The following is a 57671-nucleotide window of genomic DNA, read 5'->3' as shown; positions in this document are numbered from 1 at the left end:
AGGGAGTTTACGGCATTACTCGCTACTGGTTACCTGTTGAATCATTACAACCTAGCGAACCTATTCGCTTAAGAAATTTCACCCGCAGCCTAACACTCGACGGACACCCCCTACCAAAGCATCTACGAGTGGAGTACGAATTGTGGGCAGGAAAAATCCAACTAGGATCTTACGTCCTTAGTTTAGAAATAAAACACTAAAGGTAAAAGTAAATCATAGAAATCCTCCTTTGCAATTATTTCTCCTTTGTTCAGGAGGATTTTTATCAGTTATCAGTTACCAGTTACCACTTACCAGTTATCAATTATTCACTGTTCACTGTTCTGTGTTCTTTAACCAAAATAGCTGGGTTCGTTGCCCGGTTTCCACTTGATATTGCAACCAATACTGGGCATTTGGTTGTCTGTAACTCGTTGACCGGACAATACTGCGTCAATAGCTGCGCGTAGATCTCTACCTGTTACAGCTTTGCCATTACCAGGGCGACTATCATCCAATTGTCCTCGATAAACAAGTTGACGCCTGTCATCAAAGAGAAAGAAATCTGGTGTGCAAGCTGCTGTGTAAGCTTTTGCAGTTTTTTGGCTTTCGTCATAGCAAAAAGGAAACTTAAAATCAAGTTCTATCGCCATTGCCCTGAGAAATTCAGGATCATCATCTGGATAATTATGGACATCATTGCTACTAATGGCAACCATTCCTAAACCATTATGAACGTAATCTTTTCCCAACTGCGCCAATTCTGACTTTACAAGCTTTACAAACGGGCAATGCTGACAAATAAACATCACAAGTAAACCTTGTTTATCAGCAAAAGTCGAAAGCGAAATCGTTTCTTCATGTAGCACATCCAGTAGATGAAAATCTGGCGCTTTAGTACCTAGTGGTAACATTGTTGAAGCAGTTAAAGCCATAATCCTAATATTTTTTTCCGCAAGACTGAGTCATATCGTTTTTAATATACCAATTGTTTGTAATTAATAAAACCTTTTTATAGATGATGATTTCTCTGTATTTTTAGTATACTTTCAGTCAGTAAATCTGTTTGAAAGTTAACGGAAATGACGTGACAGTGGTTGATTTGGAACCCGATACGGGGAACGAGGCGCATTACTTCGCAAAAGGAGCAAAGGAATACTGAGGATTCCAAAAATAATGACTACTCCAGTCATTACCCAAACGGTGAACTTACTGGGTTGATAGTTTCCTTCTTCAATTTGAGAAAAAACTTGATTGTATCGCCAGACTGCTAAAAGTAAAGTAAAAATACCAAATATTACCAAACAAATACCCAAATTTTCTGAGGTGAAAAAAGGATGTGGTGCTGGTTCGTGTTGCTGTTGAGTCAGAGAGAAATTAAGCTGGCGTATAAATAGACCAAATCTAGCAATAGCAAAACCAAAGCCAATTAGTGATATTGAAGTGCGTAGCCAAGCTAAAAATGTCCGCTCGTTTGCTTGATGCTCCCTTTGGCGGTCAATTTTGGGCATTTTGCTCATAATGTAGCAGTTTGATCCTGTTTAACCCACAACAGAACACTACCGTATTATGTCCTCATAAATACTCCCTCTGACGGGTAGCTTTGACAAAGGTAGAGAAAACACAATCGAACTTGCTAAACTTTTCTAAACAATTTGCTCGACTAGCACCAGTAGTGGTGATATGTTAAGCGAGGCGGTTTTTTTGACTTTCTGGCAACCATGACAGCAACTGGCAAGGCAATCAAATATAATTACAAGGCACTGCACAAGCCGAAAGCGCTGATTTATGGTCAAGGTCAGACAGCAGTGATTACGGGATGGACTGTAAAGGGTGCGATCGCCAAACATCTACACCCCCAAGAATATGCTGTCATTGGACAGCTCTACTCCCCGACAAGAGGAATAAACTTACTGATTCGCAATTTGCTTTATAATCCCCATGTCCGCTACTTAGTTGTTCTCAACGCCACGAGAGAAGACAAGAACGCCGGTGCTGGGATTTGCTTGCTCGACTTTTTCCGCAATGGCTTTGAAGAAGGATTGAGCGATACTGGACGACGTTGCTGGGTGATTCGCTCGCTTTATGTTGGATATATTGATATTGAAGTTGATGCTAGTGCGCTACAAAAACTGCGTCAGTCTATAGAGTTTCAAGAAGCGAAATCAATTGCTGAAGCTTGTAATCTGGTGAAGTCTTTTGCAGAAAAAGTAGCGAGCAAACCTTGGGGTTTACCATTAGAATTTCCCATATCTATTGTAGTGCCAACTGCTTTACCAGGTTCACGATACGCACACAGAATTGAGGGTAAAACTATTGCTGAAACTTGGGTGAAAATCATCCATTTAATTAAAACAACCGGAACAATTCGACCAAGTGCATATGAGGGACAATGGCAGGAATTAATTGATGTCATGGCAGTTGTCACTTCAGAACCAGAAAATTTTTATTTTCCAGAACCCAATTATTTACCAATTAACCGTGATTTTTTACAAGAATATATTTCTCAAACTTTAGACGATGCACCCAACCAAGAAGGAGTAAAGTATACATACGGTCAACGTTTGCGTTCTTGGTTTGGACGCGACCAAATTCAGCAAGTGATTGATAAACTAGTCATTGATATTGATTCAGCTAGGGCGGTCATGTCTTTGTGGGATGTTAGTAATGATGCTAACGATAGTCCGCCTTGCCTGAATCATATTTGGGTGAGAATAGTTGATAATGAACTCTCAATGACCGCGACTTTGCGGAGTAATGATATGTTTTCAGCATGGCCCGCAAATGCAATGGGATTGCGTGCTTTGCAACAACATATTCGAGATGAAATATGTAAAATCTCAACTCATTCATTAAAAATGGGACCATTAATTACTATCAGTCAAAGCGCCCATATATATGATGACTGCTGGGAAAATGCAGAAAAAGTTATTCAGTCTCAGTATACGAAAATTTGTCAGCAGCGAGATTATGCAGATCCCGCAGGCAGTTTTGTGATTAGTGTGCAAGACGGCAAAATTCTTGTCGAACAGATGACTCCTGGTTCTGGAGAAGTTGTGAACTGCTTTTTAGGTAAGTCTGCAAAACAACTGTATCAACAAATAGCAGCTAGTTGTCAGGGCTTGCAAATTGAACACGCTATGTACTTAGGGACGGAGTTACAAAAAGCAGAATTTGCGTTGTCAATGGAACAAGAGTTGAGTTATGAGCAAGATAAATCAATAAAAAAGCTGAAGTGTGAAGGATAATAAACCTAATATTTCGCCTCAGTGAAAACACTGATCTTTATAGCGTAAACAGTAAATGAAATTGTATGTAAAATTTTGTAGAAGAATATACATCTTGTTCATGCAGCTTTGAATATCAATTTTATCAGAGGTAGAGCGGTATGTTTTGTTCTTTAGAGCAAATTAGCGACATTGGGTTTTTAAATTTCTGGTAAATTCCGCAAAAATATAAGTTATTTTATATACTCTGTTATTTATACTGACAATAGCTAGTAAAGGTCGCATCTAAAAGATTATACGTATTGCATATCTCAACTCAGGATGGCGTCTACGACACATATGGTGTATGAAACCATAAAAGCCATAAATTTTGTTTGAATTGTATGAAAATCATACTCTCAAGCGCATATTAATGATGAGAATATGCCATTACAAAAGTGTTAATTAAACACTTTTCATAAACCATTGTTAGCTGATTTGCTTTACAAATGTCAGCTAAATTTGCTCTTGCTTGCCTAGTTAGTAAAGTAACTATGGCAACAAATTGAGTTAGCAAAATAACCAATTTCTTTGATTCATTGAGTGTGGCTTACTCAACGATTAACCGCGCTTGGGAATAGAATAGCCAATTTTTCACCTCTTGAATATTTAGCAGCAACTGCGACGTATCAAAATCGCGGTCAGGTTTGCTGCACTTTTTTAGGGACAACACACAATAACCACATATTGTAGCATATATGATCGCATTAGAAGTACAAAAGTCAATCTCAAATTCGCTTCAAAACTTAAAAAATATTGACGGACTAAAAAGATTATTTTGGAGTCAATTAAACTACGAGCGAGTGAATAAAGAGCTTTCTCGTCGGAGAATGACTGATGCAGTGAAGAATGAACTAATAGACGATCCTTTATTATTAGCTTCCGGGGGTAACAATACTTTCCATGTTATTTATGCGCGTCTCAAATCAGAAGACTTATCAAGACAAGGCGAAAGAAGTGTTGTCAATAATCTTCTGAAAAAACACCCCTATGCTCTTTTTGTGTTTTCTAATCAATCACAATCGCGGTGGCACTTTATTAATGTTAAGTACGACAGTTCGCCTCAAAAACGAAAATTGTTCCGTCGTATTACAGTTGGAGAAGGTGAACAATTACGTACAGCAACAGAAAGAATAAGTTTGTTAGATCTGGATTCTATCAACCCAGATGCATCACCCTTAGATATTCAGACACGCCATGATGAGGCGTTTGATGTTGAAGGTGTTACTCAGGAATTTTTCAAAGAGTATCGTAAAACTTTCGAGAAAGTAGAAAGCTTAATTCAATGGACAACCGATTCAGAACGTAAACGGTTATTTACTCAAAAGTTGTTTAACCGTTTGATGTTTATAGGTTTCATCCAGAAAAAAGGTTGGCTGAAATTTCAAGGCAGAATAGATTATCTATCAGCTTTGTCGGAAGCTTATCAAGATGAAGACGGCACTTCAAACAGAAACTTTTATAGAGACAGACTTTCACTCCTCTTTTTTACAGGACTGAACAACCCTCAAGAAATTGATATAGCTGGCATCAATAATGGTGGTTTTCTGAAAGAGTTAATTGGTACTGTTCCTTACCTTAATGGCGGTCTTTTTGAGCAAGATGAAGACGATAAAAATTATCAAATTATCATCCCAGATGATTGTATAAAAAGTATTCTTCATGATCTATTTCAACGCTTCGCTTTCACCGTTACTGAAAGTACGCCGCTAGATGTAGAGGTAGCAGTAGATCCGGAAATGCTTGGCAAGGTATTCGAGGAATTGGTAACAGGGAGGCATGAATCTGGAAGTTACTATACTCCCAAGCCGATTGTTTATTTCATGTGTCGGGAAGCTTTGAAGGGGTATTTAAAAACTCAAGTATCAGGAGAGTCAAGTGATGCAATCGCTCAATTTGTTGACGAACATATTCCAGATAAGATAAAAAATTCTGAAGCCATCTTAGAAGCATTGCATCAAGTCAGAACCTGCGATTTAGCCTGTGGAAGCGGTGCTTATATACTAGGTATGCTTCATGAGTTATTAGATTTGCGTCAATGTTTATCTGCTAACACAGGATTGGATTCCAAGAATGTATATCACCGCAAGCTAGACATTATAGAAAATAATCTTTATGGTGTAGATATTGACATTTTTGCAGTCAATATTGCCCGGTTAAGGTTGTGGTTATCGCTAGCCGTGGAATACGAAGGAGATAACCCGCCACCTTTACCCAACCTGAAATATAAAATTGAACAGGGAGATAGTTTAATTGCACCTAGTCCATCAACGACAGGAGTTATTAGGCATGAGTTTATCAACCAGTATCGCCAAAAGAAAGCTGAGTATATGCGAACTCATGAAGGAGGTAAAAAGCGAAAATTAGAACAGGAAATTAATGAATTAAAAACTCAAATTGCGCTGGTGACTCATGGAAGCAGCAAAGTGCAAGGGTTTGACTGGGCGGTAGAGTTTGCAGAAGTTTTTGCAGATGGTGGTTTTGATATTCAGGTAGCGAATCCGCCTTATGTGCGACAAGAATTAATAAAACACTTAAAGCCAACACTACAAAAAGTGTATCCGGCTGTTTATACAGGAACATCTGATTTATATTGTTTCTTTTATGCCCGTGCTTTGCAACTTTTAAAGCCTGGTGGAATGTTGGCGTTCATCTCTTCTAATAAATGGTTCCGCGCAAAGTATGGTGAGAAGTTGCGAAAGCATATCGCTGATAATTGCCAGGTTCATAGCATTACAGATTTTGGAGAGTTACCAGTATTTAAAAGTGCTGCTACTTTTCCAATGGTTTTTATTGGTCAAAATAGTAAAAGCGATAATGTTTCAAGTATCTTTACACAAGTAAAATATTTGAACCCACCCTATCCTAATGTACTTGAAATTATTAGGGAAAATGGGCAAATCTTAGCTAAGGATGCTCTAAAAGGGTCAAGCTGGTCACTAACCGATATGACTAATGGCAACCGTCTGCGAAAGATGGAAGCAACAGGTATTCAATTAAATGAGTATATCAAGGGTAAAATTTATTGGGGAATTAAAACAGGTTTTAATAAAGCATTTATCATTGATGACACGAAGCGGGCAGAACTAATCATCCAAGACCAAAAAAGTGTAGAAATTATTAAACATTTGGCTGTAGGTGATGACGTTCGCAAGTGGCGTCTTGAATCTAAAAAACGCTGGCTTATTGTTACACCTATTGGTGTTAACATCAACCACTATCCTGCTGTTTTTGCACATTTAAAGCAGTGGCAAGCTGAATTAGAAAAGCGATATGACAAAGGTAAATATTGGTGGGAACTCCGTGCTTGTGATTACTACCCTGTTTTTGAACAACCTAAGATTGTTTATCCCGAAATATGTAAAGAACCACGATTTGCATTTGATCAAAATAGTTTATTTTTAAACAATAAAGCTTTTATCATACCTTCAAATGACCTTTATCTTCTAGGCGTGTTAAATTCTAAACCCGTTTGGGAATATCTAAAAAACATTTGTTCTGTACTAGGTGACGCGGATAAAGGTGGACGGTTAGAGTTAAGAGCAATCTATATAAGTAAAATTCCTATCCCCAATGCTTCAACTACAGAACGCGAAGCAATATCTAAAATAGTCCAAAAATGCCTAGATGCAAAAGGCGTTGACTGTGAAGCATGGGAGAAAGAAATAGATGAGAGAGTCGCCGCTCTTTATGGCTTATAGGACAATAGAGAAGAGAATAAATCTCGCTCGTAGTATCAGAATAAACAAATATCGATTTTAGTCCATTAAAATGAACTTCGGCTATTAGCCTGGGACTTACAGTCCTAGGCGGACAAGAACGGAGTCAAATCATATGCAATGACTTTGATATTTATTTTACCAAATGCAAGATGTAAGAAATGGCAGCTTTACCATAGAGTGCTTTAACAAAGCATAATGCGCCCTACGACTTATGCATAAAATAGAAAAATATGCCTACCCACGATATAATAGATAATCGCAATCAAAAATTAGTAGACCAAATCAAGCGCATTCTCGACTCATCAGAAGCGGCTCATTTTGCGGTAGGTTACTTCTTTATTTCTGGCTTCACCGCCATTGCAGAACGCCTCGCCAACATGAAAGAATTACGTCTGCTAATTGGCAATACTAGCAATCGCGAAACCATTGAACAAATAGCCCAAGGATACCGAAGACTAGAATTAATTGAAGATAAAATCGAAGCGCAAAAATATCCCAAGCGCAGTGAAGAAAAACAGATGGCGAGTGTTACAGCAGCCAATATCCGTTCCAGTATCGAACTCATGGATCAGACAGATGAAGCTGAGATACTGGTAAAAAATCTCGTGCAGATGATTGAAGAAAAACGGCTTCACGTCCGGGTTTACACCAAAGGAACTTTACACGCCAAGGCTTATATTTTTGACTACGGTACTGTTTACGATCATAAAGGTAGAGCCTTAGAACGTGCTGAGAAAGGCATTGCTATAGTTGGTTCATCCAATCTTACCCTTTCTGGTATCACCCATAATACCGAACTCAATGTAGTCATTCACGGAAACGATAACCATACAGAATTAACTCACTGGTTTGATGAACTGTGGAACGAAGCGGAAGATTTTAACGAAGCCTTGATGAGAGAAATGAAACAATCTTGGGCGGGTTCTACAGTTCGTCCCTATGATGTTTATATGAAAACTCTCTATAGTTTAGTAAAAGACAGATTAGAAGATACCGCACCAAAAGACATAATTTTAGAAGACGTAATTACTAAACAATTAGCAGATTTTCAAAAAGTCGCCGTTAATAATGCTGTGCAAAATATCAGAGACTATGGCGGCGCTTTCGTCTCGGATGTTGTCGGACTGGGAAAAAGCTTTATTGGCGCTGCAATTGTTAAAAGATTTGAACAAACAGAACGCGCACGTCCTTTAATTATTTGTCCTGCACCACTACTAGAAATGTGGGAACGTTACAACGAAGTCTACCAGCTAAATGCTCGTGTTCTTTCAATGGGAATGCTCAAACAAGACGAGGAAAGCAGATTCAAAGTTTTGTTAGATAATTTCAGATTTCAAGATAGAGATTTTGTACTTATAGACGAAAGCCATAACCTGCGAAATCACACGACTCAAAGATATAAAGTCCTAGAAGCATTTTTAGCTGCTGGTAAACGTTGTTGCTTATTAACAGCGACTCCGCGAAATAAGAGTGCTTGGGATATCTACCACCAGCTAAAACTATTTCATCAAGACGACAAAACTGATTTACCGATAGATCCTCCTGATTTAAAAGAATATTTCCAATTAGTTGAAAAAGGCGAGAAAAAGTTACAAGAATTACTCTCTCATATCCTAATTCGTCGTACCCGCAACCATATTCTACGTTTTTACGGTTTCGACTCACAAACTCAACAAGCAGTAGATCCAGCTAACTTTCGTGAGTACCTGGAAGGAAGCCGACGCGCTTACGTCATCGTTGGTGGAAAGCATCGCTTTTTTCCCAAGCGAGAACTAGAAACCATTGAGTACAGCATTGAGGATACATACCAAGGACTATACCAAGAATTACGTCAATACTTGGGTAAATCTCGCAAGCGCCAATTAGCCAAACCACCAACTAACGAACTCAGTTATGCGCGTTATGGACTGTGGAATTATGTTTTAAAAGATAAACAAAAGCAAGAACCTTATAACACATTGCAGCGCGCAGGCGCTAACTTGCGAGGACTCATGCGAGTGCTGTTGTTTAAGCGCTTTGAGTCCAGTGTTTGCGCTTTTCAAAAATCTATCAAAAAACTCTTGATAGTGCATGAAAGGTTTTTAAAAGCACTGTCTCAAGGATTTGTCGCAGCTGGAGAAGAAGCCCAAACTCTGCTATCGGAAGATTATAACCAAGCAGAAGAACAAGATTTGATGGATGGATTGCAAAAAGTCTCTGATAAATATGATATAGCAGATTTTGATGCAGAAAAGTTACAACAGCATATCGAGCATGATATTAAACTGCTAAAAAAGATTTTGGCATTAGTTGAACCTATCACCCCTGAAAAAGACAGCAAACTACAAACTCTTCTTAATTGGTTATCTAAATCTACTCTGAAAAATAAAAAACGATTAATTTTCACTCAGTATGCAGATACAGCAAAGTATCTATATGAGAACTTAAACCCAGGCGGACAACGAGATGATTTTGATGTCATTTATAGTGGTAGCAACAAGAATAAAGCGCGTTTAGTGGGAAGATTCGCGCCGAACGCTAACAAGGAATATAAATTTAAACCAGGTGAATCAGAAATTAATACACTGATTGCTACCGATGTCTTGGCAGAAGGTTTAAACCTCCAAGATGGTGATCTGATAATGAATTACGATTTGCACTGGAATCCAGTAAAATTGATTCAGCGTTTTGGTCGTATAGATAGAATTGGTAGCGAGAAAGATGTCATTTATGGATACAACTTTTTACCTGAATTGGGTATTGAACGCAATTTAGGTTTGAAGCAAAAGCTGAAAAATAGAATTCAGGAAATTCATGATACTATCGGTGAAGATGCTGCGATTCTTGACCGAACTGAGCAACTCAACGAAGAAGCTATGTATGCCATTTACGAACAACAAGGCAAACAGTTGAGTCTCTTTGATATTGAAGCAGAAGAGGATTTTTTGGATTTAAATGAAGCTGAAGAAATTCTGAGAAAATTACAAAAACATGACCTCGGAGAATATGAACGAATTGCTCATTTACCGCATGGTATTCGTACAGCTAAATTCTCTATGCAGCAAAACGGAACATACGTTTTCTGTGAAGCTTCAGACCCCAATAGACCTGATATAAAAGGCTACCAGCAGTTATTTTTATTGGACGACAAAGGGAAAATCATTTCTAGGGATATCCCCCGCATCTTGGGTGCAATTAAAGCTGATTCCACCACTCCCACCTCAACTCTTCCCAAAGAACATAACTCTGCTGTCATGCGCCTGAAACATCAATTTGCAGAAGAAGTAAAGCATCGTCAAGCCGAAAGGGAGTTTAACGCGCGTTTGACTCAAGGTCAAAGGTATATTCTGCGGGAATTGAGGATCTTTTTTAAAGCGATTGCACATGAAGAACTCAAAACTCAGGTCAATATTTTAGAAAAAACGTTTCGCGCTTGTGTGAATCAAGCAGTCAACCGAGAGTTAAATAAATTGCGGCGTGATGGTTTCACAGGTCAAGAATTGTTCAGTCAACTGGTACAGATTTACCGTCAACATAATATGCGCGAATGGCAAGATAACAGTTTACCTACATTATCTCAGCCAATACCCATGATTGTTTGTAGTGAAGCTTTGGTATGATTTCATGGAATCATCTCTAGTTTCGAGAGTACCATTTTGTTTAATCTTTCAGTATTCGGCTGTTTGACTGGCATGGTTTAACTCCTACTTGAAATCATATCTATTAAACTTTAGCTAGCGTCACTTTATGAGGCTGGTCTTGATATTTTCCTGCACGATCTGCATAAGTAGTTCCACATGGTTCGCCTTCCATAAATAAAGCTTGAACTACACCTTCATTGGCGAATACTCGACAATCAGCACTAGAGGAATTCGACACCTCCAGTGTCAGCCAGCCTGTCCAACCACTTTCTCCGGGAGTCAGGTTCCAAATTAACCCACAACGAGCATATGTAGATTTGCCAATAAATAAACAAGTAATATTAGGTGGAATAACAAGCCGTTCTAGTGCAACTCCTAAACCATAAGAGTGTGCAGGAATAATAAAATAATCACCATCTTCATCGGAGTGTAATGGTACAGATTCAAGATTATCAGGATTAAATCTTTTAGGATTAACTACTGTGCCAGGAATATGACGGAATACCTTGAATTCTACAGGTGACAACCTAATATCATATCCATAAGAAGAAAGTCCATAACTCAGGACTGGACGAGGTAAACCTGTGCTATCTATCGAAACAGCACGAACCAAACTAGGTTCAAAAGGTTCAATCATACCCAATTGAGCTTGCTGAATTATCCACCGGTCATTTTTTAACATTTACTTCTCCATATTAATGTGTTTTAGACTTATCATTTACCTCCAATCCGGAATCTTTGATGAACGAATTGAAGCTTCTGCTTTAGTTATTTTGCTCTCAATTCATAACCTTCGAGGTTATGTTTGTAACACTGATTCATCTCACCGCACCAGACGCGTAGCGACTTCCGCAGGTACGGAGTACCGTTACAGCGGGAGCCTTCTCTCGGAGATAGGTAATATTATAATGTCGTAACTCGGTATCGATACACTCAATTACGGTTGATAACTACGACGAATTTCGGTAATTTGGTCTGCTATTTCTAGAATAGATTTGGGCATTTGTGATCCTGTCAGGACAATATCGATGTGGGAAGGACGTTTTGCCAGAAATGCTAGAACTTCTGTTTCAGCAATTAAGCCAAAGTGAATCCCTAAGCTTAGCTCATCTAATACAACCAGAGAATACTTACCTTCACACACAACCTTTTGTGTATATTGCCACAATTTTTGTAAAGATTTCGTTTCGCTTTCGTCCAAGTGTGGTGTATCAATGCAACGAGGCAAATCACAGCGAATCCAATCTAACTTTTGTCCCAGTCGAATCGGGTTTTCTTGTCCTTGACGAATCCCACCCTTGAGAAACTGTACTACTAACACTGGTGTGCCTTGACCGGCGATTCTCAGTGCTTGAGCCACAACACTAGTAAAAAAACTACGATGATAGGTAGTGAAAACTTGTATGATGCCTTCAACGGAGTATGGTACATCGAGGGTTGAATTTAAGTTTGGGGTTTCTAATTGAGCAAGCATATAGTATCTAAAATAAAACAATAAAAGTCAGTGGTTTTGCTTAAATTTATGCTATCGAAAGTAGACTGTATAATCTAGCTGCTTTTGAGGATACGTAATGTATTTTGGTGCGTCGTATTCTTAGTCAAACACTACATTTATGCTGAAGTCAAGAGTTATGGAAACACAGATGATTGCTTTTTCTCAGAAAGTTGTTGTAAAAATAGAAACATATAACGAAAAACATAAATCAATTAAGAGACAGGACAAATGAGTGTGAAAGTTTTCTCTCAGGGAGTTTTGACTGTTTTCTGCGTTGGTGTATTCTGAATTCTTTTCAAAAAATTAGGAGCGAATGTTGTGAAATTAGTCATAATAGGAGGTTCGGGAGCAGGGAAAAGCACTCAAGCACAAGGGCTTTGCACATACTTTAATATTCCTCTGATTTCCAGTGATCAGATATTACAAGATATGATCTGCGCGCAGTGCAGCAGCGAAGCTATCGCTGCTTTTTGCCCAGAGGATTTTCCTCAAAAAAATTCTATTCCTAAAGGAAACTCAGAACAAGATAACGGAGGTATCCTAGAGCACCAGCACAGGTTTGCAATTTCATCCTTTTCCTATCTCGGTAATCTCGCACAGTCATACATGGAGACAGGAGAACTCGTTCTAGACGAAATAATTCTTGAATCCATCCAGATTCAGCTAAAAAAGTCTGATTTTAAGGATAATTGGGTGTTGGAGGGTTATCCTAGTATAGCAGAGCAAGCTGAGGGATTGGACTTTTTATTAGATGATCTAGGGCACAATTTAGACTGGGCAATCTACTTACAAGTCCCACAAGCCGTTATGGTGAATCGTTGTATGGAACGTTTTCTTCCAGATGATCTACCGGAAATTGTCCAGCGTCGTGTGGAAACTTTTTATGACCGTACTGTTCCGATTTTAGAGTATTATGATCGTCGCCGCCGCTTGTTAACTATCAACGGAGACCAGCCACCACAAGCTGTGCAGCAAAATATTATCGATTTACTTTTAACTTCCCAATAAGCTTTGAGACAAAAGTATAGTGATTATCTTTTTTAGAGTACCAAACTCTGTGTATGTTGTTGACTATTGGCTAGAAAATGAGTCAAGCTTTATAATATTTAAAGCCTAATACTCAAAGCATAACCGACTGTATAGTGGATACAAATTTTAAGGCAAACCCAATGGCTTGGCAGCGTCCAGACGGTCGGCAACCCTACCAACTACGTCCTATTAGCTTTCAGCAAAGTTTTACGCGCTTTGCGCCTGCAGCTGTTCTGGCAAAATGCGGCGACACTCAAGTACTTTGTAGCGTCAGCGTAACACAGGGAGTTCCTAAATTTCTAGAAGGAACTGGTAAAGGTTGGCTAACTGCGGAATATCGAATGCTACCAACAGCCACACCGCAACGGCAAGAACGGGAATTTATGAAGTTGTCTGGACGAACTCAAGAAATCCAACGTTTGATTGGACGTAGTTTAAGAGCAGCATTAGATTTAGAAGCGATAGGAGAACGCACGCTGACTGTTGATGCAGATGTGTTGCAAGCAGATGCTGGAACCAGGACAACAGCGATTACAGGCGGGTTTGTGGCATTAGCGAATGCAATCTCTAAATTGTTGCAGCAAGGAGTATTAGAGCGATCGCCTATCATTGGACAGGTAGCAGCGATTTCTGTAGGATTGTTGCAAGGTGAGCCGTTTTTGGATCTGAACTACATTGAAGATGTCAGGGCTGAGGTAGATTTTAATGTGGTGATGAATCAGCAGTTGGGGATAATAGAAGTTCAGGGCACTGCCGAAGAAGGTAGTTTTAGCCGTACCCAACTCAATTCTCTACTGGATTTTGCGGAGAAAGGCATTCAACAATTATTAATTGCCCAACGTGAAGCGATCGCAAACTGGAATGAACTCTACCAAGGCTAAAACAGTTCTATGCTTTAAACCTTGCACATTTTAAGAATATTCCACTTCTTATCCATTAGCCCAGACGCTTCAAGTGATATTTCCGCAAAATTTCCGTAAATTCTATGTAGAGCGCCCAGCTTTCCGTTGGAAGCGAGTAGGTTTTCAAGTCTGGGGCTGACTGATATGATTATAGTATAGGGATTGAAACCGCTTCTGTCGCTACATCCGCCCTTTAAGAGGAGGCGGTATTCTTCCTGTCGTTGTTTATAAAAATTTTTGTTACGATTTGGCAAGAATTTTGTACAACGGCTCAACCAGGCTCTACATCCATATGAATGATGTTAAAAGTTTCAAAAACTAAAAAGGGAAGTTGTCATTATTTCGCTATTGTATTGCTTGAAGTAGCTAGTTTGAAGATGACGCGATGAGCACAAAAATTGAAGTTCTTGGGGATCAAACAACACTAATTGCGCGAGCGTTAGAATTGATCTTGTCTAAAATAGAAATAGCTATCAAAGAGCGTGGGCAGTTTACGATTGCCTTGTCTGGTGGCAGTACACCGAAACCGTTGTACGAGGCAATCTCTAGCCAAAAACTGCCTTGGGACAAAATTCACGTGTTTTGGGGAGATGAGCGTTACGTAGCACCTGAGCATCCAGATAGCAATCAACTGATGACGCGTCGTGCGTGGTTAGATCGCGTCGATATCGGGCCAGGTAACATCCATCCCATACCCACAGATGAAGCTGACCCCGCAATGGCAGCAGCTAAGTACGAAAGACATCTACAGGAATTTTTTCACTCCTCACCAGGAGAATTTCCTCCTTTAGATGTGAATTTGCTAGGAATGGGAGATGATGGTCACACCGCATCTTTGTTTCCCCATACCGAAGCTTTAAAGGTTACAGATAAGCTGATTACAGTTGGGAACAAAGACGCAAACCCTCGCATCACCTTTACATACCCATTCATTAACTCTGCTCGCTGCGTTATCTTTGTTGTTGCTGGTGCGAATAAAAGACCAGCTCTTGCTCAAGTCTTTGCACCTGTGGCAGATGAGTTGACTTACCCATCCCGCTTAATTCAACCTGAAGGAGAACTTTGGTGGTTGCTAGATGCGGCTGCTGGAAGTGATCTAAAAAAGGATGCAGGGTAAAACAACAAGTAATGAAGTATGAAGGATGAAACTCAATCACACTTCATAAGACTTCATACTTCGACTTTCAAACGCATTTGTTAAAACCGAAAGCTAGAGTTGCCCCTCTGCTTGAACGCACTATTACACCATAGAACATCAACAAAGGCTAACCTAACCTCATGATCGTCTGCCCTAATTGCAATCACCCAAACCCAGACGGCGCTGTCCAGTGTGAAGCTTGCTACACCCCATTACCAGCTACTAGTAACTGTCCCAGTTGTGGGGCAAACGTACAGACAGATGCAGCTTTTTGCGGTCAGTGTGGTTATAACCTGCGTGCAGCTATTCCCACTGCTGCTAGCGCACCTAATGTACCGCCTCTGGTTAACCCTGAGCCACTACAACCACAACCGATATCGGTTAATGGTGCTGATTACACACCCCCTAATTCCGCACCTATACCGCCAACAGCAGTTGCATTTGATGAATCACTAGAGACAACACAAAGCAGCCCACCGCCACCAACCATCACTACCCCACCTCCACAACCTGTTTTCAGCGAACCCCCATCAATACCAACTCCACCCCCACAAGAGCAAGTATCAGCACAACTAACTCCACCCCCAATACCAACTCCACCCCCACAAGAGCAAGTATCAGCACCACCAACTCCACCCCCAGAACCAACTCCTACAACTGCCCAAACTCCACCGCCAACTGTTGTCACATCTAGTGTTTCTAGAACTCAATTGCAGCAGGAGATGGCAAGACTGATCCACGTTCAAACAGACAGGATAATTGAGTTACCGCAAAACCTTTCTGTTGTTCATATGGGCAAGCCCAATGATCGCATTCCTCCAGATATAGATGTTTCTGGATTTCCCAATTCAGAAATTGTTTCGCGGATTCATGCTGATATTCGTTTAGAGGGAGGCGCTCATTATATCGAAGATGTAGGAAGTTCTAATGGTACCTACATCAATAACTTGGCCTTATTGCCAGGAAATCGGCATCGTTTGCGCCCAGGCGATCGCATCAGTTTGGGTAAGGGAGATTTAGTAACGTTTCTGTTTCAAGTTTCCTAAAATAATTTGTGTCTAGTGGTTGAAACAGTGAACAGTGAACAGTAAACAGTTAACAAAAGAAACAGATCCGTATTTTCTGTTGTAACTGATAACTGATAACTGATAACTGGTTGATTATGCTACTAGACACAAACAACCGATAGATAAATACAACTACAATCGAAATGATAGGAAGACAATGCCCATTAAAAGTGAACCATGACTAACCTTGGAAAAAATTTTGAACCCTTGCTTACTAGAGAAGCCCCAAAAACAGTTGACCGGATGGGTTTGTTTTGGCTTCTTGCTGCAGCGATCGCTACTATTGTGCTGTGGCAAGTTCCAGGAGGTAATTACATTTTATACCCATTCACCATTCTGGCAACTTGGTTTCATGAAATGGGTCACGGCTTGATGGCACTCCTTTTAGGGGGACAGTTCCAGCAGCTGGAGATTTTTTCCAATGGTTCGGGTGTTGCTTTTCATAGCCTTCCGTTGTACTTAGGACCCATTGGTCGTGCTTTGGTTGCTGCAGCAGGACCAATGGGTCCACCTATCGCTGGTGCAGGTTTAATTTTGGCTTCTCGTAGTTTTAGAGCTGCGCATTTGAGTTTGACGATTTTGGGAGGTTTTTTACTGATTTCGACACTCATCTGGGTACGCTCACTATTTGGAATCGTCGCAATTCCTCTACTTGGTCTGATTATCCTTGGTGTTGCACTAAAAGCTCCTCGTTGGATGCAGGGATTTGGGATTCAATTTCTCGGCGTACAAGCTTGTGTTAGTACTTACCATCAAGTGGACTATTTATTTAGCGCCTCTGCTGGTCCTGGTTTGCTCTCTGACACAGCGCAAATGCAGCAGCAATTGCTTTTACCTTATTGGTTTTGGGGTGGATTAATGGCGATCGCATCTCTAGTAATTTTGGTGCAAAGTCTCCGTATTGCATATCGCTCTAAGTAATCATGACCTCTTCACTCAAGATCCTCTTGATAAAAGGTTTGCAGCAAATTTTCCAATTTCTCTTGCGGACAGCATTCTATCAGGGCTTCAAAAACCTCTACCAATTTTGCTGCACTGTCTCCTAATATTGGACTCAACCCCCACACATCCTGCACCCAGTCATGAGGGCGTGCATCATCAAAAATAAGACGTTCTAGGAGTTGTTTTGCTTCTGTTTTTGAGATGGACATATTATTTTTCTTTATATAAGTTAATTTTTTTAGTTTAATGGTTGGTCTTAAGTCATTACCAGTATAAAGCTTGACTGTTCATTCTCAACCCGTAAGAAATTTATTTGGCTCTCAACTAAAGCTCAAGACTATCCAAAAGTATGAAATAGTCACTTTCATGATACAGTTCTGGTTGTTGATTAAGCAGAACAATCAGGACACCTACTCATATCATGTCCCTTTCAAGACTTATCATTAAGACTGTAAAGGCGCGGGGCACAGGTTTGAGGGAGAGAGGGTTTTAAAGTTCTTGTACAAAACGCGAATAATAACTAATCAACCAGACTTCATATCAAAAGTCAATTTTCCATCAAAACTGTTACATAAGCTACAATAATAACTTGCTCCTAAAAATTACTGGGCTATACTTGTTTTTGACGTTAAACAAATACCTAAAACCTTTCTGTAGAACCTGAGCCTTCAAGCGAAATATGCGCTAACGTAGGGGGTGAATCATTCTGTGTGATTCTTCTTTATAAAATCGTTAGATAGAAGGAGTGTTATTTTCAGGATTAAGTGTAGAAAAATAAGGTATTGGTCTAGTTAATGTTTAAAAATTTGCCATGCATGAACTGGTTCAAACTATCTTAAATAGTGAAGAAAAAACTGCTCTGCGTCATTTAATCAAGACTTTGAGTGCCTTGGATCAAAGGTACTTTCTGAGAAACGAAATTTTACATGTTTTTGCTGAGTACTGTCAAAATTCAGAAAAGCCAGGTTACTTCTTCCACTCTTCCTCTGTAGGAAAACTCATACACTACACCCACGAAATGATTGTGGAAGGAGAAATTACATGGTTTATTCTGCGACCAAGGATTGGTAGCCAAGAGGTTTGGCGGCTTGGGGCAAACATGACAAGTTTTGAGCAGATGACGCCAGAAGCTTTACTGGATGCGCGCGATCACTTGGTCAACCGCTCTCAATCCCAAATCTTAAAAATTGATTTCAGTCCATATTACCACGGTTACCCTAGAATTAACGACCCGAGAAACATTGGTCAAGGTCTAGGTTTTCTCAACCGTCACCTATGCGGTCAAGTGTTGACTGATCCTGAATACTGGTTAGAGGTTTTGTTTGATGTTTTTCACCGACATTCCTATGATGGTATTCCCTTACTGATCAACGGTCGTATCGATTCAGGTAAACAGCTAGCCAAACAACTCAAGCAAGCCCTAAATTTCCTCAACGAACGTCCTCAAGGCGAACCTTACGAAAAATTTCGCTTTGACCTTCAAGAACTCGGTTTTGAACCAGGTTGGGGTAACACAGCATCGCGAGTGCGTGAAACGCTAGAACTTCTCAACCGACTGATTGACACTGCAGAACCAGCCATTCTAGAAACTTTTGTCTCGCGTGTTCCCACAGTTTTTCGTGTTGTCCTGGTTTCCATACACGGCTGGGTTTCCCAAGAAGGTGTTTTGGGAAGACCTGAAACAACAGGTCAAGTTATCTACGTTCTTGAACAAGCGCGTCACCTAGAAAATAAACTCCAAGAAGAAATCAAACTTGCAGGATTAGACGTTCTTGGTATCCAACCCCAAGTTATCATTTTGACTCGTCTGATCCCCAACTGCGAAGGAACATTGTGCAATCTACGCTTGGAAAAAGTTGAGGGCACACAAAATGCCTGGATCTTGCGCGTTCCTTTTGCTGGTTCTAATCCTAATGTCACTCAAAACTGGATTTCCAGATATGAGATTTGGCCTTATCTAGAAAGATTTGCCCTTGACGCAGAAACAGAACTCCTCGCCCAATTTCGAGGTAGTCCAGATCTGATCATTGGTAACTACAGCGATGGTAACTTAGTTGCTTTTCTGTTGGCGCGCCGTCTGAAAGTGACTCAGTGCAACATTGCTCATTCTTTGGAAAAACCCAAGCACCTTTTCAGTAACTTGTACTGGCATGATTTAGAGGATAAATACCATTTTTCAGCACAATACACTGCTGATCTTATCGGTATGAACGGGGCAGACTTCATCATTACATCGACCTACCAAGAAATTGTGGGTACACCCGATACACGCGGTCAGTATGAGTCTTACAAATGTTTTACGATGCCCCAGCTGTATCATGTGGTAGATGGTATTGACTTGTTCAGTCCCAAATTCAACATGATACCACCAGGGGTGAATGAACATATCTTCTTCCCCAGTAACCAGAAACAAGACCGAGATATTACTGTTAGCAGAACAGTTGAAGATCTACTGTTTACCCGTGAAGATCCTCAAATCCTTGGACACCTAGAAAATCAAAGCAAGCGACCCATCTTTGCCGTTGGTGCGATGACTGCCATTGATAACCTTGCGGGTTTGGCAGAATGCTTTGGTAAAAGTCAGGAATTACAGCAGAGTTGCAATTTAATTATTGTGGCTGACAAGCTGCATCCTCATCAAGCAACAAATTCAAAAGAAACAGAAGAAATCGAAAGACTCCACAATATTATCAACGAGTATAATCTTCACGGTCACATTCGTTGGGTAGGAATGCAAATCCCCATTGCCGAGCTGGGAGAAGCATACCGTATTATTGCGGATTTCCAAGGAATTTTCGTCCATTTTGCCCGCTTTGAAGCCTTTGGACGAACCATTCTCGAAGCTATGAGTTCCGGATTACCAACTTTTGCCACTCAATTTGGCGGTTCCTTAGAAATCATCGAAAATGGAGAAGATGGTTTTCTGCTAAATCCAACAGACTTAGAAGGAACAGCCAAGACGATATTAAGCTTTATTGACCAGTGCAATGCTTATTTAGAACACTGGTATAAGATATCGGAGTTGGTGATTCAGCGTGTACGTAACAAATATAACTGGCAGTCACACACCAAACAGTTGTTACTGCTAGCTAAAATCTATAGCTTTTGGAAGTTTGTCAACCAGGAAGTTAGCGAAGCCAAAGCTGGCTACGTGGAAACTTTATTTTATCTGCTCTACAAACCTAGGGCTGAGAAAATTTTGGAACAACATATGCAAAGGTAACATCTGATCTCAAAAACCCCCGGTTTGCCATGGATAAAACAGATAATTCCCACGACTTTACTTATACAGATTGGACACTTGTCGAAACCCAGCTTAAGCCGAACCAGATTCAGCACAGAGAAACTGTTTTCACTATTGGCAACGGTTATCTGGGAACGCGGGGAAGTTTTGAGGAAGGTTCTACTCGTGCAGTACCAGCAACCTTCATTCATGGGGTTTATGATAATGTTCCTCTTGTCTACACCGAACTTGCTAACTGTCCCGACTGGTTACCATTGATTGTCACAGTCGATGGCGAACGCTTCCGTACCGAACGCGGCGAGATATTGAGCTACGAGCGACAGCTTGACCTCCTTCGTGGTATCCTTAGGCGTAAGGTACGTTGGCGCAGTCCTGGCGGAAAGACAATAGATCTCTGCTTTGAACGCTTTGCAAGTCTTGCAGATGAACATGTTTTAGGGCTACGCTGTCAGTTAACGCCAGTAGATTTTGACGGGTTGATTGAAATTCAAGGTAGCATTAGTGGCTATCCTGAAAATCAAGGTTTCAACCATTGGGAATTGATAGACCAAGGCAAAACCAATCGAGGAGCCTGGTTGCAACTCCAGACTCGCAACACCCGGATTAACTTGGGGATGGCTGTTGGAATGACGGTATTAGGAGCCGATGCGCCAGTACAAGTCAGTAGTCCTCCAGGTTATCCGACTTTGAGCACCGTATTCCAAGCTTCTTTAGGACAAACGGTTACTGTGGATAAGTTTGTCACAGTTTTCACGTCACGAGATGTGGATAACCCTGTAAAAGAAGCTAATGAAAAGCTTGCTCAACTCCCAGACTATGAAGCGTTGGTAGATGCCCATGTACAAGCATGGGCCCAGGCTTGGGATAAAAGCGACATCTTGATTGAAGGAGATACCAAAGCTCAACTTGCCGTTCGATACAATATCTTTCAATTACTGATCTCAGCCCCAGAGCACGATGAGAAGGTGAGTATCCCAGCAAAAACACTTTCAGGCTTTGGCTATCGCGGTCATGTGTTTTGGGATACGGAAATTTTTATCTTGCCCTTTTTCATTTACACTCAACCGAAACTTGCTCGTAACTTGCTCACTTACCGCTACCTGACGTTAAATGGTGCCAGACGTAAGGCATCTCATTACGGGTATAAAGGGGCAATGTATGCTTGGGAAAGTGCAGAAACTGGTGATGAAGTGACACCACGTTGGTTGCCTCCTAACGATTTTTACGGAGAAGACATAAGGATTTGGTGTCGCGATCGCGAAATCCACATTAGTGCTGATATTGCTTATGCCGTTTGGTACTATTGGAAAGCGACTGACAACGATGAGTGGATGCGCGACTGCGGTGCAGAAATTCTTCTCGATACTGCTGTTTTCTGGGGGAGTCGCGTTGAGTATAACACCAAGCACGAACGGTATGAAATTCGCGGGGTGATTGGAGCGGATGAGTACCACGAGATTGCAGACAACAACGCTTTTACAAACCGGATGGTGCAATGGCATTTGGAGAAAGCGCTGTTTGTCTATGACTGGTTGCGTCATACTTACCCTGACAGGTTTAACACACTCCAACAAAAACTGCAGCTGAGTGCAGGACGAATTTCTCGTTGGCAAGACATTATCAATAATATATGGATTCCCTACGATCCTTCGACAGGACTTGTCGAGCAATCCGAGGGGTTCTTTAAATTAGAAGATATCGACTTGGCAGAGTACGAACCACGTAACCGCTCAATACAAATGATTTTGAGTATTGAGGAAACAAATAAGCGCCAGGTACTCAAACAGCCAGATGTGTTGATGCTTTTGTACTTAATGCGCCAATCACAGGAATTTCCCTACACCCCAGAAACGGTGGAGAAAAACTGGGACTACTACGCACCCCGTACAGACATCACCTACGGTTCATCTCTAGGACCTGCCATTCATGCTATCTTAGCCTCGGATTTGGGCAAATCCAAAGAGGCTTATGAACACTTTATGCAAGCTGCATTAGTAGATATTGAAGATGTTCGTGGCAATGCTCACGAAGGAATTCATGGTGCTAGTGCTGGTGGTGTTTGGCAAGCTGTGGTTTTGGGGTTTGGCGGAGTCCAATTTGCAGAACATCAACCAACAGCAACGCCACAATTACCACCGGGGTGGAAACGTCTGAAGTTCAAGCTTCATTGGCGTGGCGAGTGGCACGAAATCGACTTACGTCCTACACCACAAGATACTATGACACTTCCAGATATCCGAGGAGTTATTTTCGATTTGGATGGTGTTCTTACAGATACAGCAGAATACCACTACTTAGGCTGGCAAAAGCTGGCAGATGAAGAGGGATTACCCTTTAACCGCGAAGCAAATGAAGATCTGCGGGGTGTTTCTCGTCGCGAGTCACTGCTGAAGATAGTTGGTAAAAAGCAGTACTCAGAAAAACAACTCCAGGAGATGATGGATCGCAAGAACCGCTACTATGTGGACTTTATCCAGACAATGACGCCGGGAGATTTATTGCCAGGAACAATTGCATTGTTGGATGAGTTGAAGCAAGCTGGGATTAAGATAGCCCTTGGTTCTGCAAGCAAAAATGCTCAAACGGTACTCGAAAAACTGGGTATTGCTGATCGCTTTGATGTGGTTGCTGACGGTTACAGCGTGCAGCAACCCAAGCCAGCACCAGACTTATTTCTCTTTGCTGCCCAACACTTAGGACTCAAACCTGAGCAATGTGTCGTTGTCGAAGATGCAGCCGCAGGTATTGAGGCTGCGCTTGCCGCCGGCATGTATGCTATAGGACTTGGTCCTAGTGAACGAGTGGGATCAGCACACGTTGTGTTACCTAATCTCGCGGGTGTTCATTGGACGGAATTACGGGACAAATTGAGTAACGATCAGTAAAACGACGAACAAAAGCAAATTATATACAAGGCAGAAGGTAGAAGGCAAAAGGCACAACTTCTACTTTCTGCCTTCTGCTTTATGGCACGATACAAATGTATAAGTTTGATGCTTAAATAATACTGTCTACCATATGGGGAAAACTTCCATAACCTATGCTGAGGAGGACCTTCCCATCCCCAGAAGCGCTTCGACGCTTCCCGTTCGGTCTAGCTGATATTGCCCTGATTTTTGGCACATTGGTGTTACTAGGGCTAATCGCACGTGTCGGTGCTGGTACTTTAGTGAGTTTTGTACCGCCGGATGTAGTGCCAGATGTTAGCCTCAATCCGGTTCATCTGCCATACTACGCTGCACGCTCAACTCTGCGGATGTTTATCGCGCTGTTTTGCTCAACATTGTTTACTTTAATCTATAGCTATGTTGCTGCCAAAAGCCGTCGTGCAGAACAAGTCTTGATCCCACTCCTCGACATTTTACAGTCAGTACCGGTACTGGGCTTTTTGTCGATTACGGTGACAGGCTTTATTGCTCTATTCCCTGGGAGTTTACTGGGATTAGAAGCAGCGTCAATTTTTGCCATTTTTACAAGTCAGGTCTGGAATATGACCTTTTCGTTCTACCAGTCGTTGAGAATGGTACCAAGCGAATTAGATGAGGCAGCAAGGCTTTATCGGCTTTCGGCCTGGCAGCGGTTTACAAAGCTGGAAGTGCCAAGCGCGATGATTGGGCTAATCTGGAACGCAATGATGAGTTTTGGAGGCGGCTGGTTTTTTGTCGCAGCTAGTGAAGCTATTAGTGTACTCAACCAGAAGTATACGTTACCCGGACTTGGTTCTTACGTAGCAGCAGCAGTCACCGCTCAGGATTTGCCTGCTTTAGGTTGGGCATTCCTAACGATCGCTGTGGTTATTTTACTGGTAGACCAACTGTTCTGGCGACCGCTGATTGCCTGGGCTGATAAGTTCCGCTTAGAACAGAGTTCGGCAGCAGAGGCTCCCAATTCCTGGGTGTTCGATTTGCTCAAAGCCGCGCGACTACCACGTTTAATGAGACGGGCATTCACTCCGGTGGGTGAAACTATCAACCGCCTGTTATCATCACTGACCCCACAGCGTCCACGAGTTGCGATCAACCAGAGTCGGCAAGTGGCGAGCGATCGCCTCTACAATTTCGCATTATTAATCGTGATTGGCGGATTGCTGGTTGCTGGGTTGCACTTTATTCTCACAACAGTGGGATTGGGTGAGGTGTTCAAGACTTTTGTGCTGGGGTTACTGACCTTGGGACGTGTACTGGTGCTACTAGTGCTAGCTACGCTGATCTGGACACCAATTGGTGTGGCGATCGGGTTCAACCCGCGACTATCACGCCTGTTGCAGCCTGTGGTACAATTTTTAGCATCCTTCCCAGCAAATTTCATTTTCCCCTTCGCGACTCTGTTCTTCATTCGTGCTCATGTCAGCATCGATTGGGGTAGTATTTTCTTGATGTCCCTGGGTGCCCAGTGGTACATTCTCTTTAACTCCATTGCTGGAGCTATGAGCATTCCAACTGACCTGCGCGAAATGGCAACGGATGTTGGTTTGCGTGGCTGGCGGTTGTGGCGCAAGTTAATCATCCCTGGCATTTTCACCGCTTGGGTTACAGGCGGGATTACTGCCAGTGGTGGGGCGTGGAACGCCAGTATTGTTGCTGAAGTTGTCGCTTGGGGACAGACTACCCTGACTGCAACTGGGTTAGGAGCATACATCGCCAAGGCAACTGAAGTGGGCGACTGGCCCCGCATTACCTTGGGGATTGGAATGATGAGTCTGTATGTGGTTGCACTCAACAGAGTCTTCTGGCGACGACTGTATCAACTGGCGGAAACAAAATATCATCTGTAGAAAGGAGTGCAAGCATGACAACTACGCAAGCAACTCATGAGGTATTGATTGCCGTCGAGCAGGTTAATAAGAGTTTTCCTCTGCCAGAAGGCAAAGGAGAGTTTACGGTTCTCCGTAATGTCAACTTGACAGTTCATACAGGTGAAGTTGTAGCATTGCTGGGACGCAGTGGTAGTGGCAAAAGCACCTTGTTGCGGATCATGGCAGGCTTGATTCCACCAAGTGAAGGGCAGGTTATTAGCAGTGGTAAACGTCTGCAACAAGCTAACCAAGATGTAGCAATGGTGTTTCAAAGCTTTGCGTTGCTACCTTGGTTGACAGTCCAACAAAATGTGGAGTTGGGACTGCAAGCGCAGGGAGTCGCTCGATCTCAGCGACGCCAACAAGCACTCAAAGCAATTGACTTGGTAGGTTTGGACGGTTTTGAAAGCGCCTATCCTAAAGAGTTGTCCGGTGGTATGAAGCAACGGGTTGGCTTTGCACGGGCATTTGTTCTGGAACCGCAAGTGCTGTTTATGGATGAGCCATTCAGTGCCCTGGATGTTCTAACATCTGAGAACTTACGGGGTGAAATTGACGACTTGTGGAATGCTGGCACCTTTCCATCCAAAAGTATTTTGATTGTCACCCATAACATTGAGGAAGCTGTGTTTCTGGCGGATCGAGTGATTATCCTGGGATCAAATCCAGGGCGCGTTCGTGGTGAAGTTGTTATTGATTTGCCGCGTCCTCACGATCGCGCAAACGTTCGCTTCAAAGCGTTGGTAGACTATATCTACACGGCGATGACCAACCCAGAAGTTGAAGTGACTGGGGAAGTGGCGGTGGCAGCCCCCACAGTTCCACAACCATCTAAATCACCTTATGCTCAGTCGTTACCGCATGTACGAGTGGGTGGGATTAGTGGTTTGTTGGAGTTGATTGTAGAGAAACCAGAAGGCAAGGAAGATATTTTTAGGCTAGCAGAACGAATTCAGCTCGAAGTAGATGATCTGTTGCCAATTCTTGATGGTGCTGTGATGCTGGGCTTTGCAGATGTTATACAAGGCGATGTTCAGCTTACCGAAATTGGACGCGACTTTGCTACCACAACGATTTTGCGAAGTAAAGACTTGTTTAGACAGCAAGTACTGCAACGTGTGCCCATGTTAGTTAGTATACTACAGACGCTGCGAGAAAAACAAAATGGATCAATGGGAGGAGATTTCTTTCTGGATTTACTAGATGAATATTTTCCGCACGTAGAAACAGAAAAACAATTTGCTACTGCTATTGACTGGGGACGTTACGCAGAACTGTTTGAGTACGATGCTAGCGAAGAACGGCTTTATCTACCAGAATCAGTGCCTGCAGAGAGTAGAGAACCATAAACCCACGGCTAATTCTGCTTAACCTGAAGAGGCGACAACCCTACCGGATTTGACTGCTGCTACGAGTGCTTGATGATCTTGCTCAACTTGATGGGCGTAGGTAACAGCAAAATCTGCGACAGCAGAGTCAAAAGTATCACTTTTACCCAAGTAGCTACTGATAACAACAGAATCGCCGGAACGAGCATGGGCGCGGGCTAAGGCACAACCGCAAATTTCCGCGTAATCCTCCAAACCCCTGGCAGACATTCCCTTGAGTTTCATCGAGGTTTTCATGTCTTTTAATTGCCGAAAATAGAAATCTTGTCCGCGACTGTTACTCGTCCAACCCAAGAAAATATCACTAGCTGCCTGGATGAGGCGTTGACCATTGACTATGCGCTGTCCGTTGTGGGAGTAGGAACTTTTCCCCGCATAGGGTTCTAATACCGAGGGACGGGCTTCTTTAAATTGCAGCAGCAAAGGATCATTATCGTTACTCAACAGCAGTGCAACTGAGCAGTGAGTACCGACACTGCCAACGCCAACCACCTTCATGGCTACATCTACTAGACGGTAGCGATCTAGCAAAAACTGGCGATCGCTTTGCAGAGTGTCACGATATTGTTCAAATAACACCCTTACTTCTTCTAAATATTGCTCCTGTAGTGGTAGATGATACAACAGGGGTGGTTGATCAATAAACCGCCGTTGTCCATTCACCTCCTCTGTCATCTGCACAAATGTCTGTGACCTAGTGCGGGTAAAGGCTTTGCTTGCCATTTGCTGCCAGTATTGACGAGTTTCCTCATCAGGCGCGTGTTCCACCAGCACATTAGCATCCAGTCGCGCATACCACACCGCCAAAGTCCCCATCTGCCCATACTCCTCAATGGACAAGCGATAGGCACGGACTGCTGCTTCGGCAGCATCATAGCAGTCTTTGTCAGTCAGACGGATATCTTTCCCCGCAACAATAATACTTGTCACTAAGCGTTTTACATCCCATTCCCAAGGTGCGCTTAAGGTTTCGTCAAAGTCATTGAGGTCAAAGATAAGATTTCGTTCCGGTGTGGCAAACCCACCGAAGTTAAGTAAGTGACAATCTCCACACGCTTGTACGTGGATTCCTGTTGTGGGAGTAGTTGCCAAGTCAGCCGCTGTAATAATTGCACTTCCCCGTAGAAAAGCAAAGGTTGACTGCAACATGCGATCGTAACGGATGGGGATTAACTCTGGTATGCGTCCCTGATTTGATACATTGAGTATTTCAATTGGATCTGGACGATCTCTAGGATGCCATTCGCGGTGGGCACTTCGAGAAACAACTTGACGTAATGCTTTGCCTGCTTCCACTCGCTGTGCTACGGTAAGCTGATTATTGGGAGTCAGTTCAGCTGATTTAATAGGTGGTGTAGTAGTCATATAGAGGAAAGTATTTTTCAGTGATTAAAGACTACAAGCAGTAGGAGATGAAAGAATATTTTTCCCTCTCTTCTCCTACATCATTACATCAAAATCTTGAAAAGATACTGCAAAATGTTAGCAAGAGTTCTAGCAAAACATGGAGATAACCTTTCCTTAATAAAAAAGTGATAAAGCTTAACCTTAATGAGCAAATTTGTAGTCCAAAAATTATTGTAAAGTACGTAAACCATAAAGAATGAAAAAGAAATTAGGTATTGAGTAAATTCTCTAGTTCCTAATTTTCTATTAACCATAATTTTGGAATTTTAAATCACTTAGCTCCCGCGTGAATTAGCGTGTGTCGCAGCAGTGGGCGCTTTGGCAGGTGGTGGATTTTTCCCACAGGCGTTTATAGGAACAGCAGCAGTTTTAGTGGCAAACATCTTTCTACGTCCCGTGGGTTACCGAATTAATCAACAACCGCTCAAGGGTACAGAAATTCAGCTATGCTATCGCTGTTCTATAGTTTGTCGTAGCAACGATGAGGCTCATGTCCGTGCCCTGCTGCTACAGGCAGTCAGTGCCACTGGTAAAATGAAGTTGTGTTCTTTACATAGCGAGGATCTTGAAGAAACTCCCGAACGTGTGGAACTTGAAGCTGATATCATGTTCGCCTAATTAGTTATAATCTGGTGCATCTGTGCTAAAACCTAAAAACTTTTTCTCTCCCTGCTCCCCTTCGGGGAAGACCTCCGGTCTCGCTGCGCTAACGCAGTCGCCTGTGGAGGAGCCAGTACTTGATGAGGGTTTCCCTCCGTAGGTATCTGGCGTTGGAAACCCTCCCGCAGCGCTGTCTCACCTACCCCCTGCTCCGTTGCAGCCTTAATGATAAGTCTTTAAACGAACACGATATGACTTAGTCACGCAGGATCGCAACGATCCTTTTTTAGAACAAATTGTCAGCCGTTTGAGCTTGGAGTCTGGAGTAAGTGCGGTTAGTTGGAAAATTATTGAACAAGAGTACGGCTAGATAGTAAGGTGAAGGTGTAGGACTATAATGCCTTGCATTCCTACAGACAACTGAATCTGTAAGCTAGATAAAAATAATCTTATCTATGACTTCAACTTTTCCCTATAAAAATCGCAAGTTACCAACTCAAGCAATAGCAGCCAAAATTTTTCACTTGATTAACATTATCAGTTTATTTATTATGTTCACCAGTGGGCTGCAAATTTACAACGCTAATCCTGTTTTTGGTGGGCGATCAGGTTGGCACATTCCTGGGATATTTACTTTAGGAGGTTGGCTTGCTGGCGGCAGACACTGGCATTTTGCTGCTATGTGGTTATTTTCGCTGAATCTTTTGTGGTATGGAATTTATATTTTCGTCACTCGGCGGTGGCGACATCGATTTGCAGGTATCAACGACTTGCAAGCGTTGCAAAAAAGTAAAAATTCAAAACGTTTAATTTATGCTTGGCACCGCATTGTCTACACAGGCATTATTCCTATTTTACTACTGGCTATCTTCACAGGTATAGGAATGTATAAACCTGCCCAATTCCCTTTTATAGTAAATAGTTTTGGCAGTTGGCAAGCACTCCGAATTGTTCACTTTTCCTCGGTTCCAATAGTTATTTTATTTGTCGTTGCTCACTTTTTGCTAGGGCGTCAGGCTGGAGGTGAGAAATTGACTGAATCAATGTTTTGGTGAGCCAGCGCGGTCTTGGGGAGCCAGTCCTGCAGGAGGGTTTCCCTCCGTAGGGACCTGGCGTTGGTTTCCCCCATGAGCGACTGGCAAACCCCGAAGGGGTAAATCAAAAGTATTCATTTTATAGGAATCCGGTTTGATTTATGAATTGACTCGTGGAGGTAGGGAACAGGGAACAGGGAACAGGGAACAGGGAACAGGGAACAGGGAACAGGGAACAGGGAACAGAAAGTGTACCTAGCTTCGTCAAAAATAAAATATGAGTCCTATATGAATTTAATTCCGATCAAGCGTCCTCAACTATCGCGCCGTCAATTTATAAAAGTTTCTGGATTGTCTGGCATGAGTTTTCTTCTTGGTGGATGTGGAACACCTTTGTTTGAGGATATTGTAGGCAAACTGTCTGAACCACTCAACCAAAAAGTTGAAGCATTAATCTTGAATCCACAAAAGCCAGTACCAGAATTTTCTTACAGTCAGATTGAACCAGAAGCTTTGCTCATTAATAGCTTCAGGTATACTCCAATTATTGACAAAGCAAAATATCGTTTAATTGTTAATGGTGAAGTCAATAATCCCTTAAGCTTGAGTTTTGCAGAAATTCAATCTTTACCTCTGACTTCCATGATTATTCGTCATGTTTGTGTAGAGGGTTGGGCAGCAATAGTACAATGGGGAGGCATTCGATTACAAGAAATTGTTGCTCTTGCTCAGCCTAAAGCAAATGTGCGATATGTTTACTTCCAATCAGCTGATGGCTACTATTCAAGCTGGGATATTGCTTCAAGTTTACATCCCCAAACTTTATTAGCTTATCAGAAAAATGGCGAACCTTTGCCAGTAGAAAACGGTGCACCACTACGTTTGGCTTCTCCCATTAAACTTGGATATAAGCAAAGTAAGTGGATAACTCAAATTACACTAGCGAGTCAATTATTAAGTTCTCGGGGATACTGGGAAGATCAAGGATATGAATGGTTTGCGGGATTGTAATTCGGAAAGAGAAATTATGAAGACTAAAATCTTTCATTTCTTGATTAAAGCTGTCTTAAGAGACGAGTTTTCTCCTGCACAATTGTATTTTCAGATATAACACATTCAAATAGATGATTGCTCTGTTTGAATGTCTGTTTCTGGTGTGGTTAAAAATACTTTTTAAAAATATTTGTGAGAAAAATATGAACTTTTTCGACAAGTTAAACCAAGTCATTTCAGAAAATCAAAGTTTACTCTTTGTTGGGCTTGATCCAAATCCAGAAATGATGCCGACTTGCTTTCAATCTAAAAATATTATTTCTGGATTGTCGGATTGGTTGCAATTTATTATTTCTGAAACAGTCGATAAAGTCTGTGCTTATAAACCTACGCTTGGATTTTATGAAGTTTTAGGTGCTCCAGGTTTAGAACTCCTGCATCAAACTCTAGCAGCTATTCCTCCTCACATTCCAATAATTTTAGATGCAAAACATGGTGATTTAAACACCAGTACTATTTTCGCTAAAACTGTTTTTACCGAATGGGGTGTAGATGCGATAACTTTGAGTCCATATATAGGACAAGAGCATGTAGCCTCTTTTTTGGTTTATCCAGATAAAGCAGTTTTTATTTTATGTTGTACTTCTAATTCTAATGCGTTCAGTTTACAGCAATATCCTTCGAGTGAGTCACCTTTTTATTTACAGGTTGTCAAAGAATCAAAAAACTGGGGAACTCCAGAACAAGTGGGTTTAGAAGTGGGAACTACGAATCCTGATATTTTGTCGCGTATTCGTGCAGTTTCTCCGGAACGAATGATCATGGCTCGTAGCATTTGGGCAGAAAGTGACAATCTTTATAAAATTTTAGCAGCTGGTCTGACGGCAAACGGAGATGGTCTTTTAATTCCTGTTCCTATAGATATGTTAACACAGGAAAATTTATCTGAACAAATTCAGTCTTTGCAAACACAAATCAATCAAGCAAGAACCGAAATAACCCAAAATGCTTCGAGTTGTTCTGTATGGTTTTCTGATGTTTGTTTATTAGAAAAACATCCCCAACTAGATTTAATTTTACAAATGTATGATATTGGTTGCATTATGTTTGGAAACTATGTGCAAGCATCAGGTAAGACTTTTCCTTATTATGTTGATTTACGCAAAGTTATTTCTACTCCGCAACTTTTTCATCAAGTTATCAAAGCCTATGAAGAGATTTTGAAAAACTTAAGTTTTGACCGAGTCGCAGGTATTCCTTACGGTTCTCTACCTACGGCTACTGGTTTAGCTTTACGTCTCAATTGTCCGATGATTTTCCCTCGCAAAGAAGTGAAAGCACATGGAACTCGAAAGCTAATTGAAGGTGAGTTTTTCGCAGGAGAAACGGTTGTCGTCGTTGATGATATTCTCATCAGCGGTAAAAGCGTCATGGAAGGAGCAGAAAAGTTAAAGTCTGTTGGATTAAATATCAATGATATTGTTGTCTTTATCGACCATGAACAAGGGGTGAAAGACCGATTACAACAAAACGGTTATCGAGGTCATTCTGTTTTAACAATGTCAGAAATCACAGAAACGTTGTATCAAGCTGGGCGAATTAATGAGGGACAATTTTCTGCTTTAAGTGAACGAAATGCTTAGTATGTTCAGCACGAAAAGAAACATAACCATACTAAAAAAACCATGAATGGATAAGTTTAAGGCATTGGATAGCATAAGAAGTTAACTTTACCATGCAAAACTTTTATGGTCTAAGATCAAATATGGGCAAGTTAGTAAATAAAGACAGGAATTTTGCAATCTTTATTTACATTGCAGGTGTTTGATCCTTTTTATTAACAGACGAACTTGATCTGGTTTATTACGAAACGAGTCTGTTGACCAAATTCGGTGAATATTCCAACAAGTGCTTGAAAAGCACTTGTTGTCTGAGGCGATCGCGATCTCTTGTAGTCGGTGAACTATTGCTGCGGACAACTATTCAAGACGAGTCTTTCACACTTGTAAACTGCTGTTCCATTTCCAGATATTGAGGTACACCAATCAGATTTTGAAATTCCTTGAACTCAACCAACTCCTGAAAATCCGCCGTAGTTCCCTGTTCTTTCAATTGACGCAAGCAAGCAGTCATAACCTTTGTCGCTGCAAGCAAAGCAGAAACTGGGAAAAACACAATCTTAAAACCTAACTCCTGCAACTGTGACGCTGAAAGTTCGGGAGTTTTGCCACCTTCCACAATATTAGCTACCAAAGGAACATCTGGAAACGCAGAGGCGATTTTTTGTAATTCTTCGACAGATTGAGGGGCTTCCACAAACAAGATATCAGCCCCAGCATCAATATAAGCTCTACCACGAGCGATTGCTTCTTCCAAACCCAATGGAGCACGAGCATCAGTGCGAGCAATAATAACTAAACCACTTTCACCACGCGCTTGCACAGCCGCCCGAATTTTACCAACGTGTTCAGCCATCGAAATGACTCGTTTTCCTTCAAAATGTCCACATTTTTTTGGCCATTCTTGGTCTTCTAGTAAAATCCCCGCAATTCCTTGCTGTACTGCGTCCTTTACAGTTCGGATGACGTTTAATACATTGCCATAGCCAGTATCCATATCAGCAATTAAAGGTATACTGACTGACTGAGCAATTCGTCCTGTGCTGACAAGTATTTCCGTCGCAGTCATCAAACCATAGTCTGGTACACCAAGTGTAGAGGCGGCGATACCAAAACCACTAGTCGCGATTAATTCAAAACCTAATTGTTCAGCCAGTTTTGCTCCCAAGCAATCGTAAACGCCAGGAATGATGATAATTTCCGGACGCTGTAGTAATTGTCGCAGCTTTTGACTAGAGGGTTGCATATAAATCAGTGAACAGTGAGCAGTGAACAGTGAGCAGTGAACAGGGAACGCTTAACAGGGAACACAACGACCACGCTCAGTGCATCGCGCTTAACAGGGAACAGGGAACAATTGATAACTGGTAACTGATAAAGTTTTGTCTTGTTTAGATTAGCACAACAGGTGCATGGCATGAACAATTCAAAATGGACTGCGTCCTTGCACTCTAGAAAAACAAAAATGAAAAAATAAAATAACATCTTGCGTAAATCACGGTATTAGCACTACTTATAAGTATAAAGGTTTGCATTTTTGCCAGAGTTAATACTTGCAACTTCAATTTTCTATTCCACAATAGAGATTGAACACCTTTACCTTAATTTTTATTAATGCAATCCTCCTCCACAACCACTCCTGATTTAATTGTTCTCGGTTTCCATGCTCTTTCCGATCCATTGAGAATTGGCGTTATCGAACTACTGCGAAATAAAGAGCTTTGTGTGTGTGACTTGTGCGAGGCTTTAGAAGTCAGCCAATCAAAGTTGTCTTTTCACTTAAAAACTCTTAGGGAAGCTGGTTTGGTTCGCTCTCGTCAGGAAGGACGCTGGATTTACTACAGCCTCAATATACCCCAATTTGCTGCCTTAGAGCAGTACCTGTCCGAGTTCCGCCGCTTGTACCAAATTATGCCTGCTCGTTTGTGTCAAGAGCCATCCTAACGCATCAACTTTTTTTGATTAATTTGTGTAACATAATCTACTTGAAATATTGACACATCAAGTTTTTTTGAAATAATAGAGATAGAAATGTAACACTCTACGGGAATGAGGTCAATGAAGAAGAAAAATCTTCTTAAGCAACTTTCGTTTCTTGACCGCTTCCTAACCGTTTGGATTTTTTTAGCAATGGTTATTGGGGTCTGTTTGGGTTACTTTATTCCCGCAATAGATACCTTTATTAACCAATTCCAGGTAGGAACTACTAATATACCCATTGCCATCGGCTTAATTCTAATGATGTATCCGCCCCTTGCCAAGGTGCGATATGAAGACTTGGGTGATGTGTTTCGTAATGGTAAAATTCTCCGTCTGTCGCTCATTCAGAATTGGGTTATTGGACCAATTTTGATGTTTGTTCTGGCTATTATTTTCTTACATAATTATCCAGAATACATGGCGGGATTGATTCTGATTGGATTAGCCCGTTGTATTGCAATGGTTGTTGTTTGGAGTGATTTAGCAAGAGGAGATACTGAATACACAGCCGGACTTGTGGCGTTCAACAGTATATTTCAAGTGCTGTTTTACAGTCCTTACGCTTGGTTTTTTATGACTGTTTTGCCACCTCTATTTGGCTTGAAGGGAAGTACAGTCAACATTGGTATTGGAGAAATTGCCCAGAGTGTCTTTATTTATTTAGGAATTCCCTTTATTGCTGGATTCCTAACTCGCGTTCTTCTGGTGAAAGCAAAGGGAAAAACATGGTATCACACTGAGTTTATTCCTAAAATTAGCCCAATCACGCTTATCGCTTTACTGTTTACCATCGTGGTGATGTTTAGCTTAAAGGGAAATCTCATTGTTCAGATTCCCTTTGATGTTGTCCGAATCGCAATTCCAATGCTGATTTACTTCATACTTATGTTTTGTATCAGCTTCTACATGGCTTGGAAAATCAAAGCTGATTATGCAAAAGCAGCAAGTGTGGCGTTTACGGCTGCGGGTAATAATTTTGAGTTGGCGATCGCCGTTGCTGTCGCTGTATTCGGAATCAACTCAGGGGCAGCTTTTACTGCTGTAATTGGTCCGTTGGTAGAAGTTCCTGTGCTGATTGGTTTAGTGAATGTTGCACTCTGGTTTCAAAGACGATTTTTCTCGTCTTCTGAACCAAGAACTTCGTAGTTTTTTATAGATCACCATAAAGGGGTTTCCTACAGAATTTAATACTGAATCAGAAGCTATTACTAATTTTCATGACAACGTTCAATCATCCACCCAGAATCTTGTTTTTATATGGCTCTTTGCGAGAGCGTTCTTATAGCCGCCTTCTAGCAGAAGAAGCTGCCCGAATCATAGAGGAATTTGGTGCAGAAGTCCGGTTTTTTAACCCACGGGAATTACCAATTCATGGAAGCGTACCAGATACACATCCCAAGGTACAGGAATTACGAGAATTAAGCTTGTGGTCTGAGGGTCAAGTGTGGTCTTCTCCTGAGATGCATGGTAACATCACTGGTATATTGAAAAACCAAATTGACTGGATTCCTCTAAGTTTAGGAGCAGTCAGACCGACTCAAGGCAGAACTTTAGCAGTCATGCAAGTCAGTGGCGGTTCTCAGTCTTTCAACGCCGTCAACACTTTGCGGATTCTGGGGCGTTGGATGCGAATGTTTACGATTCCGAATCAGTCTAGTGTCGCTAAAGCTTACCAGGAGTTTAACGAAGACGGGACGATGAAGGATTCACCTTACCGCGACCGCGTCGTTGATGTCATGGAAGAACTCTATAAGTTCACCTTGCTGTTGCGTGACAAGGTAGATTATCTCACAGATCGCCACAGCGAACGTAAGGAAAAAGTAGCTAAAGAAGTCGTTATGTTGGCGAATAAGGCTCTTGAAATGAACTCAAGTAAAGACACGTAGTGATTGCTGTTGCTTTTCATTGTGAGCGAGTCAGTCAGCATGACCTATAAGAATAACTTTTAATGGATTTCTTGAATATCTAATAGAGAGGAAACGCGCGTGAAACGAGTCATGTTTGTTTGCAAGAAAAACTCCCGTCGTTCTCAAATGGCAGAGGGATTTGCTCGCACATTGGGAGATAGTAAAATTGCTGTTAACAGTTCCGGACTGGAATCAAGTTTTGTAGATCCAACAACTGTTCAAGTGATGTCAGAAATTGGCATTGATATTAGTCATCAAACTTCCAAACCTTTAAATAATTTCAAAGCTGAAGATTATGATGCTGTGATTTCTCTTTGTGGTTGTGGAGTCAATTTACCTGAAGAATGGGTGATAAGAGATGTGTTTGAAGATTGGCAACTAGATGATCCAGAAGGACAAAGTATAGAAACCTTTCGCCGTGTTCGAGATGAAGTTAAAGAACGAGTCGTGAAGTTGATTAAATCGTTAAGTCAAAGTTGAACTGTAATCAAGGGGTAACAAGTTTGAACAAGGCTGCTCATTGAAACAAAAATCCCCATCCTCAGGCAATGCCCAGGTGGGGAACGTCAACTAGCGAGGATTAGTCAATGAGTTGTGGAGTGGGAATTTGCGTATCAATATCTGCTTGAGACAAAGTAGGGATTAACCAGTTGGTTTCACCCACCTTGTATACTTTGGCAGGTTCAACATTCAATTCAATTACACCAGTTGCTGGATTAGCTCTAGCAATAGACTGTGTACCATCGACAAACTTAACGGCGATTGGTTCACTCAGCTCTTGTGGTTGAGCATTTGGACTCAGAATAACCTGGGTAAGAGCGGGCAAGTAGATGCCATCGCAATCCCAATCATCATCGGTGATTTGCCCTGCTGCTAAATAGTAGAGTTGAGTAGGAGATTTTTTCGGTTTATTGGCATAAACAGCTAACGTCTTTCCAGTTTCATTGCGGCACTGTGCCCGTTTTCTGGCTGTTTCTATGACATTCTTCTGAAACTGCAATTGTGCCAACCGCTGCTGAAATTGCTCAGGCGTATAGCCAGCTTGCTCAGGCGCATTTTTCACACTTAGAAGTTGATTGAGCGCTTGAGTGACTTCAGCATAGTCAGCCCCCTTGGTGAAATCCTTGCCTGCCCAAGAAGGCTGAGCAATCACCAAGTTCACGATAAACACGAGCGCGACAAGAACAATTTTGAGAAACTGCATATTTTACTTCTTTGTTTGAGATGAGTATTTGTTCTAACAAAAAATGTGATGAGGAAGTTGGAAGCTGCTTAATACCTTAGTAAGAGAGTATTCAGCCAGACTTATTGCAAGATTAATGATTTTCTACATCTTTTTGGGTAACTTCTATTGGTTTATTAGCCTGGAGACACTGGATGTAAGTGTACATTTTACTAGACTTGTGATTACTTTACTTGAACCAAGTTAATCAATCAAAAAAAATACTCTTAGCTGTTTCTTCAATAAATCTAAATGATGATTTTCTTAGCCAATATTTAAAGTTTGAAAATATATAGTTCATGTCACTGACACTAGAACATGGCATGGTGGAGTTTGAGGAGACTTTGAAAGCTTTATAAGCGTGAGCAGTTTTATAGTTCGCTTGATTGAGATTGACTTCAATCACTTATCAGTTATCACTGTTCACTTCTTCAAAACTGGAGACATTTTTAAGCTTGTTTCGATTCACCCAACGATTGATAAATTCGTTATTTTTTCTACGTACCTTAATTTGCACTTTCTTGTCGCCTAACTTGACGACTTCGGCAGGAATTGTGTGAACATCAGCAGAGTCTGAACGAGCCTTATAAAGCCAAACGACTTTTTGCCCAACTTCAAAAAAATCAGAATTACTAACTAAGGAAGGAAGAGTTGTTGCCCAGGAGGGGAAAGCAATTATTAAATGAATCACAAGTACTAAGACTACTAAAGAGATTTGGAAAAGTTGCATGTTTTTTACGATGACAAACTTTGAGTTTTGAATTTGGAAATTTGAATTGTTTTGATAAGTCCCATTAAACATAGGCAAATAGCTGCCAAAGTAATTGGAGTTAGTGCGGCACTGTCTAAGATAATAAAGACGCCTAAGCCTATCAATACAAAGGGAACAAGATTACTGCCATAGCACTTTAGCAGATTGGCGAGTGCTCTTTGGCAGGTAAGTTTGTATGTCAGATAGCACCAAACTCCAACTAGTAACAAGAAGACTGCAACTATCACCAGCAACTCAGAAAACGTACTGTTAGCAAACAATGGCATATAAATGCCTACATTATCACTACCATTGGCGATGGTAATAGCCGCCACACTATAAGCTTGGGGAGACACAAAACTAGCGAAGGCAGAAGAATGAGAAAATTCGGTTTCGGTCTCAACAGATGAATCGCTTTCTGGATTTAGCAGACAATTTAGTCCAATGCTGATGGGTACTAAACCCAGAAGTCCAATCCAATGGGATGGCAAGACTAAGCCTCCTAGAAAACCAATTAAGCTGGCAACAACCAGAGTACAAAAGCCCAGGTACTGACCAATCACAATGTGCCGACGACGGAAAGTTGCATTCACCTGAGAGAACAACAGCGTGAGAATGACCAAATCATCCAAGTTTGTGGCTATAAAAGCTGTGATGCCCGTGGGAATTGCACTGATAAGTTCGTTCATTTCTATCTCTCTTCGATTTTCATGCTATTACTGTCTTACACTAAGCGTATTGCAGTCATAAGTTCGTTCACTTTTATCTCTCCTGAATTTTCATGCTATTGCTGTCTTACACTAGCATCGGATTATGTCTGCAAATGCTTAGGAAACTGCTACTTAGTGAAGCGTGGAGGTGTAGCGTCTCCAATTCAACTGATAGGCTGTACTCGCTGAGAATGAGGTGCTTTCTTTCATTATCCTGTGTGAAATTGCTTGTTCAAAGCAAATATTCTTTTTTATCAAAATGCTTTAAGGATTATTTTGATAAGAGTCAAAAGAGTCTAGATTTTAAGAATCTTATGCATTTGGGCAAGTTATATTCAGACTCTCTTGCTGTTGAGGAAGAAAAAAGCATTTTTACCTCATTCTTATCGACGAATTAATTCTCAATAGTTTTGTTATTCTCATCAATTTGCTGCTTAACACTCATAAGTTTATAACTGGAAGCTTGCTTGGAGAATTTGCTATTGATTTGGGCATGGCGTCCTGGTAATAGATGTAATTTAACTTCTTTGGATTCTGGAACTAAAGTTACTTTTATCTCATTGAGAGATTGTTGCTGTTCTTTGATAATTTGAGTCAGTTCATTTAACCGTTGAGTGTGTAATGCATCCAATTTTTCATGAAGTAGTTCAATGTTTTGTCCAGCTTTGAGATTCACTTGGTGGTCAATTTCGGCATTTCTGCGGTCTGTATCAGACTGGCGATTCTGACTCATCAAGACAATAGGGGCTGTGTAGGCTGAAGCAAATGAAAACACTAAGTTGAGCATCATGAATGGAGACTCATCCCAGTGAGGAACACCAGGCATGGCGTTTAGACCTACCCAGCCCGCCAAAATTGCGCTTTGACCGATGAGAAATCCCCAAGAACCTACTTGTGCTGCTAATTTATCGGCAAGGCGCTGCCCGTGAGTCAATTCTTTAGTAGATATGTTTTCGACTGCTAAATGCTGTTTCTTTACCTGAGAAGAATTTTGAATGACTTTTGGATCAACACTCTTTGATAATGTTTTTTTGGTAAGATTCATATTGCACCTCTTTGCGTCATTTCGTTTGTGTTTCACCTGATGTTTTTCAATGTACGCTGACCAAACGATAAGAGCAAACAGTCTTTGTTTTTGAAACGATAGATAAAAGTGATTGTTAACGAATTCATAGCTGAGACTCTGTTTTTGTTCTTATTTATTTGAGTCTCAGTGTTGTCTGTTATTTTGAAAACCCTTTTGAGCGGTCATACTTTTGTACCAACTCATCTAGTTCAGCTTGCATCATCGCACGAACCTGTTCGTAACAAGCATCTACGTAGGTGCGATCGCGAGCCGCAACACGCCCATAACGCTCAAATACAATTGGTGCACAGACGTGAGTGTGAATCTGCATGGGGAAGGGGATATTTGGTAAAGGTCCAATCCCCACCCCCCAAGGTAGCCCAAGGTAAACTGGGAATACGCCCGTGTTCCCATCAAGTAACCAAGGAAAGCCCCATTCATGCAATTGTTTCATCTGGTGGTAGAAATCAGCTAGCACAATCAAAGTTGAGTGTGCACCATGAGAAATAATGGGCACAATTGGTACCTCTTCTCGTAAAGCCAACTTGATGAACGCCTTATTATTTGCCAGATGAATTCGGTTTCGCCAAGTGTAAGGACGAAACAAATCCTGTGCACCTCCTGGGTAAACCAGTAGTGCTGCATCCTTTCGTAGGGCTGCACTCGCCATTTTGGGATGTGCTATAATAGCTCCCACCGGAGCACCCGGCACAGCAAAGATAGGGGTATCCCAAGCTGACGGGTGCATCAAGGCGTAGGCTAATCGCTCATAACCAAAAGTGCGGAACCAGTCATACATGAACATTGACGTATCAGGTGAACCCAACCCGCCATTATGGGAACCGACAATCAACACTTTTCCATCTGATGGCATATGATGCCACCCAGAGGTTTGAACCCGAAAATAGTAGCGGTAAAACCATTCCCATATCGGCATCCAAGCTTTTATAATCTCAGGGTTTCGCTCCGATAAAGACCAACCATCGAACCTACGACCAGAGGCTTTTGAGTTAGTACCCGAGTTATTTGTGAAAATACTTAACTGCTCTAATAATTCAGAAAAGGGGTTAGAGATTTTGTCGTCGTAGTCCTGGTTACGCATAAAAATATTGTTGAATACCTTTACCTTATAGCGTTTCCCAAGCAATTGAGGTACGCCTAAATCTTTTTCTCAGAGTTAATACCTTTAAAAACGTACCTGACCAGGTTGGTAACTGCTATAACGTACCTGACCAGGTTGGTAACCGCTATAATGTCTTTCTCCTACACCCCCATGCCCCTACACCCCTACACCCTTTTTCAACCTAAATCACCACAATAAAAGCAATATATGCTGAGTAACCGTATACTTTTTTAAATAGAAAATTGAATTTTTAAGATAACTTTATACAAAATTTTCAGGATAGAACAAATGAATTAACCTACTTTATTGGTAATTAAGGCTATTTTCTACCAGTATAAGTACATAGACTACTGTCTTTTTTAGATAAAGATGCTTTGGAGATAATTGTAAGTTAGTGAACATTAAGGTAGGTTTAAAAAATACAAAACTACCAAAGATTGCTTACCAGCTACGACTTTATCCCTATCTTCTAGCTGGAGTAAAAAGCAAACTTTCAATAGTGGGTGCGAAATTTGGAATTTGAAAAATCACAGTCACATCTCGCACATTAACGCAGGAAATCTTTCATGAAGAAAAGGCACAAATTAGCGCTGGCTAGCGCTAGCATTGCTTTGGGTTTTGGTGGCATCCAAGCAAAACCAGCAGAAGCTGCTGCAGTTGGTCCGGTTGACGTCTATGCTGCTGCCAGCTTGAACGGCAGCCTGCAGGCTGCTGAGGCACTTTACAAGCTAAGCAATCCAGACGTCACCTTTAACAATACCTTTGGGGCTTCTGGTACTCTGGTTAATCAAATCCTAACAAATACAGATAATAGAAATATAGATGTCTTCTTCCCAGTATCCGAAGCACCCTTAGATACTCTGCAATCTAACGGCAAACTGGTAGCAGGAACCAGACAAGACGTAGTAGGCAACACCTTGGCTATAATCCAGCCTACAAATTCAACCGTACCTATATCAAGCGTTCAAGACTTAGTAAATGTGACCCGTAACGTGATTATTGGTAATCCTGCGACTGTTCCAGCCGGACAGTTTGCCCAGCAATTATTTAGGAATTCAGGGATATCGCTCCAACCACCCAAACTTGTCTACGGCACGGATGTGCGTGATGTATTAAATCAAGTGTCAAGCATCACTAATGATACTATAGATGCGGGCGTTGTTTACACCACAGATGCTCTAACACAACCTGATCTAGTCAAAATTGCATACACTCCGCCTACCAACCTTTACTCTCCGATTGTTTATGGTTCTGCTGTACTTGCACAATCTCAAAACCTAAATGCAGCTAGAGATTTTAACAGCTTTCTGGGCAGCCCTCAAGCATTCACCGTGTTTCAGTCATATGGATTCACTAAGCCCGTTCCCGAACCTCTGACTATTGGTGGCACAATAGCAGCAGGTCTATTCGGTGTTGCAATGAAGCGAAAAGCAGCTAAAGCTAAAGCTAAAGCAGCAGTGAATTAAAGGTTTTTGGCAGTACCCAGCAATCAAAATTGAACTCACAACTGTAAGTAGGAATTAACCCAGGTTACGCCTGGGTTTTTTTGCAGTTTTGTCTGATGATTAAGGAGGATAATGCACTTTCTGAGCCGTGAAGCTCAGAGACTGTAAAAGCGATCGCCCATCGCAATAAAACATAAAATAGTGAAAATCTAGACAAAGTCGAGATTATGACAGTCAATCCACAAACCATCGACTCATTTCGAGCCTTAGCACTTCAGGTAACGTGCCATGCAGTCAACCAAGCAACTGACCGTCAGGAAGCACGTTCTTTGATGCAAAATACTATCAAGCGTTTAGGACAACAAATCGCTGCCAGTATTGCATTCATCGGCTTTGACTGTCGTTTAATTGTTCTACCAGAATACTTCCTCACAGGCTTTCCAATGGGAGAGTCGCTGGCTGTCTGGGGGGAAAAAGCTTGTTTAGAAATGGCGGGTGCTGAATACGAAGCACTCAGTAAAATTGCACAAAAACAGGGTATTTTTATTGCAGGTAATGCCTACGAGCTTGACCCCAATTTTCCAGAGCTATACTTTCAAACCTGCTTTGTTATCGACCCATCAGGGTCAGTTGTCTTGCGGTATCGACGGCTGAATTCTATGTTTGCTCCGACACCCCATGATGTTTGGGAGAAATATCTTGACTGTTACGGACTTGAAGGGGTGTTTCCGGTTGCAAAGACTGAAATTGGGAATTTGGGGGCGATCGCATCAGAAGAAATTTTATATCCGGAAGTAGCGCGCTGTCTAGCAATGCGTGGAGCAGAGATTTTTCTGCACTCAACCTCAGAAGTTTATGGCAAAGAACGCGCTCCCAAAGAAGCAGCAAAAATCTGCCGCGCTGTGGAAAATATGGCTTACGTAGTCTCATCCAATACGGCAGGCATCGCTAATATCCCCATCCCTGTTGCTTCTGCCGATGGTGGCTCTAAAATCATTGACTATCGAGGGTTAGTTTTAGCCGAGACAGGCGAAGGGGAAAGTATGGCAGCTTTTGCTGAGATAGACTTGACTGCTTTACGCCGCTACCGCCGCCGCCCAGGGTTAAATAATTTACTTTCACGACAACGGTTTGAACTCTACGCAGAAAGTTATGGTCACTCGCACTTTTACCCGGCTAACAGTATGCTGGAAAAAGAAGTAGACCGCAAACACTTTATCCAAACACAGCAAGAAACGATAGAGCGCCTAACTAAACTAGGGGTGATTTGAGTCATGTCCAAACCAATAGAAATCCGCAACCCCTGGACTGGAAAATTTGATTATGTGATTATACCACTACCCCCAAAGCTGATAGTACAGCAATGCAACCGCTTGCGGAGAGCACAAAGAGGTTGGTTGCAGCTTGGTTTAGAAGGGAGAATCGAAGTTCTGCAACAGTGGAAGCAAGCGATTATATCTGGACGCGATAAACTGCTTGAAACTTTGGTCAATGATACAGGAAGATTATCAATATCGCAATTAGAAATTGACTCATTCCTCTCTAGCATTGATAGGTGGTGCAAATTAGCACCAGAATTGCTGCAAGAATCTGTCAAAGATACAGCAATTTCTTTTATCGAACTGCAACAAACAGCGGTTCCTTACCCTCTAGTTGGGGTTATTAGTCCGTGGAACTTTCCTCTGCTGCTTTCAACAATCGATACAATCCCAGCATTACTCGCTGGTTGCGCTGTAATCGTCAAACCCAGTGAAATTGCTCCCCGCTTTACCGGACCATTGTTGGCATCAATTAATACAGTTCCAATATTACGTGATGTATTAACTTTTATAGAGGGAGCAGGCGAAACCGGAGCTGCACTCATTGAGTATGTGGATTTGGTATGCTTTACTGGAAGTGTGGCAACAGGTCGAAAAGTAGCAGAAGCAGCAGCCAAACGCTTTATTCCTGCTTTTTTGGAATTAGGAGGTAAAGACCCGGCTATTGTACTGTCGTCCGCTAATTTAGACTTAGCAACATCAGCAATTTTGTGGGGTTCTGTCGTCAACACTGGACAGTCGTGTCTTTCTATAGAGAGGATCTACGTTGCTGAATCTATTTTTGAAAAGTTTGTTGAACAACTGCTAGCCAAAGTGCAACGCCTTGAGTTAGCTTACCCTAGGCTGGAGAATGGAGAAATTGGTCCGATTATTGCAGAAAGACAAGCAGCAATTATCAGCGACCATCTGCTAGATGCAGTGGAACAGGGAGCAGTTGTTCACTGTGGCGGTGAAGTTGAGAATTACGGAGGATCTTGGTGGTGTCGTCCGACAGTTCTCACTTCTGTTGACCACTCTATGAAAGTGATGACCGAAGAGACATTTGGTCCTATTATGCCAGTGATGCCCTTTTCTACAATTGAAGAAGCGGTGAACTTGGCAAACGACTCTATATATGGACTGAGTGCAGCCGTTTTTGCCTCGTCGGAAACAGAAGCTTTGAAAGTCGCGCGTCAGATAGATGCAGGTGCTATCAGTATCAACGATGCTGGTCTCACTGCTCTTATGCATGAGGGAGAAAAAAATGCTTTTAAATTTTCTGGTATGGGTGGATCCCGCATGGGACCTGCGGCGCTGACACGTTTTATGCGAAAAAAAGCTTTTTTAGTGAAAACAAAGAACATCAGCGATCCTTGGTGGTTTGATAACATGTCGGGTGGTTGACCAAGAAAGGGTGTAGGGGTATGGGGGTGTAAGGGTGTAGGGGAGCCACTGCCCTTCGGGTATCTCCTGCACCAGACGCTACGCGTTAGCCCTTTGGGCGTGCGCTTTAGGGTCGCCTTTTAAACATCACCATACTCGCTTGGCATCAAATGTTGATGCGGGGAACTCAGGAACAAAAAATGTACCGTCATCCCTTCACTCTAATCAGGGTTTCTGAGCGATTATCATTATCATAAATGATTTTGTCATTCTTTAGAGGTATTGACAAAATCAATAAAATTTGAACATATCACAGATGCTTCTTTTTGTCCAAAGTCCAATAAGATTATAATTAAGTATTAAATATTTTTCGATTACTCTTATCAAAAACTTGTAAATCAAAAATTTAGGACTGCCGTAAATCTTTAAATAAAAAACACGGTACTCATAGAAGCGATAATTAATTATTTTTAGGCGTTGATAATTTGTTTCTATCTATATAATTTGTAGTTTATTCAATCAGGAGAAATAGATGAATGTGAAAAATCTTATAAAAAAGCAGCAGTGAGCAACTGCCGAAACAATTACTTACTGCTGTAATAATTTATAAGTTGGTAAATCTACTTTTTTTAGCACTCGATAATTGAGATAATTTCACTCTCAAATAGCAATGCGTTTGTTAATTCTAACTTTTCAGATCGTTTGAACCTCATTCTTCATCCATGAACGATCGCTCCCTTATCAATCGTCCTACATGAGCGAGTGCCTTACTTTGCCGGACCAGGTACAAATGGGTTAGCCACTTTGAACTCAGCAGCCCCAACTTCTTTGAGAGAGAAGACGAGGTCAATGCTGTGTGCAACCGCATCACAATTATCAGGCTTCACTCGGATGAAGGTCGCGATGGGAGGCAATGACTTTGTGAGTTCGATTTTAAAGTCATCTTTTTTAGTGCAACCGTTGCTAGTGACTGTGATGGTTGCACTAATGTCGGTGAGAACAAGCCCATGTAAAGTTTCCATCTTTTTTTCCTCCATTATTTTCGTTAACGCACTACGAAAGCAGCGATCGCACTACTGTGGTTGGGCTTCTATCGTCACGGTAATCGTTTGCTCTCCTAACAATCCACCTTTGCTACCTGATGTTTCAACAAGTTTCCATGCAATGCGAAAATCTGATATGTTCCCTTGCAAAGCCTCGAACGCTACACTAATGGCTTCCTCAAGAGCAGATTGAAAATCCCCTTCTTTTGAGGTTCCTTGAAATTGTTGAATCTTTGTAGTAGTCATGATTGTTTCTCCTTGGTATTTATAAATGATTGTTTGATGTCGAGTTCTAATCGCACTTCTGTGTTGCGGCGAGCAGTTACGGGCATTTAATCCTCTTGCAGTTTGTCAAACATTCTGAAAAGCCGCAATCTCCTTCGCGTACTGCACAATTTAATGCTTTTGGGAGACACTTGCGGAAGCACTCCATCTCACAGTCTTGACTTGGAACTATACCACCGCCGAGTATCGTTGCTCTGCTAACTTTTCTGACAACAGGTTGAGCTTGAGTTGGAAGTTTCATCATTATTTGTCCTAATTTTTAAGGTTTGATTTGTGGTTTCGAGCATGAGCCAAACACACCCTGCTGTTTCCAAGCATTTCATTAAGAGGTTTTTGGTTTCAGGATGTTCATCAATTAATAAAATATTGTTCATAGTTTTCCTAATAGTTATCCTAATATTGATTTTTTGAATACCTTGAGCATGACGAAGCGCTCAAGCGCTTTGCTATAGCAATCATTTTTCTTGACTGCTGACTAAACAAAGAGTCAACTTTGCTACCTGATTTTTTTGTTTGGCATTGTCAGATTATGGATTAATGACACTATGTCAACGATTCAGCCTACTTTTTCTCACACCGTTTTCATCCCATGAAGTGTTCGAGTTTAAGTGAGCAAGGTAGTTTAGGGCACGGAAACGTAAACCAATTAACTGCTCATACAGAGGATTGAGCTTACACAAGGGTGGTATATGGATAATTAAGTTCCCAAACAGTTTGATGTCACTTGCAAATGGGCAAGAAGCCGGGATTACTCGGCACAATAATCGCGCTAATTTTGAATTCTGGATTTCGATAGTATCGAGCTTTTTTCGTATCGGTAAAAGTAAATCTAATGTGTGTGTGTTCATGCGCTCATTTCCTGACATTACAAGTTTGATGATGAGAGAAATTCGAGGTTGCTCTACACATTACTCGGTGAATAAAAAACCTCTTTATCTGAAATGCAGCAGAGTTTTAACAAAACTTTATAAAATATCCTAAGTTTGTTGGGGTATTTTCTTCAGCATACATTTAGATGAAATGGTATTACCCTAATGGGTACTTTTCTGACGATAGAATTACATAAAAAAAGTACCTTTAAAGGTACTGTTATGCTGTTGATATTGCCTTGATAATAGATTGATTTTAAAAACTGCCTAAAAGAGTTTGAAATACCCCAAATAAAAGTTTGACTACGCTAAAGTTCAATTGAATTGTCAAAAATTACAGCCCCTCACTACTTCTTATTACCAACTCCATCACACAAGTGCTTGTCACTCTCATTATCAGGGGGATTGGTTTTATAATACTCGCGCATAAAATTGCACCCTTCGTTGAGTAAATAATCAAAATCCAGCCTCCACAGTTTCACCGTCTTGTCAACACCGGCTGTTGCTAGCATCTTGCCATCGGGACTGAAGCTGATGCCAAAAACCCAGTTTGTATGCCCAGTAAGGGTTTTGATTTCTTTGCCTGTGCTGGTATCCCACAGTTTCACCGTGCTGTCAGCACTGGCAGAAGCTAGCATCTTGCCATCGGGACTGAAGCTGATGCCATTAACCGCGTTTGTATGCCCAGTAAGGGTTTTGATTTCCTTGCCGGTGCTGGTATCCCACAGTTTCACCGTGCTGTCATTACTGGCTGTTGCTAGTATCTTGCCATCTGGACTGAAGCTGATGCCATTAACCCAGTTTGTATGCTCAGTAAGGGTTTTGATTTCCTTGCCTGTGATGGCATCCCACAGTTTCACCGTCTTGTCAACACCGGCTGTTGCTAGCATCTTGCCATCGGGACTGAAGCTGATGCCAAAAACCCAGTTTGCGTGTCCAGTAAGGGTTTTGATTTCTTTGCCGGTGCTGGTATCCCACAGTTTCACCGTGCTGTCAGCACTGGCAGAAGCTAGCATCTTGCCATCTGGGCTAAAGGTGATGCCATTAACCGCGTTTGTATGCCCAGTAAGAGTTTTGATTTCTTTGCCGGTGCTGGTATCCCACAGTTTCACCGTGCTGTCATTACTGGCAGAAGCTAGCATCTTGCCATCGGGACTGAAGGTGATGCCATTAACCGCGTTTGCGTGTCCAGTAAGGGTTTTGATTTCTTTGCCGGTGCTGGTATCCCACAGTTTCACCGTGCTGTCATTACTGACAGAGGCTAGCATCTTGCCATCGGGACTGAAACTGATGCCATTAACCGCGTTTGTATGCCCAGTAAGGGTTTTGATTTCTTTGCTGGTGCTGGTATCCCACAGTTTCACCGTGCTGTCATTACTGACAGAAGCTAGCATCTTGCCATCGGGACTGAAACTGATGCCATTAACCCAGTTTGCGTGTCCTCCCAAGGTGTTAGGTGCGGCAACATTGTGAACTGTATTTAATAATGCCAGTTTTACCTGAGTGCGTGTATTCGCATCTACCCAGAATTTACCTCGCATTTTTATAGCAGCTTTTACGCTTGATTCGACAGCTTTTCGCCCATTATTTGAACTCAAAAACCCATCGGAACTTTGGGTTAAGGCATTAATTTGACTGATTTCAGCATTCCCCCAGCCTATACCCGCTAGCCCAGCTAAACCCAAAGCTAACACCAAACCCGCTGCCAGTCCAGAAAAAGTCAGCCGTCTTCTGCGTTCTTGCTGCTTTTGTTCCCTATCGCGCAATTCCACACTTAGCCCAATAAAACTCCTCTCCACCGGACTCAATTCTAAAAAACGTTGTCTTTCCCAATATTCAGCATCTACCAGTGGCTTACCTCGCAACAGCGCCCCTTCATCATTACCGCTACTCTCCCAAGTACGCATTGCTACCCGCAATTGCTCTTGCCAGTGACGAAAGTCCCTATCTTGCTGCATCCACTGATGTAATTGTCCCCAACTGCGGATCAAGGCTTCATGAACAACCTCTACTGTATCTAAACCCGTTTTCTCATCCCTTCCCGTAACTACTAAACGAGCATTAGCCAAGCGAGTTACCAAATCCCAATTTTCTTCACCCACCTCAGCACGGGTAGCTACACGACGGGTATCCTCCGCTCCTTCCCCTGGATGCACCAGTTGGATAAAAATTCGCTGTGCCCTTTCTTTTTCCTCAAAGTTAAGCTGATTATATGCTTGGTCAGCATAACAAGCTAATGCTGCTTCTACTCCACCAATTTCCTTGTAAACAGCACGGGTTAACTGGGCATCTTGTTGTTTTGCCCACAGTTGAGTCAAGGCAAACTCCAATAAAGGTAAATTCCCCGGTTCGACACTAATAGTGGAAAGAATGCGCTCAACAAGCCCCTCCTCAATTGTCACCCCCAGCAACGCCGCAGGTTTTTCTACTGCTGCTTGCAATTCCTCATCCGTCATCGGACCAAGTTTTAAGTCTGCATACTGTAAGGCATCGGCAAAGGGACGATAAGATAATGCTTGTCCCAAAAAATCTGCCCTAAGAGTGATGACAAAAGTAAAATTACGACAATTATAGATTGCTTCGAGTAATCTATCTAGAAAAGTTTGGCGTTCTCCTGTATCTCTGCAAAGAGTGTAAAGTTCTTCAAATTGGTCAGCAACTAGCAACAAACGCTGGCTGGGGTCAAGTTTGAGGATATCATCCACCACATCCCGCAACCCATTTTCATACTGTTCCAGGTCGCTGGCAAGGTTTCTAATCTCCCGCAAGCGTTCAGTGCGGCTAAGTACAGGTTCGGTGATTTGGGACTCTTTTTGAGAATTTCCTTGTGGGCGATTCCCTACGGGATAGCTCCGCTTACCGCTCCCTTGCTCCTTTTCTCCCCTGCTCCCTGCTAAGCGCTCCCCTGCTTTTTCAAGGTAAGCTCTATCAAAACAGTATTCTTGCTGGTCAACAAGGGCAGTTGCCAGATTAAACAAGGGTCTGGAACCGGGACGAAAGTCAACAATATGCCAATTTCCAGCATCTCGCAGACGTTTGACCAAACCTGCAAACACCACACTGGATTTACCACTACCACTAGAACCAATCACCGCTACCAAGGGTTGATTTTGTACTGCATCCACCAACATATCGGTGAAAGTTTCTCGTCCAAAAAAGAATTGTGCATCTTCCTCCCGGAAGGCAAATAAACCACGATAGGGAATAATATCGGTGGGACGGCGACCTAAGTCTAACCAATTTGGTGGGGTTGCACCTGTATTGTGACAAATTACTGGTAACCAAGAAGCACAGGGATATTTATCCTCAAGTCCATGCAACTTTAACCTGGCTTCCTTGGCTGCTTGATATAAGGACTTACTACCCGAAGCAAAATTCTCTAAAAAATGCTTTAAAAATATCTGCGCCACTTCATCTGGTACTTGTTCCCGCATGACAATAATTTGGGGAATATGTAGCGTTTCTAACTCAGATGCTAATCCTAAACCATCACAGGAATTGAAAATCGCCACGGCTAACCCGTTGCTCTTCGCCTTTTTCAAGCCATATTTGAGGTCATCAGTAGTTAAGCTTTCTTTATTTTCATTAATATATATGCGACCCCTATCTCCTACAGTTTGACTATGACCTGCAAAAAACAGGATATCCCAAGGTTTTTCCCACAATTGGTCATTAATTTCATGACGTTGGGGCTGTACTAAAAAGGTGACATCGGCATCCGGTAAACTATTGAGTAACCTGCGGTCTGTTTCCACATCAATACCAGTACTGTTGCCCAAAATCGCCAGAATTTTGACTTTATCTCTGTAGGTAGGAGTTTTCGTTGTTATAGTTTTTTGATAATCGGTTGCACTCAAAGCCAGTTCGGCATGGGGGTATTCTTCCACCAAATCCCAAAGATGCCAAGGTATTTGTCGTAATTGTGGACTAGATGTGCGAATTAGTATCCGTACTATTTCATTTTCTTGTAATTCTTTTAACCAACTCTCCCGGATGGAGCGAAAAGATTCCGAAAGCAGCCAGTTATTTAGTCGCTTTTGTAACTCAGTTGCGGAATTTTTGCAGTCTTCGTATTTGCCAGTAATAGAACCATCGTAAGTAACTTTTTTAGCTTTGAGAGCGCGATTTGGACTTCCTAAGCTTCGATAGTGCGATCGCCATTGGTCAATTGTTGTCTGCAATTCTGTAACTGTTGGTAGATTACCAGTGACTTCTTTATGAGGACTAATACCTTCAAAAGCAATTGAAAGCGTTACCCTTACACCCTGTTGTAAATCGCCGTCTAATTTTAAGACAACTAATTTTGTCATTGGTCGCAAAAAAATGAGTGCTTCTATTTAAGCTACACTTTCTCTAAGAAATTTACGCAAAAATTAAACTTGAATTGCAACCTATCGCTTTCATTAATGTCAGGTTAGACTGTGGCCAAACAAAATTTTGGATGCTGAAGGTAAAAGCATAAAATATAGTTTTTTGTCTAGCAATCGTTTCAAAATTTCATAGTAATTTGATATACAAAGAAAGAAGCACGGGTAATACCGTTTCACTTTAAGATTGATACAAATGGACAGCAGGGGGGCAGGGTGCAGGGTGCAGGGGGAAATAATTGTAGAAAAATCATTTGTATCAAGTATTTCGTGAAATGGTATAACGGCAATATTCCTTTCTGAGATACAATTTTCTGGAACGGGTGCCTTAGAAATGGCTAGTTCTCTAAATACATTGCGAATACAAAAACCCTTTCACTGTTCCCTATTAAGAGTTTCCTGTTCCCGCCCGGAAGGGGCTTGGTAATTTTCTAGACAACAAAATTTTCTACTACGCTGACATTTTCTAAAGCTATATTGACGCTGAAATTATCCCCCACAGCAGCGTTAAACTCCAATGCAATTTTTTTGTTATCGTTTTTGGCTTTAGCTTCCATAACAGCAGTTCCCTCTTCATCTAAAATCATCACATGCAGAGAAGATGGCAAGTACTCTTGACCATTTGTTGGGTGTAACTCCACAATAATTTTCATCTCGTCACAGTTGCTTTCGTCATGACTGACTTTAACAACTATCCCTACTGATTCTCTGTTGGCTTTTATCCCAAAATCAATCAATTTAGCCCGTTCAACAGAGTTTTTTAATCCATCTTCAGCACTTCTAAATTGCCAAACTGGTTCAGTTAAGAATATAGATTCAATTGTTGACCAACCTGAATCAAAAATATTCTCAAACCATCTTTTGAAGTTCACAACACTTTGGCTAGATGAACCCAAATTTTGATTAGATAAACCTAAATTTTGACTCTTGTCTTTAGTTGTTTGTAATTGTAGAGATTCTAAATAATTCAGTAAATTTTCTAGAGGATTTAGTTGATTAATAGGTAAGTATTCAATTGATACCTCCTTGACAAATCCTAACAACTTGGCTGATTGTAAATCTTCACTTATTTCCACAGCAACATAGCCAATCCGGTTTGATTGGACTTCCTGTGGCACATAAACAAACTGTGCATTTTCTAATACCGGACGGCATTCCAACTTCCCCAAATTTGTAATCAATAAATCAGCTACATCCATCAGAGTTTGTTGTACCGGATTCCAACTGTCACTCGCATAAGTGTCAGTTTCAAACCCCATACAATCTAGATAGAAATTCACAAAAGATACAGACAAGGTATTAAGCAAAACCTGCTGGCTTTTTTCTGGGGTAGCTTGCTGTCTTGAGCATTTTTCTGCCAGCCTGCGAGCGACGGTTGATATCGGACCAGTAAATGTAGAAATAGTTGCCATGTCACTCATAGTTTTTTTCCTCACTCGTTAAGTCTTCACTACCACATAAATCTCTAAATTCGTCGCGAAATTTTTCTAAAGTTCGCTGATAAAAATTACTTAATGTTGCCACTGGAATATTCAATTCTTCGGAAATGTCTTTCCAAGATATACCTGACCATCTTTTAACAGCAATTTCTTGGAAATTTACTTGCGGATATTTTTTGATATGTGCTTGTTTAAAAATTCCTTTTGGGTCTATCTCTATATATCGTCTGATTTTTTTAAAAGCAAAGATATAATTATCCTCGTTCTCGCTATCGTCAAATACCAAATCTTCCAAGTTTTCTAAGACAGAGCTTTCGACATTAATTTCATTGGCTTTACCAATTATTTTGGGAATAGCCTCTTTAAAAAAACGTTGACTTAATAACATATTAACCCAAGTCATAAATGAAGCCCGTTCCGGGTCGTACTTATGAAGATTTTTACAGATATACAAAAATAGGTCTTGTACAGCCTCCTGATAAATTTGTTCATAAACTCCTGAAAATTGACCTTTATATGGGTGGCAAAGTTTGCCTGAGCGGTATATATCATCGATTAGTTTTGATAAAGTTATCCGTCTAATTGTTGTCCCTAGGGCGTGTTGTTGGGCTTGTAGAGCTAGCTCTTGAAGCTGTTGCTCGTTCATAAATTATTCATTGGCGAGAATCGTATTCCTCTAAAAACTATCGGATGGTAATTGTGGCTTTTATCCAAATCCTGTGGGAAAGGTTACAAAAATTTACAATAGATTTTTTTAGCAGGCTTCCGTGAGGTTTCCGACTAGTAGGTGATGACGTTTATAGCCATCAAACCGTTGTGAGCGACTTTTACGTAAAGCTCGCCGCTTGGGTTGCTTCCCCCGACAGACTTTACGTCCATGACGCATATCTGGTGGGTCTTCAATTGAAATGCGACGAGCTTTAGCTACACCTTTACTCAGTATTGGTTGCCCAATTTCATCAATAGTTACATTTTGCAGTTGAATTTGTCGCGCCACTTCGAGTACTTCTTGAGCGTCATTTAGCGCCGAATATTCAGTTTTTTTTGTAACTGCAACTCCAGTCTATCTAAAGCGTTGAGAATGGTTTCTAACGCTATTGAGCGCTCAGTTGGATCATCCCAGTTCAAATAAGACCGCTGCTTTGAGGGAAGTTCCTGTCTTTTTACTTAAGGTCATCGTTTTATCTCATCGGCTTTCTATACGCGATATTGTAATTTAGAAGGTAGTACAAATTTGCACAACCCATAAAAGATTATGATTAAACCCAACTTTACTCGTGAAGGGGATTATTTACATAGAAATTTTGTAGAAGATAACAGAAACTACTACGAATCTAATTTGTTTCAATACTGGATAGGAATTCGTGGGAAGGGAGAGACACAAGAAGGGCGAGTGGTCAATCAGGCGATCGCCGATATGTTTCAAAATGTGAACCTGATTGAAGGATGTGTCAACCATTATGCAGATGCCCTCTTTGGAAAAGTGCCAGTGTTCTCAGTAGCTGGGGCAACCAATTCTAGCATTGAAATTACAGAGACAGTCAATTGAGAAGTCACGGACTTTCGTTTGATTCGCGTAAATTATACGCGAACCACTCTTTTTTGTCCAAAGTCCAATCTTCTACACAGTCACAAACTGACTTGCAGTTAGCGTCATCGTATTAACTCCCGTTAGGGTTGCTAAGATACTATTATCCGATAGAATATTGTTGCCAGAGAACGTCAAATTCTTAAAGGTTAGACCCCCTGTTAAACCGATTTTGTCACCAGCACTGCGGTTGAAATCAGTAATTATATCGACACCACTGTTCTTCTGCAAGACGAAAGTATCCGCACCAGTATCACCAGCTAAGACATCATCCCCGTTACCACCTCTGAGGAAGTCATTACCGTTACCACCGACAAGTAGGTCATCCCCGTTACCTCCGAGTAAAGTGTCATTGCCATTACCACCGAGTAAAGTGTCATCGCCATTACCACCGTCGAGTTGATCATTGCCATTACCACCGAGTAAAGTGTCATTGCCATTACCACCGTTGAGTTGGTCATTGCCATTACCACCGTCGAGTTGGTCATCTCCTGCCAAGGCATTGATAGTATCGTTGCCGTTCAAACCGAAAATGACATCATTACCAGCAGTACCAGTGAGGTTGTCATTGCGATTACCACCGTTGATGTTTTGGCCAACAGCAACTGTGACGGTTCCAGTGTCAGTGCCACCATTGCCATCGCTGAGGGTATAATCAAAAGTGGCGTTGCCACTGAAGTTGTTGTTGGGAGTAAAAATAACTTCGTCATCACTCGTATAATCAGGAGTGCCATTGTCATTTAAGCTCACAGTACCGTTAGTCGCATTGCCGACAGCAGTAATGATTAAAGGGTTTAAAGGGTTGCCATCCGGGTCTGTGTCGTTAGCAAGCAGGGTGGTTACAGAAAAAGTCACAGCAGTATTTTGGTAAGTGGTGGCGCTGTCGTCAACGGCAACTGGAGGTTGGTTGTTGATGATGCTACTCAATAATACTGAAACGTTCTTGGAGTTAACGTTCGCCGTTGCCAAGTCGAGTTTGCCGTCAGAGTCGAAGTCAGCTGTGGTCACGGATATCGGACCTGAGTTTGGCCCAACCCTAAAGTTCATGGCAGTGCCAAAGCCGCCACTACCGTTGTTCAACAATACTGAAACGTTGCTGGAAGAAACGTTTGCTGTTGCCAAGTCGAGTTTACCGTCACCATTGAAGTCCCCTGTGATCACGGTGTTGGGAGTTAACCCCACCGCAAAGTTGCTGGCAGTGCCAAAGCCGCCACTACCGTTGTTCAACAATACTGAAACGTTACTGGAAGAAATGTTTACCACAGCCAAGTCGAGTTTGCCGTCACCATTGAAGTCCCCTGTGGTCACGGAATAAGGATTTGACCCTGCTTGATAGTTGGTAGCAGTGCCAAACCCACCATCACCGTTGTTCAACAGCACTGAAACGTTGTTGCTGTCGCTATAGCTCGCCACAGCCAAGTCGAGTTTACCGTCACCATTGAAGTCCCCTGTGGTCACGGATTGGGGACTTGACGTCACCGCAAAGTTGGTGGCAGTGCCAAAACCACCACTACCGTTGTTCAACAGCACTGAAACGTCGTTGGAGCTATTGTTCGCTACAGCCAAGTCGAGTAGCCCGTCAGAGTTAAAGTCTCCTGTGGTCACGGATATCGGACCTAACCCCGCTTGATAGTTGGTAGCAGTGCCAAAACCGCCACTACCGTTGTTCAACAGCACGGAAACTGTACCTCCACCAGAGCCAATGATCGGCACAGCCAAATCGGGTAGCCCGTCACCATTGAAGTCCCCCGTGGTCACAGATCTCGGACGTAACCCGACCGCAAAGTTGGTTGCAGTACCAAAACCGCCACTACCGTTGTTCAACAGCACTGAAACGTTGTCGGAGCCATAGTTCCCCACAGCCAAGTCGGGCAGCCCGTCACCATTGAAGTCCTCTGTGGTTATAGAAAAGGGATTTGACCCCACTCCATAGTAAGTAGGAGTGCTAAAAGTGACAGCAAATACCCCAGAGTAGCTCTGCATCAGTTTGGGTGTAAACGCATTCGTTGCGTCACACTCTCCGATGTGTTGTTGTAATTGCCAACTCCCACCCAATGCTGTATTTCCGACTCGCTTAGAAGAGGCGGCGATACTTGTTCCTGTCAATTCGTGTAGTTGAGCAACAAATTGTGCACCCGCATCCCCGGAGGCGACGTTACACCCGTAGAGTTGGATGCAACCAGATTCCCAAGTTTTCAGTTGTGAGCGATAAGAATCAATGGTGTCCAGGCTTAGCTGGCTATTACCCAGATATAAGCATCCCGGCGCACCGTGAGAAACGATGTGAATGCTAGAAATATCGCTGCGTCCAACCAGTGCTGCAGTTATTTGTGCAATTCCATCACTGTGATTTTCTAGGACAATCACTTCAGCTTCTGCTACTGCACCGAGTATTAGACTTTGGGAGTCGTCTACGTTGGCATCAATGAAGACGACAGGATGATGATTTGCGGTACGGGCGAGTACCATAAATATTGGTTCCTTTTTTGTTGCAAAAGAATTCAGCAAATCTTGATTCTGGAGCGTCTGCGCTCATGGGGTCTAACACGTAGAAGCCCGCACTCCGCAGGTGCGATACGCATTTGCGCAGCGTGTCCGTATCTCCTATGCCCTTCGGGCACGCTGCGCGAACGGAGACGCTGAGTCCCAAGGGGACACGCTACGCGAACGCGAACGGCCTCAAGCCGTGGCGTTAGCCATAGGGCTCAGGACTCAGCGTCAAGCCTCCGGCTTATCGCCGCCTCAAGGGAAGACACCGTCGATGCGTATCGCAAAATATTACACTTCTTGTAAAAGTGAGATTTTACGAGGTTCTGTTAAAAGTTCCCTGTCAAGACTTCCTGACTTTTGCAACAAGTTTATTTGATAGTGAAGCATGAGTGCTTCACTATCAAATATTAATGTACAAAATATTGACCACTGTAGGATGTGGGATGCAATAAGTTTTTCCAATCA

47 protein-coding genes and 1 pseudogene (1 of these 48 running past the window's edge) are annotated in these 57671 nt (G+C 41.9%); 26 read left to right on the top strand and 22 right to left on the bottom strand.

Annotation, left to right across the window (positions count from 1 at the left end):
• On the top strand, positions 1-200 hold the 3' end of the coding sequence (locus DP114_RS28995; protein ID WP_169265653.1) for a hypothetical protein. The gene continues 316 nt to the left of window position 1, outside the view; only the last 200 of its 516 coding nucleotides appear in the window; its start codon lies off the left edge, out of view; the stop codon is at positions 198-200.
• 132 nt (positions 201-332) lie between these two features.
• On the opposite strand, the gene DP114_RS28990 is transcribed toward DP114_RS28995, so the two are convergent.
• Together DP114_RS28990 and DP114_RS28985 are read right to left on the bottom strand one after the other, a co-directional pair.
• A complete protein-coding gene (locus DP114_RS28990) occupies positions 333-914 on the bottom strand; it encodes a thioredoxin family protein (protein WP_171977777.1) in 582 nt (193 codons plus the stop codon).
• Positions 915-1052: 138 nt separating this feature from the next.
• Complete coding sequence (locus DP114_RS28985; protein ID WP_171977776.1) at positions 1053-1499, bottom strand: YidH family protein; 447 nt, start codon at positions 1497-1499, stop codon at positions 1053-1055.
• A 201-nt stretch (positions 1500-1700) separates the two neighbouring features.
• Here DP114_RS28985 and DP114_RS28980 point away from each other — a divergent pair, with 201 nt between their 5' ends.
• The 3 genes from DP114_RS28980 (at position 1701) to DP114_RS28970 (ending at position 10566) form a co-directional block, all read left to right on the top strand.
• Positions 1701-3227, top strand: a complete 1527-nt coding sequence (locus DP114_RS28980) for a thymidylate synthase (protein ID WP_171977775.1) — start codon at positions 1701-1703, stop codon at positions 3225-3227.
• Between the two features lie 716 nt (positions 3228-3943).
• Positions 3944-6946 carry an Eco57I restriction-modification methylase domain-containing protein gene (locus tag DP114_RS28975; RefSeq protein ID WP_169265657.1) on the top strand — a complete coding sequence of 1001 codons (3003 nt, stop codon included), beginning with the start codon at positions 3944-3946 and terminating at the stop codon, positions 6944-6946.
• Positions 6947-7197: 251 nt separating this feature from the next.
• Entirely contained in the window at positions 7198-10566 is a 3369-nt protein-coding gene (locus DP114_RS28970; protein WP_169265658.1) for a helicase-related protein, read from the top strand.
• Between the two features lie 103 nt (positions 10567-10669).
• Here the strand turns inward: DP114_RS28970 and dcd are convergent, their stop codons facing one another.
• Entirely contained in the window at positions 10670-11269 is a 600-nt protein-coding gene (gene dcd / locus DP114_RS28965) for a dCTP deaminase (protein ID WP_169265659.1), read from the bottom strand.
• 255 nt (positions 11270-11524) lie between these two features.
• Positions 11525-12061 (bottom strand): P-loop NTPase family protein, encoded by a 537-nt coding sequence (locus tag DP114_RS28960; RefSeq protein WP_171977774.1) that lies wholly within the window; start codon positions 12059-12061, stop codon positions 11525-11527.
• 339 nt (positions 12062-12400) lie between these two features.
• Here DP114_RS28960 and DP114_RS28955 point away from each other — a divergent pair, with 339 nt between their 5' ends.
• The 5 genes from DP114_RS28955 to DP114_RS28935 all read left to right on the top strand — a co-directional run bounded on the left by DP114_RS28955 (position 12401) and on the right by DP114_RS28935 (position 17139).
• Positions 12401-13090, top strand: coding sequence for an adenylate kinase family protein (locus DP114_RS28955; protein ID WP_246162864.1), 690 nt, complete (start codon positions 12401-12403; stop codon positions 13088-13090).
• 161 nt (positions 13091-13251) lie between these two features.
• Positions 13252-13992, top strand: a complete 741-nt coding sequence (gene rph, locus DP114_RS28950) for a ribonuclease PH (protein ID WP_171977773.1) — start codon at positions 13252-13254, stop codon at positions 13990-13992.
• A gap of 406 nt (positions 13993-14398) precedes the next feature.
• On the top strand, positions 14399-15130 hold the full coding sequence (pgl, locus tag DP114_RS28945; RefSeq protein ID WP_169265662.1) for a 6-phosphogluconolactonase: 732 nt from the start codon (positions 14399-14401) through the stop codon (positions 15128-15130).
• Positions 15131-15291: 161 nt separating this feature from the next.
• The gene (locus DP114_RS28940) at positions 15292-16197 is read left to right on the top strand and encodes an FHA domain-containing protein (RefSeq protein ID WP_171977772.1); all 906 of its coding nucleotides are present in this window, start codon (positions 15292-15294) and stop codon (positions 16195-16197) included.
• A gap of 198 nt (positions 16198-16395) precedes the next feature.
• Positions 16396-17139 carry a M50 family metallopeptidase gene (locus DP114_RS28935; RefSeq protein ID WP_171977771.1) on the top strand — a complete coding sequence of 248 codons (744 nt, stop codon included), beginning with the start codon at positions 16396-16398 and terminating at the stop codon, positions 17137-17139.
• Between the two features lie 11 nt (positions 17140-17150).
• Here DP114_RS28935 and DP114_RS28930 read toward each other — a convergent pair whose 3' ends face one another.
• Complete coding sequence (locus DP114_RS28930) at positions 17151-17369, bottom strand: hypothetical protein (RefSeq protein WP_169268361.1); 219 nt, start codon at positions 17367-17369, stop codon at positions 17151-17153.
• Positions 17370-17971: 602 nt separating this feature from the next.
• On the opposite strand from DP114_RS28930, the gene DP114_RS28925 reads away from it, so the two are divergent.
• The 4 genes from DP114_RS28925 (at position 17972) to DP114_RS28910 (ending at position 26548) form a co-directional block, all read left to right on the top strand.
• The gene (locus DP114_RS28925; RefSeq protein WP_171977770.1) at positions 17972-20383 is read left to right on the top strand and encodes a sucrose synthase; all 2412 of its coding nucleotides are present in this window, start codon (positions 17972-17974) and stop codon (positions 20381-20383) included.
• 29 nt (positions 20384-20412) lie between these two features.
• On the top strand, positions 20413-23289 hold the full coding sequence (gene pgmB / locus DP114_RS28920) for a beta-phosphoglucomutase (protein ID WP_169268359.1): 2877 nt from the start codon (positions 20413-20415) through the stop codon (positions 23287-23289).
• Between the two features lie 155 nt (positions 23290-23444).
• Entirely contained in the window at positions 23445-25178 is a 1734-nt protein-coding gene (locus tag DP114_RS28915) for an ABC transporter permease (protein WP_171977769.1), read from the top strand.
• Positions 25179-25192: 14 nt separating this feature from the next.
• A complete protein-coding gene (locus tag DP114_RS28910; protein WP_171977768.1) occupies positions 25193-26548 on the top strand; it encodes an ABC transporter ATP-binding protein in 1356 nt (451 codons plus the stop codon).
• Positions 26549-26566: 18 nt separating this feature from the next.
• Here the strand turns inward: DP114_RS28910 and DP114_RS28905 are convergent, their stop codons facing one another.
• On the bottom strand, positions 26567-27952 hold the full coding sequence (locus tag DP114_RS28905) for a DUF2252 domain-containing protein (RefSeq protein ID WP_171977767.1): 1386 nt from the start codon (positions 27950-27952) through the stop codon (positions 26567-26569).
• Between the two features lie 351 nt (positions 27953-28303).
• Here DP114_RS28905 and DP114_RS28900 point away from each other — a divergent pair, with 351 nt between their 5' ends.
• The 3 genes and pseudogenes from DP114_RS28900 to DP114_RS28895 all read left to right on the top strand — a co-directional run bounded on the left by DP114_RS28900 (position 28304) and on the right by DP114_RS28895 (position 29649).
• Positions 28304-28612 carry a hypothetical protein gene (locus DP114_RS28900; protein WP_216669946.1) on the top strand — a complete coding sequence of 103 codons (309 nt, stop codon included), beginning with the start codon at positions 28304-28306 and terminating at the stop codon, positions 28610-28612.
• Between the two features lie 247 nt (positions 28613-28859).
• Positions 28860-28964, top strand: a pseudogene (locus DP114_RS36450) (MgtC/SapB family protein); the annotation flags it as partial.
• A gap of 85 nt (positions 28965-29049) precedes the next feature.
• Complete coding sequence (locus tag DP114_RS28895; protein WP_171977766.1) at positions 29050-29649, top strand: cytochrome b/b6 domain-containing protein; 600 nt, start codon at positions 29050-29052, stop codon at positions 29647-29649.
• On the opposite strand, the gene DP114_RS35880 is transcribed toward DP114_RS28895, so the two are convergent.
• The gene (locus DP114_RS35880; protein WP_256379289.1) at positions 29635-29766 is read right to left on the bottom strand and encodes a hypothetical protein; all 132 of its coding nucleotides are present in this window, start codon (positions 29764-29766) and stop codon (positions 29635-29637) included. The two genes, DP114_RS28895 and DP114_RS35880, sit on opposite strands and share 15 nt — an antisense overlap.
• A 150-nt stretch (positions 29767-29916) precedes the next feature.
• Here DP114_RS35880 and DP114_RS28890 point away from each other — a divergent pair, with 150 nt between their 5' ends.
• Positions 29917-30639 carry a molybdopterin-dependent oxidoreductase gene (locus tag DP114_RS28890; protein ID WP_169268212.1) on the top strand — a complete coding sequence of 241 codons (723 nt, stop codon included), beginning with the start codon at positions 29917-29919 and terminating at the stop codon, positions 30637-30639.
• Between the two features lie 185 nt (positions 30640-30824).
• Positions 30825-32264, top strand: coding sequence for a bifunctional orotidine-5'-phosphate decarboxylase/orotate phosphoribosyltransferase (locus DP114_RS28885; protein WP_171978334.1), 1440 nt, complete (start codon positions 30825-30827; stop codon positions 32262-32264).
• 340 nt (positions 32265-32604) lie between these two features.
• Here DP114_RS28885 and DP114_RS28880 read toward each other — a convergent pair whose 3' ends face one another.
• On the bottom strand, positions 32605-33486 hold the full coding sequence (locus DP114_RS28880; RefSeq protein WP_169268213.1) for an isocitrate lyase/PEP mutase family protein: 882 nt from the start codon (positions 33484-33486) through the stop codon (positions 32605-32607).
• A gap of 368 nt (positions 33487-33854) precedes the next feature.
• Between DP114_RS28880 and DP114_RS28875 the strand changes: the two genes are divergently transcribed.
• From DP114_RS28875 to arsC, 4 genes are all read left to right on the top strand, one after another.
• Positions 33855-34184 (top strand): ArsR/SmtB family transcription factor, encoded by a 330-nt coding sequence (locus DP114_RS28875; protein ID WP_169268214.1) that lies wholly within the window; start codon positions 33855-33857, stop codon positions 34182-34184.
• Between the two features lie 114 nt (positions 34185-34298).
• Positions 34299-35366 carry an ACR3 family arsenite efflux transporter gene (gene arsB, locus DP114_RS28870; RefSeq protein ID WP_169268215.1) on the top strand — a complete coding sequence of 356 codons (1068 nt, stop codon included), beginning with the start codon at positions 34299-34301 and terminating at the stop codon, positions 35364-35366.
• 71 nt (positions 35367-35437) lie between these two features.
• Entirely contained in the window at positions 35438-36106 is a 669-nt protein-coding gene (gene arsH / locus DP114_RS28865) for an arsenical resistance protein ArsH (RefSeq protein ID WP_169268216.1), read from the top strand.
• 99 nt (positions 36107-36205) lie between these two features.
• Positions 36206-36607 (top strand): arsenate reductase, glutathione/glutaredoxin type, encoded by a 402-nt coding sequence (gene arsC, locus DP114_RS28860; RefSeq protein WP_441293683.1) that lies wholly within the window; start codon positions 36206-36208, stop codon positions 36605-36607.
• A gap of 100 nt (positions 36608-36707) precedes the next feature.
• Here the strand turns inward: arsC and DP114_RS28855 are convergent, their stop codons facing one another.
• The 5 genes from DP114_RS28855 to DP114_RS28835 form a co-directional block, all read right to left on the bottom strand.
• Positions 36708-37331 carry a hypothetical protein gene (locus tag DP114_RS28855; RefSeq protein WP_171977765.1) on the bottom strand — a complete coding sequence of 208 codons (624 nt, stop codon included), beginning with the start codon at positions 37329-37331 and terminating at the stop codon, positions 36708-36710.
• Between the two features lie 427 nt (positions 37332-37758).
• Positions 37759-38079 carry a hypothetical protein gene (locus tag DP114_RS28850; RefSeq protein WP_171977764.1) on the bottom strand — a complete coding sequence of 107 codons (321 nt, stop codon included), beginning with the start codon at positions 38077-38079 and terminating at the stop codon, positions 37759-37761.
• Positions 38080-38084: 5 nt separating this feature from the next.
• Positions 38085-38789 (bottom strand): cadmium resistance transporter, encoded by a 705-nt coding sequence (locus DP114_RS28845; RefSeq protein WP_171977763.1) that lies wholly within the window; start codon positions 38787-38789, stop codon positions 38085-38087.
• 415 nt (positions 38790-39204) lie between these two features.
• Entirely contained in the window at positions 39205-39855 is a 651-nt protein-coding gene (locus DP114_RS28840) for a DUF1003 domain-containing protein (protein WP_171977762.1), read from the bottom strand.
• A gap of 178 nt (positions 39856-40033) precedes the next feature.
• On the bottom strand, positions 40034-40978 hold the full coding sequence (locus tag DP114_RS28835; protein WP_169268221.1) for a lysophospholipid acyltransferase family protein: 945 nt from the start codon (positions 40976-40978) through the stop codon (positions 40034-40036).
• A gap of 587 nt (positions 40979-41565) precedes the next feature.
• Here DP114_RS28835 and modA point away from each other — a divergent pair.
• The 3 genes from modA to DP114_RS28820 all read left to right on the top strand — a co-directional run bounded on the left by modA (position 41566) and on the right by DP114_RS28820 (position 45146).
• Positions 41566-42465, top strand: a complete 900-nt coding sequence (gene modA, locus DP114_RS28830; protein WP_169268226.1) for a molybdate ABC transporter substrate-binding protein — start codon at positions 41566-41568, stop codon at positions 42463-42465.
• Between the two features lie 206 nt (positions 42466-42671).
• Positions 42672-43715 (top strand): nitrilase-related carbon-nitrogen hydrolase, encoded by a 1044-nt coding sequence (locus tag DP114_RS28825; protein ID WP_171977761.1) that lies wholly within the window; start codon positions 42672-42674, stop codon positions 43713-43715.
• A 3-nt stretch (positions 43716-43718) separates the two neighbouring features.
• Entirely contained in the window at positions 43719-45146 is a 1428-nt protein-coding gene (locus tag DP114_RS28820; protein ID WP_171977760.1) for an aldehyde dehydrogenase family protein, read from the top strand.
• A 746-nt stretch (positions 45147-45892) separates the two neighbouring features.
• Here DP114_RS28820 and DP114_RS28815 read toward each other — a convergent pair.
• The 8 genes from DP114_RS28815 to DP114_RS28780 all read right to left on the bottom strand — a co-directional run bounded on the left by DP114_RS28815 (position 45893) and on the right by DP114_RS28780 (position 54125).
• The gene (locus tag DP114_RS28815) at positions 45893-46147 is read right to left on the bottom strand and encodes a hypothetical protein (RefSeq protein WP_169265349.1); all 255 of its coding nucleotides are present in this window, start codon (positions 46145-46147) and stop codon (positions 45893-45895) included.
• A gap of 51 nt (positions 46148-46198) precedes the next feature.
• Entirely contained in the window at positions 46199-46414 is a 216-nt protein-coding gene (locus DP114_RS28810) for a hypothetical protein (RefSeq protein ID WP_169265350.1), read from the bottom strand.
• Between the two features lie 236 nt (positions 46415-46650).
• Complete coding sequence (locus DP114_RS28805; protein ID WP_169265351.1) at positions 46651-46827, bottom strand: hypothetical protein; 177 nt, start codon at positions 46825-46827, stop codon at positions 46651-46653.
• A 174-nt stretch (positions 46828-47001) separates the two neighbouring features.
• Positions 47002-47301, bottom strand: a complete 300-nt coding sequence (locus DP114_RS28800) for a Mo-dependent nitrogenase C-terminal domain-containing protein (protein WP_169265352.1) — start codon at positions 47299-47301, stop codon at positions 47002-47004.
• Between the two features lie 368 nt (positions 47302-47669).
• Complete coding sequence (locus DP114_RS28795) at positions 47670-51632, bottom strand: nSTAND1 domain-containing NTPase (RefSeq protein ID WP_216669945.1); 3963 nt, start codon at positions 51630-51632, stop codon at positions 47670-47672.
• A gap of 488 nt (positions 51633-52120) precedes the next feature.
• On the bottom strand, positions 52121-53110 hold the full coding sequence (locus tag DP114_RS28790) for a DUF1822 family protein (protein WP_246162860.1): 990 nt from the start codon (positions 53108-53110) through the stop codon (positions 52121-52123).
• Entirely contained in the window at positions 53103-53774 is a 672-nt protein-coding gene (locus DP114_RS28785; RefSeq protein ID WP_169265353.1) for a sigma-70 family RNA polymerase sigma factor, read from the bottom strand. Before DP114_RS28785 ends, DP114_RS28790 begins: the two co-directional genes overlap by 8 nt.
• Before the next feature lie 108 nt (positions 53775-53882).
• Positions 53883-54125, bottom strand: a complete 243-nt coding sequence (locus tag DP114_RS28780; RefSeq protein WP_169265354.1) for a hypothetical protein — start codon at positions 54123-54125, stop codon at positions 53883-53885.
• 258 nt (positions 54126-54383) lie between these two features.
• Between DP114_RS28780 and DP114_RS28775 the strand changes: the two genes are divergently transcribed.
• Positions 54384-54677, top strand: coding sequence for a hypothetical protein (locus DP114_RS28775; protein ID WP_169265355.1), 294 nt, complete (start codon positions 54384-54386; stop codon positions 54675-54677).
• 72 nt (positions 54678-54749) lie between these two features.
• Here the strand turns inward: DP114_RS28775 and DP114_RS28770 are convergent, their stop codons facing one another.
• On the bottom strand, positions 54750-57185 hold the full coding sequence (locus DP114_RS28770) for an FG-GAP-like repeat-containing protein (protein ID WP_171977759.1): 2436 nt from the start codon (positions 57183-57185) through the stop codon (positions 54750-54752).
• Positions 57186-57671: the final 486 nt, after the last annotated feature.

The organism is Brasilonema sennae CENA114 (assembly GCF_006968745.1).
Lineage (GTDB): Bacteria > Cyanobacteriota > Cyanobacteriia > Cyanobacteriales > Nostocaceae > Brasilonema > Brasilonema sennae.
Note: the sequence above shows the minus strand (reverse complement) of the source record. Positions and strands in the feature narration are given on the sequence as shown.

Coding starts and splice junctions, on each gene's coding strand:
- DP114_RS28990 (WP_171977777.1), bottom strand. CDS start 914: ATGGCTTTAACTGCTTCAACAATGTTACCACTAGGTACTAAAGCGCCA.
- DP114_RS28985 (WP_171977776.1), bottom strand. CDS start 1,499: ATGAGCAAAATGCCCAAAATTGACCGCCAAAGGGAGCATCAAGCAAAC.
- DP114_RS28980 (WP_171977775.1), top strand. CDS start 1,701: ATGACAGCAACTGGCAAGGCAATCAAATATAATTACAAGGCACTGCAC.
- DP114_RS28975 (WP_169265657.1), top strand. CDS start 3,944: ATGATCGCATTAGAAGTACAAAAGTCAATCTCAAATTCGCTTCAAAAC.
- DP114_RS28970 (WP_169265658.1), top strand. CDS start 7,198: ATGCCTACCCACGATATAATAGATAATCGCAATCAAAAATTAGTAGAC.
- dcd (WP_169265659.1), bottom strand. CDS start 11,269: ATGTTAAAAAATGACCGGTGGATAATTCAGCAAGCTCAATTGGGTATG.
- DP114_RS28960 (WP_171977774.1), bottom strand. CDS start 12,061: ATGCTTGCTCAATTAGAAACCCCAAACTTAAATTCAACCCTCGATGTA.
- rph (WP_171977773.1), top strand. CDS start 13,252: ATGGCTTGGCAGCGTCCAGACGGTCGGCAACCCTACCAACTACGTCCT.
- pgl (WP_169265662.1), top strand. CDS start 14,399: ATGAGCACAAAAATTGAAGTTCTTGGGGATCAAACAACACTAATTGCG.
- DP114_RS28940 (WP_171977772.1), top strand. CDS start 15,292: ATGATCGTCTGCCCTAATTGCAATCACCCAAACCCAGACGGCGCTGTC.
- DP114_RS28935 (WP_171977771.1), top strand. CDS start 16,396: ATGACTAACCTTGGAAAAAATTTTGAACCCTTGCTTACTAGAGAAGCC.
- DP114_RS28930 (WP_169268361.1), bottom strand. CDS start 17,369: ATGTCCATCTCAAAAACAGAAGCAAAACAACTCCTAGAACGTCTTATT.
- DP114_RS28925 (WP_171977770.1), top strand. CDS start 17,972: ATGCATGAACTGGTTCAAACTATCTTAAATAGTGAAGAAAAAACTGCT.
- pgmB (WP_169268359.1), top strand. CDS start 20,413: ATGGATAAAACAGATAATTCCCACGACTTTACTTATACAGATTGGACA.
- DP114_RS28915 (WP_171977769.1), top strand. CDS start 23,445: ATGCTGAGGAGGACCTTCCCATCCCCAGAAGCGCTTCGACGCTTCCCG.
- DP114_RS28910 (WP_171977768.1), top strand. CDS start 25,193: ATGACAACTACGCAAGCAACTCATGAGGTATTGATTGCCGTCGAGCAG.
- DP114_RS28905 (WP_171977767.1), bottom strand. CDS start 27,952: ATGACTACTACACCACCTATTAAATCAGCTGAACTGACTCCCAATAAT.
- DP114_RS28895 (WP_171977766.1), top strand. CDS start 29,050: ATGACTTCAACTTTTCCCTATAAAAATCGCAAGTTACCAACTCAAGCA.
- DP114_RS35880 (WP_256379289.1), bottom strand. CDS start 29,766: ATGAATACTTTTGATTTACCCCTTCGGGGTTTGCCAGTCGCTCATGGG.
- DP114_RS28890 (WP_169268212.1), top strand. CDS start 29,917: ATGAATTTAATTCCGATCAAGCGTCCTCAACTATCGCGCCGTCAATTT.
- DP114_RS28885 (WP_171978334.1), top strand. CDS start 30,825: ATGAACTTTTTCGACAAGTTAAACCAAGTCATTTCAGAAAATCAAAGT.
- DP114_RS28880 (WP_169268213.1), bottom strand. CDS start 33,486: ATGCAACCCTCTAGTCAAAAGCTGCGACAATTACTACAGCGTCCGGAA.
- DP114_RS28875 (WP_169268214.1), top strand. CDS start 33,855: ATGCAATCCTCCTCCACAACCACTCCTGATTTAATTGTTCTCGGTTTC.
- arsB (WP_169268215.1), top strand. CDS start 34,299: ATGAAGAAGAAAAATCTTCTTAAGCAACTTTCGTTTCTTGACCGCTTC.
- arsH (WP_169268216.1), top strand. CDS start 35,438: ATGACAACGTTCAATCATCCACCCAGAATCTTGTTTTTATATGGCTCT.
- DP114_RS28855 (WP_171977765.1), bottom strand. CDS start 37,331: ATGCAGTTTCTCAAAATTGTTCTTGTCGCGCTCGTGTTTATCGTGAAC.
- DP114_RS28850 (WP_171977764.1), bottom strand. CDS start 38,079: ATGCAACTTTTCCAAATCTCTTTAGTAGTCTTAGTACTTGTGATTCAT.
- DP114_RS28845 (WP_171977763.1), bottom strand. CDS start 38,789: ATGAACGAACTTATCAGTGCAATTCCCACGGGCATCACAGCTTTTATA.
- DP114_RS28840 (WP_171977762.1), bottom strand. CDS start 39,855: ATGAATCTTACCAAAAAAACATTATCAAAGAGTGTTGATCCAAAAGTC.
- DP114_RS28835 (WP_169268221.1), bottom strand. CDS start 40,978: ATGCGTAACCAGGACTACGACGACAAAATCTCTAACCCCTTTTCTGAA.
- modA (WP_169268226.1), top strand. CDS start 41,566: ATGAAGAAAAGGCACAAATTAGCGCTGGCTAGCGCTAGCATTGCTTTG.
- DP114_RS28825 (WP_171977761.1), top strand. CDS start 42,672: ATGACAGTCAATCCACAAACCATCGACTCATTTCGAGCCTTAGCACTT.
- DP114_RS28820 (WP_171977760.1), top strand. CDS start 43,719: ATGTCCAAACCAATAGAAATCCGCAACCCCTGGACTGGAAAATTTGAT.
- DP114_RS28815 (WP_169265349.1), bottom strand. CDS start 46,147: ATGGAAACTTTACATGGGCTTGTTCTCACCGACATTAGTGCAACCATC.
- DP114_RS28810 (WP_169265350.1), bottom strand. CDS start 46,414: ATGACTACTACAAAGATTCAACAATTTCAAGGAACCTCAAAAGAAGGG.
- DP114_RS28805 (WP_169265351.1), bottom strand. CDS start 46,827: ATGAACAATATTTTATTAATTGATGAACATCCTGAAACCAAAAACCTC.
- DP114_RS28800 (WP_169265352.1), bottom strand. CDS start 47,301: ATGAACACACACACATTAGATTTACTTTTACCGATACGAAAAAAGCTC.
- DP114_RS28795 (WP_216669945.1), bottom strand. CDS start 51,632: ATGACAAAATTAGTTGTCTTAAAATTAGACGGCGATTTACAACAGGGT.
- DP114_RS28790 (WP_246162860.1), bottom strand. CDS start 53,110: ATGAGTGACATGGCAACTATTTCTACATTTACTGGTCCGATATCAACC.
- DP114_RS28785 (WP_169265353.1), bottom strand. CDS start 53,774: ATGAACGAGCAACAGCTTCAAGAGCTAGCTCTACAAGCCCAACAACAC.
- DP114_RS28775 (WP_169265355.1), top strand. CDS start 54,384: ATGATTAAACCCAACTTTACTCGTGAAGGGGATTATTTACATAGAAAT.
- DP114_RS28770 (WP_171977759.1), bottom strand. CDS start 57,185: ATGGTACTCGCCCGTACCGCAAATCATCATCCTGTCGTCTTCATTGAT.